This window comes from Planosporangium flavigriseum (assembly GCF_011947225.1).
GTDB lineage: Bacteria > Actinomycetota > Actinomycetes > Mycobacteriales > Micromonosporaceae > Planosporangium > Planosporangium flavigriseum.
The window spans coordinates 115,344-164,650 of record NZ_JAATVW010000014.1 but is presented as its reverse complement, the minus strand read 5'-3'; the positions used below and the strand labels follow the sequence as shown (position 1 = coordinate 164,650).

51 protein-coding genes and 2 pseudogenes (1 of these 53 only partly in view) are annotated in these 49,307 nt (G+C 68.9%); 25 read left to right on the top strand and 28 right to left on the bottom strand.

Annotated elements, in window-relative coordinates:
* Window positions 1-158: 158 nt before the first annotated feature.
* Both HC028_RS27770 and HC028_RS19385 read right to left on the bottom strand, forming a co-directional pair.
* Window positions 159-353 (bottom strand): annotated as a pseudogene (locus HC028_RS27770) (cold-shock protein); the annotation flags it as partial.
* A 232-nt stretch (window positions 354-585) separates the two neighbouring features.
* Window positions 586-1,320 (bottom strand): hypothetical protein, encoded by a 735-nt coding sequence (locus HC028_RS19385; protein WP_168078772.1) that lies wholly within the window; start codon window positions 1,318-1,320, stop codon window positions 586-588.
* A 433-nt stretch (window positions 1,321-1,753) separates the two neighbouring features.
* Between HC028_RS19385 and HC028_RS19380 the strand changes: the two genes are divergently transcribed.
* The 3 genes from HC028_RS19380 (at window position 1,754) to HC028_RS19370 (ending at window position 3,268) form a co-directional block, all read left to right on the top strand.
* Window positions 1,754-2,254 (top strand): class I SAM-dependent methyltransferase, encoded by a 501-nt coding sequence (locus tag HC028_RS19380; protein WP_168078771.1) that lies wholly within the window; start codon window positions 1,754-1,756, stop codon window positions 2,252-2,254.
* Window positions 2,255-2,264: 10 nt separating this feature from the next.
* Window positions 2,265-2,729 carry a Trm112 family protein gene (locus tag HC028_RS19375; protein WP_168078770.1) on the top strand — a complete coding sequence of 155 codons (465 nt, stop codon included), beginning with the start codon at window positions 2,265-2,267 and terminating at the stop codon, window positions 2,727-2,729.
* 104 nt (window positions 2,730-2,833) lie between these two features.
* Window positions 2,834-3,268, top strand: coding sequence for a DUF488 domain-containing protein (locus HC028_RS19370; protein ID WP_239075418.1), 435 nt, complete (start codon window positions 2,834-2,836; stop codon window positions 3,266-3,268).
* A gap of 161 nt (window positions 3,269-3,429) precedes the next feature.
* Here HC028_RS19370 and HC028_RS19365 read toward each other — a convergent pair whose 3' ends face one another.
* From HC028_RS19365 to HC028_RS27760, 3 genes are read right to left on the bottom strand one after another with little or no spacing between them, the layout of a single operon-like run.
* Complete coding sequence (locus HC028_RS19365; RefSeq protein WP_239075417.1) at window positions 3,430-4,827, bottom strand: FAD-dependent oxidoreductase; 1,398 nt, start codon at window positions 4,825-4,827, stop codon at window positions 3,430-3,432.
* Window positions 4,828-4,829: 2 nt separating this feature from the next.
* On the bottom strand, window positions 4,830-4,997 hold the full coding sequence (locus HC028_RS27765; protein ID WP_168078769.1) for a hypothetical protein: 168 nt from the start codon (window positions 4,995-4,997) through the stop codon (window positions 4,830-4,832).
* Window positions 4,998-5,053: 56 nt separating this feature from the next.
* Window positions 5,054-5,314 (bottom strand): hypothetical protein, encoded by a 261-nt coding sequence (locus HC028_RS27760; RefSeq protein ID WP_168078768.1) that lies wholly within the window; start codon window positions 5,312-5,314, stop codon window positions 5,054-5,056.
* A 494-nt stretch (window positions 5,315-5,808) separates the two neighbouring features.
* On the opposite strand from HC028_RS27760, the gene HC028_RS19350 reads away from it, so the two are divergent.
* Window positions 5,809-6,138 carry an STAS domain-containing protein gene (locus HC028_RS19350; protein WP_168078767.1) on the top strand — a complete coding sequence of 110 codons (330 nt, stop codon included), beginning with the start codon at window positions 5,809-5,811 and terminating at the stop codon, window positions 6,136-6,138.
* A 99-nt stretch (window positions 6,139-6,237) separates the two neighbouring features.
* Complete coding sequence (locus HC028_RS19345) at window positions 6,238-7,554, top strand: outer membrane protein assembly factor BamB family protein (protein ID WP_168078766.1); 1,317 nt, start codon at window positions 6,238-6,240, stop codon at window positions 7,552-7,554.
* Between the two features lie 189 nt (window positions 7,555-7,743).
* Here the strand turns inward: HC028_RS19345 and HC028_RS19340 are convergent, their stop codons facing one another.
* Complete coding sequence (locus HC028_RS19340) at window positions 7,744-8,016, bottom strand: hypothetical protein (protein ID WP_203981262.1); 273 nt, start codon at window positions 8,014-8,016, stop codon at window positions 7,744-7,746.
* Window positions 8,017-8,079: 63 nt separating this feature from the next.
* Between HC028_RS19340 and HC028_RS19335 the strand changes: the two genes are divergently transcribed.
* Entirely contained in the window at window positions 8,080-8,394 is a 315-nt protein-coding gene (locus HC028_RS19335; protein ID WP_240940254.1) for a hypothetical protein, read from the top strand.
* A 70-nt stretch (window positions 8,395-8,464) separates the two neighbouring features.
* On the opposite strand, the gene HC028_RS19330 is transcribed toward HC028_RS19335, so the two are convergent.
* A complete protein-coding gene (locus tag HC028_RS19330) occupies window positions 8,465-10,627 on the bottom strand; it encodes an amylo-alpha-1,6-glucosidase (RefSeq protein WP_239075415.1) in 2,163 nt (720 codons plus the stop codon).
* Window positions 10,628-10,811: 184 nt separating this feature from the next.
* Here HC028_RS19330 and zwf point away from each other — a divergent pair, with 184 nt between their 5' ends.
* The 5 genes and pseudogenes from zwf (at window position 10,812) to HC028_RS28755 (ending at window position 16,772) form a co-directional block, all read left to right on the top strand.
* Window positions 10,812-12,287 (top strand): glucose-6-phosphate dehydrogenase, encoded by a 1,476-nt coding sequence (zwf, locus tag HC028_RS19325; RefSeq protein ID WP_203981261.1) that lies wholly within the window; start codon window positions 10,812-10,814, stop codon window positions 12,285-12,287.
* Window positions 12,284-13,093: a Cof-type HAD-IIB family hydrolase gene (locus HC028_RS19320; RefSeq protein ID WP_203981260.1), complete on the top strand. Its 810-nt coding sequence runs from the start codon at window positions 12,284-12,286 to the stop codon at window positions 13,091-13,093. Before zwf ends, HC028_RS19320 begins: the two co-directional genes overlap by 4 nt.
* Before the next feature lie 101 nt (window positions 13,094-13,194).
* Entirely contained in the window at window positions 13,195-14,619 is a 1,425-nt protein-coding gene (locus HC028_RS19315; RefSeq protein WP_168078765.1) for a dihydrolipoyl dehydrogenase family protein, read from the top strand.
* A gap of 271 nt (window positions 14,620-14,890) precedes the next feature.
* Window positions 14,891-16,114, top strand: a complete 1,224-nt coding sequence (locus HC028_RS19310; protein WP_203981259.1) for a cation:proton antiporter — start codon at window positions 14,891-14,893, stop codon at window positions 16,112-16,114.
* A gap of 351 nt (window positions 16,115-16,465) precedes the next feature.
* Window positions 16,466-16,772: pseudogene (locus HC028_RS28755) on the top strand (transposase).
* Window positions 16,773-16,877: 105 nt separating this feature from the next.
* Here the strand turns inward: HC028_RS28755 and HC028_RS19300 are convergent.
* Complete coding sequence (locus HC028_RS19300; RefSeq protein ID WP_168078657.1) at window positions 16,878-17,024, bottom strand: hypothetical protein; 147 nt, start codon at window positions 17,022-17,024, stop codon at window positions 16,878-16,880.
* Between HC028_RS19300 and HC028_RS19295 the strand changes: the two genes are divergently transcribed.
* Window positions 17,011-17,214: an IS3 family transposase gene (locus tag HC028_RS19295; RefSeq protein ID WP_338091285.1), complete on the top strand. Its 204-nt coding sequence runs from the start codon at window positions 17,011-17,013 to the stop codon at window positions 17,212-17,214. The genes HC028_RS19300 and HC028_RS19295 overlap by 14 nt on opposite strands.
* Before the next feature lie 184 nt (window positions 17,215-17,398).
* Here HC028_RS19295 and HC028_RS19290 read toward each other — a convergent pair whose 3' ends face one another.
* Window positions 17,399-18,004 (bottom strand): NADPH-dependent FMN reductase, encoded by a 606-nt coding sequence (locus tag HC028_RS19290; RefSeq protein ID WP_168078762.1) that lies wholly within the window; start codon window positions 18,002-18,004, stop codon window positions 17,399-17,401.
* A 558-nt stretch (window positions 18,005-18,562) separates the two neighbouring features.
* On the opposite strand from HC028_RS19290, the gene HC028_RS19285 reads away from it, so the two are divergent.
* The 4 genes from HC028_RS19285 (at window position 18,563) to HC028_RS19270 (ending at window position 22,407) form a co-directional block, all read left to right on the top strand.
* Window positions 18,563-20,086, top strand: a complete 1,524-nt coding sequence (locus HC028_RS19285) for a GGDEF domain-containing protein (RefSeq protein ID WP_168078761.1) — start codon at window positions 18,563-18,565, stop codon at window positions 20,084-20,086.
* 465 nt (window positions 20,087-20,551) lie between these two features.
* Window positions 20,552-20,887: a hypothetical protein gene (locus HC028_RS19280; RefSeq protein WP_168078760.1), complete on the top strand. Its 336-nt coding sequence runs from the start codon at window positions 20,552-20,554 to the stop codon at window positions 20,885-20,887.
* Window positions 20,888-20,944: 57 nt separating this feature from the next.
* Window positions 20,945-21,883, top strand: coding sequence for an NAD(P)H-binding protein (locus HC028_RS19275; RefSeq protein WP_168078759.1), 939 nt, complete (start codon window positions 20,945-20,947; stop codon window positions 21,881-21,883).
* Window positions 21,880-22,407: a DUF302 domain-containing protein gene (locus tag HC028_RS19270; RefSeq protein ID WP_168078758.1), complete on the top strand. Its 528-nt coding sequence runs from the start codon at window positions 21,880-21,882 to the stop codon at window positions 22,405-22,407. Before HC028_RS19275 ends, HC028_RS19270 begins: the two co-directional genes overlap by 4 nt.
* An 85-nt stretch (window positions 22,408-22,492) precedes the next feature.
* On the opposite strand, the gene HC028_RS19265 is transcribed toward HC028_RS19270, so the two are convergent.
* On the bottom strand, window positions 22,493-22,744 hold the full coding sequence (locus tag HC028_RS19265; RefSeq protein WP_168078757.1) for a hypothetical protein: 252 nt from the start codon (window positions 22,742-22,744) through the stop codon (window positions 22,493-22,495).
* A gap of 580 nt (window positions 22,745-23,324) precedes the next feature.
* Here HC028_RS19265 and HC028_RS19260 point away from each other — a divergent pair.
* Both HC028_RS19260 and HC028_RS19255 read left to right on the top strand, forming a co-directional pair.
* A complete protein-coding gene (locus tag HC028_RS19260; RefSeq protein ID WP_168078756.1) occupies window positions 23,325-24,341 on the top strand; it encodes an LLM class flavin-dependent oxidoreductase in 1,017 nt (338 codons plus the stop codon).
* Window positions 24,328-24,951: an SDR family NAD(P)-dependent oxidoreductase gene (locus HC028_RS19255; RefSeq protein ID WP_168078755.1), complete on the top strand. Its 624-nt coding sequence runs from the start codon at window positions 24,328-24,330 to the stop codon at window positions 24,949-24,951. Before HC028_RS19260 ends, HC028_RS19255 begins: the two co-directional genes overlap by 14 nt.
* Window positions 24,952-25,294: 343 nt before the next feature.
* Here HC028_RS19255 and HC028_RS19250 read toward each other — a convergent pair whose 3' ends face one another.
* A complete protein-coding gene (locus HC028_RS19250) occupies window positions 25,295-26,578 on the bottom strand; it encodes a cytochrome P450 (RefSeq protein ID WP_168078754.1) in 1,284 nt (427 codons plus the stop codon).
* 37 nt (window positions 26,579-26,615) lie between these two features.
* Window positions 26,616-28,313 carry an FAD-dependent oxidoreductase gene (locus HC028_RS19245; protein ID WP_168078753.1) on the bottom strand — a complete coding sequence of 566 codons (1,698 nt, stop codon included), beginning with the start codon at window positions 28,311-28,313 and terminating at the stop codon, window positions 26,616-26,618.
* Window positions 28,314-28,613: 300 nt separating this feature from the next.
* On the opposite strand from HC028_RS19245, the gene HC028_RS19240 reads away from it, so the two are divergent.
* Window positions 28,614-29,240: an isochorismatase family protein gene (locus HC028_RS19240; RefSeq protein WP_168078752.1), complete on the top strand. Its 627-nt coding sequence runs from the start codon at window positions 28,614-28,616 to the stop codon at window positions 29,238-29,240.
* Between the two features lie 896 nt (window positions 29,241-30,136).
* Here HC028_RS19240 and HC028_RS19235 read toward each other — a convergent pair.
* Complete coding sequence (locus tag HC028_RS19235; RefSeq protein ID WP_168078751.1) at window positions 30,137-30,502, bottom strand: hypothetical protein; 366 nt, start codon at window positions 30,500-30,502, stop codon at window positions 30,137-30,139.
* Between the two features lie 214 nt (window positions 30,503-30,716).
* Window positions 30,717-30,998 (bottom strand): hypothetical protein, encoded by a 282-nt coding sequence (locus HC028_RS19230; RefSeq protein ID WP_168078750.1) that lies wholly within the window; start codon window positions 30,996-30,998, stop codon window positions 30,717-30,719.
* A gap of 712 nt (window positions 30,999-31,710) precedes the next feature.
* On the opposite strand from HC028_RS19230, the gene HC028_RS19225 reads away from it, so the two are divergent.
* The 4 genes from HC028_RS19225 to HC028_RS19210 all read left to right on the top strand — a co-directional run bounded on the left by HC028_RS19225 (window position 31,711) and on the right by HC028_RS19210 (window position 35,083).
* Window positions 31,711-32,064, top strand: coding sequence for a cupin domain-containing protein (locus HC028_RS19225; RefSeq protein ID WP_168078791.1), 354 nt, complete (start codon window positions 31,711-31,713; stop codon window positions 32,062-32,064).
* A 411-nt stretch (window positions 32,065-32,475) separates the two neighbouring features.
* Entirely contained in the window at window positions 32,476-32,673 is a 198-nt protein-coding gene (locus HC028_RS19220; RefSeq protein WP_168078749.1) for a hypothetical protein, read from the top strand.
* 191 nt (window positions 32,674-32,864) lie between these two features.
* The gene (locus tag HC028_RS19215) at window positions 32,865-33,923 is read left to right on the top strand and encodes a ferredoxin reductase (RefSeq protein WP_168078790.1); all 1,059 of its coding nucleotides are present in this window, start codon (window positions 32,865-32,867) and stop codon (window positions 33,921-33,923) included.
* Between the two features lie 23 nt (window positions 33,924-33,946).
* A complete protein-coding gene (locus HC028_RS19210) occupies window positions 33,947-35,083 on the top strand; it encodes a fatty acid desaturase family protein (protein ID WP_168078748.1) in 1,137 nt (378 codons plus the stop codon).
* Between the two features lie 117 nt (window positions 35,084-35,200).
* Here HC028_RS19210 and HC028_RS19205 read toward each other — a convergent pair whose 3' ends face one another.
* The 3 genes from HC028_RS19205 to HC028_RS19195 all read right to left on the bottom strand — a co-directional run bounded on the left by HC028_RS19205 (window position 35,201) and on the right by HC028_RS19195 (window position 38,681).
* Complete coding sequence (locus HC028_RS19205) at window positions 35,201-35,458, bottom strand: hypothetical protein (RefSeq protein ID WP_168078747.1); 258 nt, start codon at window positions 35,456-35,458, stop codon at window positions 35,201-35,203.
* Window positions 35,459-35,695: 237 nt separating this feature from the next.
* Window positions 35,696-37,138 (bottom strand): Re/Si-specific NAD(P)(+) transhydrogenase subunit beta, encoded by a 1,443-nt coding sequence (pntB, locus tag HC028_RS19200; RefSeq protein ID WP_203981256.1) that lies wholly within the window; start codon window positions 37,136-37,138, stop codon window positions 35,696-35,698.
* A gap of 4 nt (window positions 37,139-37,142) precedes the next feature.
* Complete coding sequence (locus tag HC028_RS19195) at window positions 37,143-38,681, bottom strand: Re/Si-specific NAD(P)(+) transhydrogenase subunit alpha (RefSeq protein WP_168078746.1); 1,539 nt, start codon at window positions 38,679-38,681, stop codon at window positions 37,143-37,145.
* A gap of 715 nt (window positions 38,682-39,396) precedes the next feature.
* Between HC028_RS19195 and HC028_RS19190 the strand changes: the two genes are divergently transcribed.
* A complete protein-coding gene (locus HC028_RS19190) occupies window positions 39,397-39,882 on the top strand; it encodes an FBP domain-containing protein (RefSeq protein ID WP_168078745.1) in 486 nt (161 codons plus the stop codon).
* Between the two features lie 132 nt (window positions 39,883-40,014).
* On the top strand, window positions 40,015-42,357 hold the full coding sequence (locus tag HC028_RS19185; protein WP_168078744.1) for a transglycosylase domain-containing protein: 2,343 nt from the start codon (window positions 40,015-40,017) through the stop codon (window positions 42,355-42,357).
* Window positions 42,358-42,400: 43 nt separating this feature from the next.
* Here the strand turns inward: HC028_RS19185 and HC028_RS19180 are convergent, their stop codons facing one another.
* The 11 genes from HC028_RS19180 to HC028_RS28210 form a co-directional block, all read right to left on the bottom strand.
* Entirely contained in the window at window positions 42,401-43,252 is an 852-nt protein-coding gene (locus HC028_RS19180; RefSeq protein ID WP_168078743.1) for a class III extradiol dioxygenase subunit beta, read from the bottom strand.
* A complete protein-coding gene (ligA, locus tag HC028_RS19175) occupies window positions 43,242-43,592 on the bottom strand; it encodes a protocatechuate 4,5-dioxygenase subunit alpha (RefSeq protein WP_168078742.1) in 351 nt (116 codons plus the stop codon). Before ligA ends, HC028_RS19180 begins: the two co-directional genes overlap by 11 nt.
* Window positions 43,582-43,764, bottom strand: coding sequence for a hypothetical protein (locus HC028_RS19170; protein ID WP_168078741.1), 183 nt, complete (start codon window positions 43,762-43,764; stop codon window positions 43,582-43,584). The genes ligA and HC028_RS19170 overlap by 11 nt, the downstream gene beginning before the upstream one ends.
* A complete protein-coding gene (locus HC028_RS19165; protein WP_168078740.1) occupies window positions 43,761-44,039 on the bottom strand; it encodes a muconolactone Delta-isomerase family protein in 279 nt (92 codons plus the stop codon). The genes HC028_RS19170 and HC028_RS19165 overlap by 4 nt, the downstream gene beginning before the upstream one ends.
* 18 nt (window positions 44,040-44,057) lie before the next feature.
* Window positions 44,058-44,759 carry an alpha/beta hydrolase gene (locus HC028_RS19160; RefSeq protein WP_168078739.1) on the bottom strand — a complete coding sequence of 234 codons (702 nt, stop codon included), beginning with the start codon at window positions 44,757-44,759 and terminating at the stop codon, window positions 44,058-44,060.
* Between the two features lie 76 nt (window positions 44,760-44,835).
* Window positions 44,836-45,891, bottom strand: a complete 1,056-nt coding sequence (locus HC028_RS19155; RefSeq protein ID WP_168078738.1) for an aromatic ring-hydroxylating oxygenase subunit alpha — start codon at window positions 45,889-45,891, stop codon at window positions 44,836-44,838.
* Between the two features lie 12 nt (window positions 45,892-45,903).
* Window positions 45,904-46,617, bottom strand: coding sequence for a 4-carboxy-4-hydroxy-2-oxoadipate aldolase/oxaloacetate decarboxylase (locus tag HC028_RS19150; RefSeq protein WP_168078737.1), 714 nt, complete (start codon window positions 46,615-46,617; stop codon window positions 45,904-45,906).
* A complete protein-coding gene (locus tag HC028_RS19145; RefSeq protein WP_168078736.1) occupies window positions 46,614-47,348 on the bottom strand; it encodes a PIG-L deacetylase family protein in 735 nt (244 codons plus the stop codon). The genes HC028_RS19150 and HC028_RS19145 overlap by 4 nt, the downstream gene beginning before the upstream one ends.
* A gap of 38 nt (window positions 47,349-47,386) precedes the next feature.
* Complete coding sequence (locus HC028_RS19140; protein ID WP_168078735.1) at window positions 47,387-48,379, bottom strand: PDR/VanB family oxidoreductase; 993 nt, start codon at window positions 48,377-48,379, stop codon at window positions 47,387-47,389.
* Between the two features lie 175 nt (window positions 48,380-48,554).
* On the bottom strand, window positions 48,555-49,232 hold the full coding sequence (locus HC028_RS19135) for a response regulator transcription factor (RefSeq protein ID WP_239075413.1): 678 nt from the start codon (window positions 49,230-49,232) through the stop codon (window positions 48,555-48,557).
* Window positions 49,229-49,307, bottom strand: partial view of a sensor histidine kinase gene (locus tag HC028_RS28210; RefSeq protein ID WP_168078734.1) — the 3' portion only. Its footprint extends 1,475 nt past the window's final position; the window shows 79 of its 1,554 coding nt (coding positions 1,476-1,554); the start codon falls outside the window, past its right edge; the stop codon is at window positions 49,229-49,231. Before HC028_RS28210 ends, HC028_RS19135 begins: the two co-directional genes overlap by 4 nt.

Sequence of the window (49,307 nt, the reverse complement as noted above, 5' to 3'; positions counted from 1 at the left end):
TCACAAACTAGCGCACTAACGAGTGAACCTTGCGGTGACACGCGAGTAGACGCCTATCCGCCTTGACGGCGGATCGGCTTTTCCCTGCCCTGCTCCGCAGGCGTTCCGTTTCCTCCCCGCCCTGAAGGCCGGGGTATCCACGGAAGGGATCCGATGACGCGAACCTGCTCTGCCTGCAGTCCCTTCTGGCCCTGCGTGACCTCGAACTCGACCCGCTGGTTCTCCTCAAGCGACTGGTAACCGCCACCCTGGATCGCGGAGAAGTGCACGAACACGTCGCCATGGCCCTCGTCTTGGCGGATGAAACCGAAGCCCTTCTCGGGGTTGAACCACTTCACGATGCCCTGCGCCATGCCATTCTCCCCTGCCGAACAGACCGGTCCACGCACGTGGACCGCGACCCGTCTTGGTATAGCCACCTTCACATCGCTCGCCCCCGGCAACAACGCGAGGCCGTGCGAGCCGTTGACCGGCGGGTGCCCTACCCGAGCGTCGAGGCCGCTAACAAGCCTGTTCGCGGATTTCTCGGCTCCCCACGGTGGGGATGGCCCGGCCACGGCGACGGTGAGGGCGGCGACTACCGCCTCATGTCGACCGCCGGGCAAGCGTCTCGTGTCGGACCCGCAGATCTTTCACGTACTCGGCCAGGGCCGGCTCGTCTGGATAGCGGTCGAGCACAACGCCGAGGCGGGTGAACGTCTGTAATGCCCGGTCACAACGCTCCAGATTCTGGCCTGGCTCGCACGCGCCGGCCAGATGTTGCTCGCACGCGTCCAAGGTCCTGGTCGCCTCGTACACCTCATGCGCCGCACGCCAGTAGCCCAGCTGGGCGCTGTCCAGCCGTCGGACGGCGAATCCACCACACCTGCCACACAGGCACGACTCCCGCGATGAGACGGACTCCCCCGCCGCGGCGGACCGTCGCTCGACCCACTCTCCCAGCGTGCACCGGTCGTCGTCGCTGCGTAGCTGCTTGTGGTGCTGGCAGCCCGGCGCATGGGCCTTCCCCTCTCCCCGGTGGCGGGCGTCGCTGCGGTATACGGGGGTCGTGGTCAGCTGCCCGAGCGGCACACCATGATCGAACGGGGTGAGGTCGACGCAGTCGCCGCGTACCAGCAGCGCGTGCAGCAGAAACGAGTGCGCCAACCCGTATCGCAACGCTTCGCCTGCCAGGTCCACGCTGCGTAGGTCGTCCACGGCGGCGAGCCGATGCACCGCTGCCAAGGCAGGGGAGGCAGCGCCCAGCTCGGTGAGCCACCGGTCAGCCCACGACAGGCCCAACCACTCAAACGCCTCAGCCGCGCCCGGCTCGCACTCCATGCCCAGATTTTGGGCGACTTAAGACATCGCGGCAACGCAGCCCGTCGGCGGACATCCCGGCAACGCAGCCCGTCGGCCGGACACTTCGACGCGTCCTTCATTGCTCACCCAGGGGCGCCGGTTCAACCGCGCCATGACACCGCCATCGAACATAACCCGCCCACCTTCACGTCCTGATCAGGGGAATCTCGGCCGCTATGTCGGTTAGTGCGCCTTGTGGATGACCGGGGTTTGCGGGGATGGAGATAAGGCACTAGCCGCCCATGTCACGCGCAGCAAGAACACCACCTATACCCAGGTCAGACCTCAAAGGGTTGTTCATGCTGGACGGGGTACGCCGGCTTCGCCACACCGCGGCCGCGCTGGGAACACACCTCATTGACCTCGTAGCCAGCGGCACTCAGCTACCACATTGGACACACGAGGGGATGACGTGACACGGCAGATCATGAACTGCGGCGGGCATCGCTATGACTATCGGATCTCCTGGCACGGCCGCGAGTACGAACAGCGGGCCAACAACCACCCGCTGCGACGGCTGCTACCACTGCTCTGCCACCCACGGTGGTTCGCCGACTTCAGCCGCGGCTTCGGCGCCAACGCCCGGCACTACCGCAACGCCGCCGCCCACTACGTGATCGTCGATTTCTCCGCCACCAACCTCATCCACGCCGGTCAACTGCTCGCCGATGACCTTGCCGCCAGCCGCGCCTTCCTGGTACGCGCGGACCTGAACGCGCTGCCGTTCGTCGACGCAGCCTTCGACGCGGCGATGGTGGTCCGGGTGCTGCACCACCTGCCCGACATCGAACGCACACTGGCCGAGATGGGCCGGACGGTCGGCGACCGCTGGCTCATCGAAGCCCCGATTACGCACCACACCCCAGGTGTGCCGCGCGGCGTCGCCTGGCTGGACGGGGGACGAAGCACATAGCCTGGCGCCAGTGACAGCCGGCACCCGCACCAAGCCGTCGGCGAACCTCCACGTCAGCTCGCTCCGGCGCCTTCTGGGCGAGCACGGCTGGCAGACCTGGATCGCGGCGAAGGTGATCAACATTCCGCGTTGGGATCGGTCACTGCCGCCGCTGCTGACCCGGGCACTCCCGCCGGCATTCCAGCCGGGCACGCGCGCCGCCGCGCCCGGCGGTCGCGGCTGGCCGGGGCCTAGCCAGTTTCTGCTGGCACGGCGACCCACACCGATACCGGCCACCCTGACCGGCGTGTCCGAACATGCGCCGAACGAGGCTCCCGCCTTAGCCGCCCGGATGGCCTGCCCGGCCTGTCGGGGCCCGCTGACCTGGACGACGCAGATGGCATCCTGCCTGTCCTGCTCCACGGCCTACCCACGCACCGGCGCGTACTGGGACTTCATCATCCCCGCCAGCCAGCCCGCCACCGTCGGCAGATGATGCGGTTGACATCAGCGTTGCGGCACCGGACCTACCACCTGCCACCAACGGCCGTGACGGGCTGCCGAGCTGCGCGGGCGCCCGCCAGGGTGCACGCTGCAAGGGTGGTACGGGTCAAGCGCGCCTACGACGAACCCGACCCCGCAGACGGTCGGCGAGTACTGGTCGACCGGCTGTGGCCACGCGGCCTGACAAAGCAAGCCGCCGCCGTCGACGAGTGGCTGCGCGACGTCGCCCCGTCCAGCGACCTGCGCCGCTGGTACGGCCACGCCCCGGCCCGGTTCGCCGAGTTCACCCACCGCTACCGGACCGAACTCGCCGACCGCCAGCACGCCGATTCACTCCACCGGCTCCGGACACTGGCCCAGGCCGGACCGCTCACCCTGCTCACGGCCGCCCGAGACGTCGAGCACGCCCACACGGCCGTCCTCGTCGACCTGCTCACCAACAGCGTCGACCAAACCTTCGACTCGGACACCGAGCAGACCGGAAGGTTCGTGGCCGATAAACGGCCACATGACAGCAGAACGAGCGATTGATCACCGTCATGCCGCGCAACGACCGGCCCCGGTGGGTACCCACACTCCTGTTCCTGGCGTCTGCGAATGTGCGGGCGAAAGACGTCGAGATCCTTTCCCTGCGCCACCAGGTACTGGTCCCGCAACGGCAACACCCGCCGGATCACCGGGCTCGCCACGACCTACACTCCCCTACCCGCGCCGGCGAATCCGCGGCCGAGGTAGGCACCGTCGCGCAGAAGCACGGCCTGCAGGCGTGCGACGTCCAGCTGGCGTGGGCTGACCCCGTCGACGAGCGACAACGCGGCAGCCGTCCCGGCCGCCTGGCCCATCGCGAAGGCGGCCGGCATCACCCGAATCGCGCCGAGCGCCTCATGGGTGCTCGACACGCTGCGCCCGGCGACCAGCAACTGCTCACGGCCGACCGGCACCAGGCAACGGTACGGGATCTGGTAGGCGTTGGCGGTGCGTAGCTGTTCGTCGACGCCGCCGCCGCTGCCGGTCGGGCTGTGGATGTCCACGGGGTAGCCGCAGAGCGCGATGACGTCGGCGAAGTCGCGGCCCGAGACGAGATCGTCGAGGGTGAGGGTGTACTCGCCGACGATCCGCCGGGTCTCGCGCACCCCGATGGTCGCCGCGGTGTCGAGCAGGAAACAGTCGGCGAAGCCGGGCAGCCGTCGGCGAAAGAAGCCCATCAGCTCCACGACCTGCCGCCGCCCCTCGATCTCGGCCCGGGTGAGGTCACCGACGTCGGTACCGTCGCGGCGCTGCACCCGGGTGGTGTTCACCCGCCATATGCCCGACTGCAGGGTCTTGTAGAGCCCGACGCCGCGTCGCGGAATGGTGAACTCCCCGGCGGCACGGGCGGCTTCGACGATGGACGCGAAGGGCCGCCTGTCGTCGGGGTGTGCCCGCACGTACTCCTCGACCACGGCGTCGTCGACATTGCCGACCCTGAAGAAGAGCGTCATCGGCTGGGTGAGGCCATCGGCGTCGCGGCCGACCCGGACCGGCGCCCCGGCCCGCGCGGCGACGTCGGCGTCGGCGGAGCAGTCGACGATGACGGACGCCTCGAGCACCTCGAGTCCCGACTTGCTGGCGACCACCACGCCGGTGACGCGATCGCCGTCCAGCCGCGGCTGCACCACCAGCGTGTGCAGCAGCAACTCGACCCCGGCTGCAAGGCACATCTCGGCCGCCACCACCTTGACCGCCTCCGGATCGAACGGGGTGACCTTGTCATGGCCGTAGGTGATGAAACCCGCGTACGGGCTGCCCGCCGGCACACGGGAGGGGTGAATCGCGGAACCTTCCGCCTCCATCCGCAGGATCAGCTCCTCGAACACGCCGCGGATGAGCTGCTCGCCGCCGCCCAGGCTGTATGAGGTCATGCACGGGCCGACCAGACCCGCGGTGAGATTGCCGCCCACGTAGCCGTACCGCTCGACCACCAGCGTGTGGGCGCCGTGCCGAGCGCTTGAGATGGCGGCCGCGAGCCCCGCCGGTCCGGCACCGACCACCAGCACGTCCGTGGTGGCGCGCACGGCCGCCGTCATGGTCAGCTCAACCGTGCGTGGCATGGTCAGCCCGTCTGTTCTCGTCGTTGTCCCGACCAGTACGGCCAGGTGATGGGCGGCAACGGTCGGTCGCCGTCGCGGCTTGGCCAACGGGTCTGACTCAGCGTCGACGGGCCAAGCCCGAGCCTCACGACCAGCAGCATCAGCACGATCATCACGAGCGCGACCGTCACGTCGAGCACCTCCCCGGCGTTCGTGGTCGTTACCTCGTGCCCTGGCGATCCAGCCGTTACAGGTACGGGCCCGCCCTTTCATGGTCGGTCCTCGACACCCGCACGGACACGACATTGGCAAGGTTGATGACCATGCCATGCTCGCGAGCCTCGCGGTCTTCCCTCGCATGCGCCAAGACCAGCCCGCGCCGGTCGCCCAGCGCACGGGTAACCGCCTCCAGCGCCTCCCCCGGGTCCGCAAAGTCCGTACACAGCACGGAGACGTCGTCACCACCCACCGGGTGAAACCGAATGACCAAGTCAATGTTTTCAGCCACAGTCGGCCTCTTTCCTCAAGCATTCCGCGCCGCACGCCGCTGCCCGCCCCATTCGGCCGAGATCCTCGGAACGCCTCACGACACCTGCTCAACTCCGAACGTGGTACCCCGCACCAGATTCGCCTGCGCCGCTGGAACTCCTGCAATGCTCAGGCAGACATGCCCCGTTCACGGCTGGTAACACGTTTGTCTGTGGCGCCCCGCCAAGCCGGCGGGTCTCAGTGTCGGCGGGCGGGACGTTTGGCGACGGTGGAACCGATGCCTCCGCTCGGCGCCTTGGCCCGCCAGCGCGCCGCCATCGGTCGGAGGCCGACGGGCAGCCCCGGCCGATAGATACAGCACCACCTCAGTGAGCCCGCCCCCTGATGGCCCGCCCGCATTGCACCGGCTGGGACGTGTTTGGGCAATGCCCGGGCCGGGTAACGACCGACGATCCTCGGGCGGCAACGGTGGAGGGGGTTGGCGTGGGTAGTGGTCAGCTAAGCACCCGTCAGTTGTCCGACGGCACGGTGGTGGTCGACGTACGTGGCGAACTCGACCTGGCCTCGACAGCCACGTTGCGCGAAGACCTGTCGGCGGAGGTGAGCGCGATGAGGCCTCCGGGGGTGGTGGTCGATCTCGGGCTGGTCACGTTCATCGACAGCATCGGCCTGAGCGCGTTGATCGGCGTGCAGCGCGATATCAGCAGTACCGGTGTTGCGATGCGAGTCGTGAACCCGAGCCCCCTCGTGGCCCGGATGCTGCACGTCGCCGGAGTCGACGAGGGGTTGGGCTGCCATGCGCCGAGGTTTCGGTCCGCAGACCGCCACACGCCTGGATCTTGAGGTCTCTGCTGGCTAGCTCGGGTGTGTCAGGGCCGCCACGTACCTACGTGAGAGGACCTCACGCCGGTGAAACGTGTTGTCCGGGCACGACGTTCGAGAATGCTCTTGGCGGTCACTGTGGTGACCCTCCTGATCGTCGTCCTGGTGTCCGCCATGTGTACCGACCCGCCCGGGCCGGATCCGGCGGACTGGACGACCTACCACCACGACAACACCCGTTCCGGTGTCGCCCCGGAACTGGCACCGCTCGGCACCCTCTCGAAGGCCTGGGACGCCACGCTCGACGGTGCTGTCTACGGCCAGCCCCTCGTCGTCGGCGACCGGGTCTTCGCCGCCACCGAAAACAACACCGTCTACGCCCTCGACGCGGCGACCGGCCGGACGATCTGGTCGACCCACGTCGGCTCCCCGATGCCGCTGTCGCAGTTGCCGTGCGGCAACATCAACCCGCTCGGCATCACCAGCACCATGGTCTACGACCCTGCGACCAGGCTGCTGTTCGCCCTCTCCGAGACCACCGCGGCCCGGCACATGCTGGTCAGCCTCGACGCCACCACCGGCACGGTACGCCAGCGACGCGCGGCCGAACCACCGGAAGGCAACCGGGTCGCCCACCAACAGCGCGGGGCGCTCAGCCTCGTGGACGGCCGGATCTACATCCCCTACGGCGGGCTGGACGGCGACTGCGACCGGTACATCGGCTCGGTCGTCTCGCTCCCCGTCGTCGGTCCGGCCAAGCCGATCAGCTACCACGTCCCCACCACCCGGCAGGGCGGGATCTGGGCCCCCGGCGGCGGCATCCTCGTCGGCGACCGGCTCATGTACGCCACCGGCAACGGCGCCTCCACCACCACCTACGACGGCAGCGACTCCATCATCGCCCTCAACCCCGAGCTCAAACTGGTCGACCGGTTCACCCCGACCATCTGGGCAGAGGACAACTCCTCCGACGCCGACCTCGGCTCCATGACCCCCGCCCTCGCCGGCGGGTACGTGTACGCCAACGGCAAACGCGGCGTCGGCTACACCCTCAAACCCAACCACCTCGGCGGCATCGGCGGCCAGATCGACCAGGCCTACGTCTGCCCGACCTTCGGCGCCGCCGCCGTCAGCGGCAACACCATCTACGTACCCTGTGTCGACGGCCCCCGCGCGGTCACCATCAACACCAAAGGCAAGATCACCGTCGGCTGGCAGGCGGTGGTCTCCGGCGGCGGCTCCCCGACCATCGGTGGCGGGGCAGTCTGGGTCATCGATACCTCACTGGGCATCCTGTCCGCCCTGGACCCGGCCACCGGGGTGGTCCGCCAACGCATCCCCGTCGGCAAGGTGCACCGCTTCGCCTCACCGACTCTCGCCCGCGGCCACGCGTACGTCGGCACGATGACCGGCGTGGCCGCCGTCGCCGGCGCGTGACCTCCTGACACCGGTCGCGAACACGGGTCGGCTCCCCGACAGCGAGACGCCGCCGGCACCCGGCAGGAGTGTCCTGATTGGGCGGGGTGGTGTCATGTGGCGGTCGTGCCGGCGGTGCGCTGGCCGAGAACGTCGATTTCGTGCGCGAGAGCCGACTCTTATACACGTGGTGGGGTCCGCTGGAGACGTTCACGTGGCGAACTTGGTGTCCCTGTCCCGGATCAGGAACCGGAACGACATGACCCGGTCGCCGAGGTCCATGACCAGGCTGCGGGCCTGCTGGACCGCCCACGCCGCGGTCGGATGGGCGGTGACGCCGAGGATGTGCACCCGGCGGGTGGCGACCTCCATCACGACCAGCACATACAGGCGGCGCAGGGTGACGGTGTCGAGGTGGAAGAAGTCGGTGGCCAACAGTCCGGACGCCTGGGCGCGAAGGAAGGTACGCCACGAGGTGTCCATCCCGCGCGGCTGCGGGTGCCGGAAACCCCATCCGCCCTACTGGAGGCCGGTCGGATCGGGTGCATGATGCCCCCGGACGCACCCATCATGCGGCGACGGCGTGACGATTCCGGTACGCGTTCCAGCCAGGCCAAGGGGCATGAGCACGTGGTCAACCACGACCTCGCCGAGTACCACATCGCCACCAACTCCGACGTCGGCTCGGTCGAGGCGTACTGGGTGGACGAGGACGACCCGTACGTCAACCCGATGGGCACCAAGGGACTCGGCGAGGTCGGCATCGTCGGCACCGCCGCGGCGATCGCCAACGCCGTCCACCACGCCACCGGCATCCGCGTCCGCGACCTGCCAATCACCCTGGACAAACTCCTGCGGTAGACGCGGCCATGGACCGGTTCGACCACGCCGTGGTGGGCGCGAGCGAGTGGCATGGCGTGCTGCTGATCCGTCACCCAGCACGGTGGACGTGAGCGGTGCTGCCGGTGGCTCGCACGTTCCATTTCCGGCCGTCGGCGTGCATGCCGATCAGCTCGATCCACTCGATCTCGGCGGGAACGGCGGGATCGACGACGAGCTCGCCATCGGGTGCGTCGACCCCGAGCATGGTCCGTACAAAAAGGACCGGAGCGGCCGTCGCCCACGCCTGTGGACTGCTGGCGGTCGGATAGCGCACCGGTACCCGACCGAAGGACCGGTCGTAGCCGGAGAACGCCTCCGGCAGGCGGTACTGGGAGAACTCGGACGCCTGCAGCATCGCCGTGATGATCCGGTTGGCCTCGTCACGGAATCCGTACCGGGCCAACCCGTGTGCGATGAGGGAGTTGTCGTGCGGCCAGACCGTACCCGTGTGGTAACCGATCGGGCTGTAGCCGCGCTCGGCGGTGGAGGTGGTGCGCACGCCCCAGCCCGAGAACATCTGTTCGGACATCAGCTGCCGGGCCATGGTCGCGGCCCGCTCGTGCGGCACGATCCCACTCCAGAGCAGCTGGCCCATGTTCGAGGTCATCGAATCGATCCGGTGCTTGTCGCCGTCCAGGCCCAGCGCGTAGTAGCCGCCCCGCTCGTCGATCCAGAAGTCGCGGTTGAACCGCTCGTACAGGTCGGCTGCCTGCTTCCGCAGCTTCCGCGCCACCTCCGGCTCGTCGAGCGGACCCTCGGCGAGCTGCGCCATCCGCAGCTTCGCGTCGTAGGTGTACCCCTGGGTCTCGCAGGTCGCGATGGGCAGCACCGGGATGGTGCCGTCGGCGGACTGCACACCGTTCCAGGAGTCGCGCCAGCACTGGTTGCCCAACCCCTGTGACGACCGGGTGGCGTACTCGACGTACCCGTCACCGTCGCGGTCGCCGTACTCGTCGATCCAGCGCAGCGCCGCGTACGCGTTGTCGCGCAGCCGACGGACGAAATCGTCGTCGAGGGTCCAGCGCCAGTACTCCGACAGCAGGATCAGCCACAGCTGGGTCGCGTCGATGGTGCCGTAGTACGGGTTGTGTGGCATGAGCCCGAGCCGGGTCAACTCGCCGCTACGGACCTCGTGCAGGATCTTGCCCGGTTCCTGGTCGGTGAAGTCGTCGACCACGCGGCCCTGGTGAGAGGCGAGTTTGAGCAGGGCGCCACGCGCGAGGTCCGGGCCGAAGAGCATCGTCTGGTAGGCCGTGATCAGTGTGTCGCGGCCGAAGAGGGTGAGAAACCACGGCAGTCCTGCGGCCGGCAGCACGATGCTCCGGCCTTCCTCCGTACGCTGCTGCATTCGCAGGGCGAGCAGGTCCTGCATCGACTTGTGGATCACGTCGCGCAGCAGCTCGGAGTCGGTGTGCAGAACTGGCGCCTTGGTCTCCCACTGGGCGCACAGGTCGTGAGCGAATTCCCGGAAGATCTCGCCGAAGTGTCGGCGCGTCGGTGGGATGTCCGTCGGTCCCTGGTGCAGCGGGACGGTCAGCTCGCAGCACCACCTGTGGTTGCGTCCCAGCTTGATGTCCCACACCAGGTCGTCGCCGTCCACCCGGCTGGCCGGCGGGTCGGCCCTGACTTCGGTGCTGGCCTCGAAGGACTGGTTGCGGTAGGAGAAGCCCAGCCGCGAGCCGTCCGGAGCGTGCTCGCGGGTGATTCTTGCCGACCGGTCCGCAACGACATCCTTGATTTCGAACAGGTCGGCGAAGTCGGTGCCGACCGCGAGGCGCAGTTGAATCGAGATCGGCTCTTCGGCGAAGGACTCCAGCGTGATGCGTTCGTGCATGCCGTCGCCGATGAAGCGTTCCCGGCGCACCCCGAGGGTGTTCGCCCGCATACCGGGCAGCTCGGGGTTGGTGAGGAAGAACGCCGCGGAGTAGTAGTCGACCGTGTCGGCGCTGAGGACCAGCAACGGACGGTTGTTGATCGTGAGTTCCCAGCGGCCCAGGAACCGGGTGTCTTCGTGGACGAGACCGCCGATCGAACCGCTGGGCACGTCGCCGACCGCATTGGAGTACATGAAGGTGTCGCCCTCGAGCACGGCGACCGCGTCGGCCCCCAGCTCCGGTGGCAGGTTGCGGGTCGTCGCGGCCCGCGTCCGACTGGTGGGCGTCAGCGTGGGCGTCGGGTCAGCCGGGGTAGGGCGGCGAGCCGTCGTGGTCACGGCAGACCTCCACGGGCGGGACGGCTCCGGAATGCGATTCGTTCACCTACGTCCCGCTACTCTATCGCCGGCTACGCCCCCGCACCGGCCAGACGCTGCGGGCTGAGCCAGCCCTGGCCCGGCATACCACCCGCCGGGCCGGGTACGGGTAGTCGATGACGCCCGGACGGGGGTGAGCAGAACCGTGAGCGTACGGCACGGAGCTTCCGGTTCCCGTACCAGCGAATTGGTTACGCCGCGGCGGGAGAACAGCGCGCCCGGCGACGACCACGTGATCGTGCTGTTCGGCGCGACCGGGGACCTGGCCAGACGCGAGTTGATCCCCGGGCTGTTCCATCTGGCAAAGGCGGGCCTGCTGCCTCCCAGGTACCGGATCATCGGCTCGGCCAGGTCCACGCGGACCGACGACGAGTTCCGCCAGCTCGCCAAGGACGCCGTGGCCGAGTTCGGGCTGGCAGAGCCGACCGGCGAGGCATGGGACGAGTTCGCCAGCTCGCTGTCCTACGGCGCCGCCACGCCGACGGACTCCCAACCGCTACTCGACGCGGTGGCCGCGGCCGAGAAGGCGCTCGGCGGTCACCCACGCCGGCTGTTTCACCTGGCCGTACCGCCAGCGGCCTTCACGCCCACGATCGGCATGCTCGCCGACACGGGTCTGGCCAGAAACGCCCGCATCATCGTCGAAAAGCCGTTCGGCACGGACCTCGCGTCCGCCCGCGCGCTCAACGACACCATCCACGCCACCTTCGACGAATCCCAGGTGTTCCGGATCGACCACTTCCTCGGCAAGGAGTCGGTCGACAACATCCTCGCCCTCCGGTTCGCCAACGGACTGTTCGAGCCGATCTGGAACCGCGACCACATCAGCCACGTACAGATCGACGTGCCGGAGACGATCGGGATCGAGGGCCGCGCCGCGTTCTTCGAACAGACCGGCGCGTTCCGGGACATGATCGTCACGCACCTGTTCCAGGTGCTGGGGTTCGTGGCAATGGAGCCGCCCACCTCCCTGGCGGCCAACCAGCTGCGTGACGAGACGACCAAGGTCTTCGAGGCGATGCCACCGCTGGACCCCACCCGCGTGGTGCGCGGCCAATACCGCGGGTACCGTGACGAGCCCGGCGTCGACGCTGGCTCGCAGACCGAGACGTTCATCGCCGCGCGCGTCGAGGTGGACAACTGGCGCTGGTCGGGGGTGCCGTTCTACCTGCGTACCGGTAAGTCACTCGGGCAGAAGCGACAGGCGATCACGCTCGGGTTCACCGAGCCGCCGCTGCGGATGTTCGCACTGGACGCCGCTACCCCCAACAACCAGCTGGTGATCGACTTCGACGATCCGGGCTGGATCGCGGCCCATTTCCTGGCCAAGGAGCCCGGCGCCACCATGCGCCTGGGCGGGGCGACCATGACGTTCCGGTACGCGGACTCGTTCTGCACCCGGCACGCGCTGGCCGGCTATGAACGACTCATCCTCGACGCGATGCTGGGCGACCAGTCGCTGTTCACCCGCGCCGACGGGATCGAGCGGCTCTGGGAGGTGTCCGCGCCGCTGCTGGACGATCCCCCACCGGTGGAACCGTACAGTCCCGGATCGTGGGGCCCGGACTCCACCGACCGGCTCATCTCGCCGCACCACTGGTACCTGCCGGACAACCCGTGACAGCGCCCATCCGCCTGATGGTCGCCGACGTCGACGGGACCCTGGTAACCCACGACAAGGTCCTCACCGACCGCGCCATCGCGGCGGTACGCGCGTTGCACGCCGCCGACATCCTGTTCGCCGTCACGAGTGGCCGGCCGCCGCGCGGCATGTCCATGCTGATCCAGCCGCTGCAACTCCAGACCCCGATCGCCGCGTTCAACGGCGGCCTCTTCGTCAACCCCGACATGTCCGTGATCGAGCAGCACGTCATTCCGTCTCCGGTGGTCGCCCCGGCGATCGCGCTGCTGGAGTCGTTCGGGCTGGACGTCTGGTTGTACCGCGGCGCCGACTGGTTCGTCCGGGACCTGAACGGGCCGCACGTGGACCGCGAAGCGTGGACCGTACAGTTCCCGCCGACTCTGGTGAAGGACTATGACGATCTCACCGAGGACATCGCCAAGATCGTCGGCGTGAGCGACGACCACGACACGGTCGCGGCCGGCTCCTCCGCCGCCCACGAGCAGTTCGGAGACCACGTCTCGGCCGCCCGCTCCCAGCCCTACTACCTGGACATCACCCACCCTCATGCGAACAAGGGCACGGTTGTCCAGTACCTGGCGTCCAGGTACCACATCCCGGCCGAACAGATCGCCACCATCGGCGACATGCCCAACGACGTGCTCATGTTCGCCCACTCCGGGCTGAGCATCGTGATGGGCAACGCCAGCCTGGAGGTACAGCGCTGCGCGCGCCGGGTCACGTCCAGTAACGACGAGGAGGGCTTCGCCAACGCGGTCCAGCGGTACGTAGTGCCTCGCGTTTGATCCGGCATCGGTAAACAGTGGCCGTTCGAGATCACCAGTTCAATCGCCAGGCTGCTGGGGAGGTCAAACCCTGTCGCGACCTTCACCACCGGAGGTGTGTCATGGCGGACAACAACGACGTCTTCGACGTGGTCGTGATAGGTGCGGGACCGGTCGGGTTGAACGCCGCCGCGCGCGCCGTCCGGGGCGGCCTGACCGCGGCCGTCGTCGAGGAGCGCCTGGCCGGCGGCGAATGCGAGTACTACGCGTGCATCCCGAGCAAGGCGCTGCTGTGGCCCATGGAGACGGCGGCCGAAGCCAGCCGGATGCCGGGGCTGGAGCTCAGCGGCCCGATCGACGCCGCCGCGGTGCTGGCCCACCGCGACGAAACCGTGTCCCACCGCGACGACCGCCACAACGTGACCTGGGTCGAGAACCTCCCGGCGACGTTCGTGCGCGGCCACGGACGGCTGGCCGGGCCGCTGCGGGCCGAGGCGGCCACACCGGACGGCGGCACCCGGACGCTGCGGGCCCGGCACGCCGTCGTCGTCGCCACAGGCAGCGCCCCCGCGATCCCCGACGTACCCGGACTACGGGAGGCCCACCCGTGGACCAACCGGGAGGCGACCAGCGCCGAGCAGGTACCCAAGCGGCTGGCCGTCATCGGCGGCGGGCCGGTGGCCTGCGAGATGTCCCAGGCGCTGCACTCCCTCGGCGCCCAAGAGACGACCATGCTCGTACGCGGCGACCGGCTACTCGAGCGGGCCGAGCCGTTCGCCGGCGACATGGTCGCGGCGTCGATGCGGGAGTCCGGCATCGACGTGCACTTCGGCCGCTCGGCCACCCGGGTCGACCGGCCGGCGCCGGGCGGCCCGGTGACCGTTCACACCGACGACGGCGCACAGGTCGACGCCGACGAGCTCCTCCTCGGCACCGGTCGACGTCCGGCCGTCGACGACATCGGCCTGGAGACCATAGGCCTGCAGGCAAAGGGCCCTATCGAGGTCGACGACAGCATGCGGGCCACCGCCGTGCCTGACGGCTGGCTGTACGCCATCGGCGACGTTAACGGCCGCAACCTACTCACCCACATGGGCAAGTACCAGGCCCGGGTGTGCGGCGACGTGATCGCCGCCCGAGCCACCGGCCGGCCCGACGACAGGCCGGGGTTGCGTGACACCGCCGACGATCGGGGCGCCCCCCAGGTCGTGTTCACCGAACCGCAGGTCTGCATGGTCGGGCGCACCGAGTCGCGGGCCCGCGCCGACGGCTTCCCGGTACGGACCGTGGAGTACGACATCGGCGAGGTCTCCGGCGCCGAGGTCCGCGGCGTCGGCTACACCGGCCGCGCGAAGCTCGTCGTCGACGAAGACCGTCGCGTACTCCTCGGCGCCACCTTCGTCGCCCCCGACATCGACAACCTGCTGCACTCGGCCACCATCACCGTCAACGCCGAGGTCCCCCTCGACCAGCTGTGGCACGCCGTCCCGCCGTTCCCGACCGTCAGCGAGGTCTGGCTACGACTCCTTGAGGAGTACGGCCTGTGACGCTCACGCGCTGCCTTCCGCAGCGCGTTGGACGACGTGTCCCCCACACCCCTACCGATCCCCGTCGACGGCAGAGGCTTCGGGGCGGTCGCCCACATCATCGGCAGGACACCTCCTCGCAGGCGGGACTTTCGGTCCCAATCGGATCCGACGGCCGGACGCTCGCCGCAACGGAGGGGTGACCGGAGCCGTCCGAGCCCGGCCCACGGCCGCCCAGATGCCATCCGCCATCGGTTGCCGGCGCTGGTCAGAACCGGGGGGAGATCCGGGCGTGCCCGTGGTGTCGTTCGCGAACCTGTTCTTCGTATCGCTGATCGCCCTGTCCGCGCCGGCTCTGCTGGGCTTCTTCCCCCGCCTGCGCATCCCGTCGGTGGCGGTGGCGATCGCCGCGGGCATCGCGCTTGGCCCCTCCGGGCTAGGCCTGGTCAGCGTGGACATTCCGGTACGAATCCTGTCCCTGCTCGGGCTGGCGTTCCTGCTCTTCCTGGCCGGCCTGGAGATCGACGTACGGCGCCTGCGCGGCCGCGTGCTGCTTCTGGCAGTGACGGGCTACGGACTCACACTGGTGCTCGGCGCGCTTTCCGGGCTGCTGTTCGCCGCCCTGCACTGGACGCGCAGCCCGCTGCTGCTCGCGGTGACGCTGTCCGCGACCTCACTGGGACTGGTCGTTCCGGTATTACTCGATGCCGGCCAGGCAGAGGGCAGAACCGGTCAGGCGGTGATCGCCGCGTCCTCGGTAGCAGAGTTCGGCGGCGTACTGCTGCTGTCGTTGCTGTTTTCCACGGCGGGAGGGACCATCGGCGCGCGAGTGGTCACGCTGATCGTTTTCGTCGCTCTGGTGGCGGCCATCGGCGCGGCGGCCACGATGGCCGGACGTGCAGTTCAACTCGACCGCGTGTTCCTCCGCCTGCAGGACACCACCGCCGAGCTGCGGGTACGGGCGGCTGTTGCGCTGCTGATCGGCCTGGTGGTGCTGGCTGAACGGTTCGGCCTGGAGACGATTCTCGGCGCGTTCCTGGCAGGCGCGATCGTCGGCGTCGTCGACCGCGGCACCACCACGCACCCGAGGTTCCGGGCAAAACTCGACGCGATCGGCTACGGGTTCCTCGTCCCGGTCTTCTTCATCACCAGCGGGCTGCAACTGGACCTGCGCGGACTGTTCGCCAGCCCTTCGGCGCTGCTGCGGGTCCCCGCGTTCCTGGTCGCGCTGCTGATCGTCCGGGGCGTGCCGGCCCTACTCTTCCGCGGATCCATCGGGGCTCGGAACTCGTACGCGGCGGCACTGCTACAGGCCACGTCGCTACCACTGATCGTCACCGCGACCCAGATCGGGGTCGCGCTCGGCCTGCTGCATCCGGTCAACGCGGCGGCCTTGGTCTGCGCGGGCCTGCTGTCCACCCTCATCTTCCCAGCCACCGCACTCGCGTTGCTCCGCCGACGGCGCCCACCCGCCGGACAACCCCGCCCGGCGCCGATGTGCGAGGGGATGTGGTGACGGCGCCGGTGCCGCCGCTGTTCTTCTGCGACCCGGATGCCGTCGCGGTCGTCCTCTCCACCGAGCAGACCGATTCTCCTTCACGGCAAGCGCATTGCCCGGGCGCGTTCACGTTCCACTATGAGGAGCCGGGCCGGGGTCGGATCGGTACGCGCCCCAGCGGTTGGCTCTCTCGTGGTCCGGGCTCAAACGGCGGGTCCGACGAACGCCCGCATCTCCCGTAATCGACTCGCTCACCCATCACGTCACACACACCCGGTGGCCAACGTGTGCACGTTTACTCCAGAAGTACGGAGGAAGCATGTGGTTCCCCTCGTAACGTGGAGGCCGGAACTTGAGGGATAGAGGTTCATGGCTGAAACGAGACGGCGGTTCGATCCGGAGTTCCGCGAGGGCGCGGTGCGGATCGTGCGCGAGACCGGCAAGTCGATCGCGCAGGTCGCGAGATCTGGGGATCAACGACGGCACCCTGGCCAACTGGGTGAAGAAGGACCGCGAGCAGCGTGGCGAGGCGGCTGCGGGGCAGCTGTCGGAGGATGAGCGGGCGGAGCTGGCGCGGTTGCGGCGGGAGAACCGCGCATCGACATCGAGTTGCGTGAGCATGACTGGCAGGTTTCCGACAGCACCATCGCGCAGATCATGGCCGAGCTCGGGCTGATCGCGCGGGTCAAGCGTCGCCGCCGTCGCCGCCACGCTCAACAGCCGACCCCGCAAGACCCTCGGCTGGAAAACACTCGCCGAAGCCCTCAACGATCACTTACTCTCACTCCAACAAGCCGGTGTTGCGACGACCGGTTGAACCCGGGTAGTACGCGTCGGCCGACTTCGCCCGCGCCTGCGCCCGCTGGAAGGTGCGCCAGTCGATGGGCCGGGTCGGGTCTTGCTTCGACAACGCCGTGGCCGAGGCCACCTTCTCCACCATCAAGGTCGAGTACGTCCACCGCCGGCAGTTCCGCACCCGCGCCGAAGCACGAATCAAGATCGCCACCTGGATCACCGACTTCTACAACCGCCGGCGACGCCACTCCGTCTGCGACGGCCGTTCGCCTATCGACTATGAACGATCAACGGCTCGAGCGCTGGAGGCTCAAGCCGCATAACGGAGTCCTCCACGGTTCCAGGGGGACTGTCAAACGACCAGTTCTGGCGCAGAAACGGTGGTCGTTGGTGTTTTGATCTACGAGAGCAAGATCCGTTGCCGGAGAAGTAGGAATCCGGCGCGGCCGGCAGACCCGGGCGTGGTTGCCGACGTCAACGAGGTCCCGCTGCAGGCGATCATCCTACTCAAGCGCCTGGGGCACGACTGATGTCCGCCATCAAACGTTGTGGGGGCAGCACGGTGAGCACCCGGACGATGAACGTCCGGAACTCCTCCATGAAGTGCTGCAGGAACCGCGCCGTGCTGTCGTCGGTGACCTCGCCAGCGTCGGTGAACAGGCCGGGTTTGAATCGGATGTACGCCTCCGGGGCGTTCATCTGCGGGGAGTTGCAGTAGCTGAGCACGCTGCGCAGGTGCTGCTGGGCGATCGCGGTCCCGAGCCTGCCCGGGGACGCGCCGATCACCGCGGAGGGCTTGCGTGCGAACGAGTTGTTTCCCGGCGGCCGGCTTGCCCAGTCGATGGCGTTCTTCAGGCCGCCGGGGATGGAGCGGTTGTACTCCGGGGTCACGAACAGCACGGCATCGACGGAGGCGATGGCGTCCTTGAGCGCCCTGCCTTCCACCGGGTAGTCGGCGTCGTAGTCGTAGCTGTACAGCGGGAGTTCCTTGATCGGGATCTCCACCAACTCCAACTCCGGCGGGGCCAGGCGAATCAGCGCCTCGGACAGCATGCGGTTGATGGAGGCGGTCGCCAGGCTACCGACGAAGTAGCCCACCTTGTACGTGGTCATGAGGATCTCCCTTCCTACTCACCCGGCCGGTCCTGCGATAGTCGTCGTCGATCTGAGACGTCGCACTCCAGGCAGCAACTCCCCTTTTCGCGCGGTTGTCACCCGCGATATCCGAAATCGCACGACCGGCGTTCGAGTTGATCACGCATGTACAGCCGTATGCTCTTGCGACGGCCGGGTCAGCGTCACCTCGCCTGACGTCAACAAGGAACGCGGCAAGTCCTACCAGCACGGCCCGGCGCTTAAGGCGCAACTGAAGACCTCGGCCCACGAAGGTCGACAACGGAAATTTTGTGAACCGAGGCGGCGGCCCCGGGCCCGCATTAGCAGCGTACTTCTGGTCGGGGAGCCTGATCGGAAAGATCTTGCTCGTTCTGCTTCCGGCGCTCGTTCATGTCGGGCATCGCGACTCCGTATACGTGCTGCACCGTCCGACACCCACAGTGTTGTGATCGTCACGCTTGGTTCCCGTCAGGCCCGCGCCCATGCTGTCGATCTTGACCGGTGACGCAGCAGCGTACTCGTTGGAGGGCTGCACGACGGGAGGGGTCGGGCGGGATGGCGGACGGGCACGGGCGGGCGATATCCGCGTCCGTAGCAGGTGCGGTCGCCGCCGGGTACGTGGCCATTCTCCTCACACGACCCGGCTCACCCGCGCTGACGACCGGTCTCACCGGCGGCTTGACGCGTGCCGCCATCCTCTGCGCCGGCGTCCTGTGGCTGCGGGCGGCGCAATGGGCGCCCGGGCGCGTCCGGCTGGCATTGCGGATGCTCGGCGTCGCCATAATCGTGCGGGCGGTCGGCGGCACGATCTGGATCGGTGGCTACCTCGTCAAGGGGAGCGCAGGCATCCCCATCCCGCCACTGTCGATGGCAGCCTTCGCGGTCACGATGCTGCTGGGACCCGTGGCCGTCGCGCTCCTGTTCGGCAATCGGCGGATCGCCGGCGTCCGCACGCTGCTCGACGCGATGCTCATCGGCATCGGGCTGTTGTATCTCGCCTGGGCCACCGTGCTGGGCCCCACGTACCACGTCCAGGGCGGCGGCATCCCGGCACTTAGCTCGCTGACCTACCCGCTGGTGAACGTAGTCGTCATGACCATGGTCCTCGTCCTGGTCCGCGATGCCGTACCCGTCATACGCACTACGGCGAAGCTCGCCGCGACCGGTCTGGCCTTTAGCTTCGTTAGCGACTGCGCCTACGCCTTCCTGTCAGTGGAGGGCAGCTACCGGCCCGGAAGCGTCAGTGACACCGGCTGGTTGCTCGGGGCTCTGGTGATGGCTGTCGCCACTCCGCGCCGGCGTGAACTGGCCGGCATAGGGGCGTTCACTAAGCCCCAGCCCAGCCGGATCCTCCTGCCGTACCTGCCGTTCATCCTCGCGCTCGGCACCACCGTCGTGCTGTTCGTGATCCGGAACGGGCAGGTCGAGCCGACCCTGTACGCCATCAGCACGGTGCTCACCGTTCTGGTTGTCGTCCGGCAACTGGTCACGCTCAAGGACAACCGGACGCTGACCCAGCGGCTAGAGCGCGCGGTCGAGGACTTCCGGCACCGGGCCTACCACGACCCGCTCACCGGCCTGGCCAACCGCGACAAGTTCCTGGAGATGATGGAACGCCGGCTGGCCCCCGCGGCCGGCCCCCGACTGGGCGTACTCTACATCGACCTCGACGGATTCAAGCCGATCAACGACACTCTCGGCCATGCTGCGGGCGACCGGGTCCTGACCGTCGTCGCCCAGAGGCTGAGCGAGGCCGCCCGGTCGGACGACGTGGTGGCGCGGATCGGCGGCGACGAGTTCGCCATCATGCTGGCCGAACTCCAGTACACCGCCGACGCGGAGACCGTCGCGCAGCGGATCCAGTCCGCGCTGGGGGCCGGGATCGACATTGACGGTGTCCCGGTGCGGGTCGGTGCCAGCATCGGCATCGCGTACGGGCGGCCCGGCCGGATCGGGCTCGGCGAGCTGCTGCGAAACGCCGACGTGGCGATGTACACGGCCAAGCTGCAAGGGCGGCGGCGCACCGTGGCGTTCGAGCCGCACCTGCTCTCGCGCCGCCCGCTCGGTCAGGTCAGCTGACACCCCGCCTGCCGAATCCCCGGGCCCCTGCCGACGCCGCCGACATCGGCACCGACACCTGGACCGCGCTCACCCAGATCGGTGAACGTGGGAACCACCCGCGGTCGCCCCCACCCGCGGGCAGCCGGTCCGGTAGCAGGGCAGCTGCGTCGCCCACTGTGGGCTACGCGTACGCGATCGCGCGGACGAGTGGACCGAGGCCGGTCCCGCGACGCACGGGCCCGTCGCACGCTCCGCCGACCTGGCGTGCCCCATGGCGCTGGCCGCGGTGGATCCGGAGGCGTCGCTGGACCGCAGGCCTCGCCCGGGACACCGCCACACGCGGCGTGGCCCCCGCCGCAACGATTGGCGGCGCCTGGCTGGCACGGCGCGATACGGGAGCCCGACGCGGGTCGATGGCCACCGTCGCCGCCCTGATGGTGGCGCTCGGCGGCGGCCTAGTGGTCATTCTCCGCCGTCTGCGACATGCGTCTGGGCGTGGCAGCGAGCGCGTCGAGCGCTGGGCCTGTTCGGCTTGTTCGTCGGCGCGCTCGCCCATGGCGTGCCGCCCTCGTCGCCGTCGCCAGCTACCTGGTCAACGCCTTCGCCCAACTCACCGACGCGCTCAAGCCCGCTCGGCCCTTCTCCCCATTCTATCTGCTACTCGGCAACGAGCCGCTCACCAACGGCCTCGCCACGGGCCGCGGGCTCGCCTGCGAGCGGCGTGGTCTGAGGTGGTCGCGGCCCGGCTACTTTCGCCGTACCCGCGTCGGCTCGCTGACGTGGTGCGACGCGGAGTTGACCTGCCTAAGAGCCGGGTAGCACCCGCTTGATTGGGCAGGCAACGCACCAGCGCAAACCCAGCGGAGGGACGTGCCGATGCCGGATGGGTCACCCGTTCTCATAACCGGTGCAGCCGGAGGTGTCGGAGCGGTCGGTCGGAGCATCGTGGAACTCCTGCGCAACCGAGACGTACCGGTCCGCGCGTTCGTGCACCGCGAGGACGAACGTGCCGAGGCCCTGCGCGCGACCGGTGCCGAGGTCGTGGTCGGGGATCTCACCGACGCGCGCGACGTCATTGACGCGATGACCGGGTGCCGTCGCATGTACTTCGGCATGAGCGTGTCGTCTCGATACCTGGAGGCGACGGTGACCGTGGCGGCCGCCGCGCGTGAGTACGGAAACCTGGCAGCGCTGATCAATATCTCGCAGCTGACCGTGTCCCAGATGACGCTCACGAGCACGACGGAGTCGGCGCAACAGCGCCAGCATTGGCTTGGCGAGCAGGTGCTCAACTGGTCCGGCCTTCCGGTCGTAGACATACGGCCGACCGTGTTCCTCGAAAACCCCATCTTCATGACGATCGCCGCCTCGTCGATCGCCGGCAACGACACAATACGGTTGCCGTTCGGCTCCGCACGCACCTCACCGATCGCAGCCGGAGACGTCGCCGAGGTGATCGCCACCGTGCTCGTCGACCCGACGTCGCACCTCGGCAAGACCTACGAGCTCACCGGGCCACGATCGCAAGACATGACCGCGATGGCGGCCGAGTACTCCGCGGCGCTGGGCCGGCCCATCACCTACGTCGACGTTCCGCTCCAGCAGTGGGCCGACCAGGAACTGAACCCACTCGGCCTGCCCGAGCACCTGCGCGAGCACCTGGCCACCATGGCGCGCCTGCATCGCGAGAACCGCTACGACCGGCTGACCCACGACGTCGAGGCCGTCACCGGACGGCAACCCACCAGCGTCCGCGACTGGGTCACCGATCACGTCACGCTCTTCGCACGGCCAACCGTCGGGAAGACGCCATGACCCAACCGCAGATCACCGCGGTGGACTGGGCAGCCCGCCGCTTGGCAATCGAGGTCGACGGCTCGTTCGACGACGCCGTCGCACGATATGAGGCCGCCGTGCCCAGGTACCCGGCCGCACGCTTCGACCAACTCGTAGCCGACACCGTCGGCTGGCAAACCGTGCTCGATCTGACCGACGAACTCGCCGAGCACGGATTTCTGATCTACTGGAGACTGGCCGCCGATCCCCTGATGGGCCTCGCCGGAAACACGGCGCGCTGCACCGCCTACCTCATGGGCAACCACACGATCGCCGAGCGGATGTTCCGCCACGACCCGGCCGCCATGCTGTACGCGCCACTGCGAACCGTCATCTCGCAACCTCCCGGCGGCCCGACACTGTTTGCGACCGAACAGCCCAGCCGGCAGTTCTCGTCGCTGGGAAATCCGGACATCACCGCGGTCGGCATCGAACTCGACCACAAGCTCGCCGGCCTGCTCGACGCGCTGCACTGGCCGGTGCCCCCGTGTCTCACCACGTGAGGAACGACTGCTGGCCAGCCAGGCGGGCGACCGCTTCTACCCGGGCAGGCAGGAACGCGTCGGCTGCAGGACCGTGGGAACGGGCTCAGCCGTCTGCGGGGAAGACGTCACCGAACACGGGCAGTCCGCGAGCGGCGTTCTCGCGCGTGACCTCGTCTTCGACGATGTCGCAGTGCTCGCGGAGCTGGCCGTCCTCCATGCGTACGAAGTCGGCCACGATCCACGGCGCGGGCTGCCCGTAGCCGGTGTAACGTCCCCGGACCATAACCATGCCGCACTCCGACATGGCGAGGCCGACTCCGTGGGCCAGCTCGTCGACGCGGTGCCCGACCATCATCGACCCGCTCGTTGACTTCGTCAGCGGCCCGATTGCCCAGCACAGGGAGCCGGACCGGCTGGGTCTGGTGCGACGCCTGATCTTCGTAGGCAGCGGGCCGGGCTCGCCCGACACGAGATCCAGCGACGGAAGGTCAACGAGATACCGACAGCTAAGCAGAGCAAAGGCGCGGTGATCGTCACCGGCGCCAGTCGGGGTATCAGCGCGGCTCTGTTGCGTTGAGCGCCAGCATGATCAAGACGGACTGAGCAGGTCCGCCGACTTCCCGCCGACGCATAGCCGAGCGGTCCCTCGAGTCCGGCCTGTCCGTACGACATGTCAGCCCCGAGGACGAGGAAAGCGGAGGTCAGGCCGAATTCCGCCAGGGCAAGCAGCATCCGAGCCCCGCAGCGTACTCAAGCACGCACACCGCTATTGGACTCTTAGTCGTGGTCAATTGAGTAGATCTTCCTGTCCGGTGGTCCCGCCTCACCCATGGCCGACAGCAACGTTTCAGGGTCTGGTCTGCGGTGATGGTGAACCGGTGGCCGCGGCTGCGTACCGCCGCGGCCATCCGGTCGTTCGAACAGCGGAGTAACCAGTGAAGATCTCTGCCCAGTTTGCGACCTCGCTGGACTCGCCCGAGCACATCGCTGTCGCCGAGGGACTGGGCTACGCACGGGCGTGGCTGTTCGACACGCCGCAGCAGAGCCCGGATGTGTGGATGATGCTGGCGCTGGCGGCCGAACGCACCGACCGGATCGGGTTGGGCCCCGCGGTGCTCGTACCCGCGTTGCGGCATCCGATGGTCAACGCGGCGGGTGCCACGGCACTTGAGGCACTGGCGCCGGGGCGGACCGCGGTTGCCTTCGGCACCGGCTTCACCGGCGCCCGGGCGATGGGCGCCAAACCCACCACCTGGTCGTACATGAGCAACTACATCGCCGCCTTCCGGCGCCTGCTGCGAGGCGAGACCGTCGAGTGGGACGGCGGCCGAATGCGCATGCTCCACCCCACTGGCCATGCTGCGCCCCGGCCCGTCGAGGTGCCGGTGCTGATCTCGGCGCTGGGACCGAAGGGACTCGCTGTTGCGCGTGAGCTTGCCGACGGCTTGTTCACCGTCAACGCCGAGACGGCGTCCGCCCGCGAGTTCACCTGGGCCGCCCTGGGCGTGCACGGCACCGTCCTGGCCGACGGCGAAGCGCTGGACTCACCTCGGGTCCGGGCGGCCGCAGGCCCAGGTAACGCGCTGGCCTTCCACTTCGCCTACGAGGCCGGTGCCGACGTCGCGGCCTTGCCCGGCGGGCAGGCGTGGCTGGAGATGATCCAGCGGGTCCCGGAGCGCGACAGGCATCTCGCGGTTCACGATCAGCACCTCGTCACGCTCAACGCCGCCGACGAAGCCGCCTGGGCGGCGGGAAGCTGGGCCGCGATCCCGACCACGACGGTCACCGGGTCGGCGAGACAGCTCCGGCAGCGCCTGTCCGCGTTCGCCGAGGACGGCATCACGGAGATCGTCTACCAACCGACCGGGCCCGACATCGCGGGCGAGTTGGAGGCATTCATCAAGGCGGCAAACAAGCTGACGACGGGAGGTCGTCGACATGACGACAGCTGAGCAGGGACAAGGCGCGGTGATCGTCACCGGCGCCAGTCGGGGTATCGGCGCCGCGATCGCCGAGAAGCTGGCTGAGGACGGGTACGGCGTGGTGGTCAACTACGCGACGGACGCCGAAGGAGCCGAGTCGGTGGTCTCTACCATCCGTGCCCGCGGCGGCCGGGCGGTGGCCGTGCGCGCGGACGTGACGGCACCGGACGACGTCGCGGGCCTGTTCGACCGGGCGCAGCGCGAGCTGGGGCCGCTGGCCGCGCTGGTCAACAACGCCGGGACGACCGGCGAGCGGGCCCGCATCGACGAGCAGGACGCAGACCACCTGGCCCGGCTGATGCAGATCAACGTCGTGGGCCCCATGGTGTGCGCCAAGCACGCCGTGCAGGCGATGTCCACCGCGCACGGCGGCTCCGGTGGCTCGATCGTCAACATCGCCTCGATCGGCGCCCAGGCGCCCCCCGGCATAGCAGGATTCGTGCCGTACGAGGCCGCCGCGAGCAGCCCGATCGGTCGCGCGGGCCGGCCCGACGAGATCGCCGACGCGGTGTCGTGGCTGGTTTCGCCTGCGGCGTCGTACGTCACCGGCAGCGACATCACCGTCTCCGGCGGCCTCTGACCGGCACGCCCCGACCACGGCAAACGACGCCCGCGTTGCCGTTTCGCGGCCCCGGCGGGGGGCTGCTCGGTCGCCTGGCTCGGTATACCCCGCTGCCCGACGGCGGCCGGCGGTCGCGCCGGTACCCGGCTGGGGCATGCGCCGACCCCGGACATCGCTGGGTGCATCCAGGCCGCGGTGCCACCACGAGTGAAGGGATGCGGTCATGGCATCAGCCTCGGCAACGCCGAGGACCTGGCGCGTTGTGACGATGTCGACCTCGTGGCCGTGACCGTTAAGGTGCCCCACCATGGCGAGCTCATCCGTCCGGCTCCGGTGTTCGCGGGACTGGGCGGGCGGCGTTCTATCCGTGTGCCAGTCGCAGCACGCGTTCGCGTGGCTGTACCCCGACCGCTGCCTCGGCCACCGGGGCCACGGCGTCGTAGTCGACCAGGAGGTGGCGGGGGCCGCGCAGGGTCGGGTTGGGCCGGTACGGCGGCGGGTCGGCCACCAGCCGGGGGTTCACCAGCCGGCTGGCGAGCACAGGCAGCGCGACCTGCGCCTCGACCCGCGCGAGCGGGGCGCCGAAGCAGTAGTGGATGCCGCTGCCGAAGCCGAGGTGGACGTTTTCCGTGCGGTCAGGGTCGAAGCGGTCCGGGTCGGGGAAGCGGTCGGGGTCGCGGTCACCGGCGGCGAGCACCAGCGCGATCGGCGAGCCCTGAGGGATGGTGGTGCCGGCGATGTCGATGTCGGCCAGCACGCTGCGGCTGGTCAGGAGATGTACCGGTGGTTCGTAGCGCAGCAGCTCCTCGACCAGCGGGATGATCAGGTCGGGTTCGTGGCGCAGCCGGTCGAGGACGTCGGGGTGGCGCAGCAGGGTGAGCATGCCGTTGGCGATGAGGTTGACGGTGGTCTCGTGGCCGGCGACCAGCAGCAGCGCGGCGGTGCTCAGCAGGTCGCCCCGGGACATTGGTGCGTGCGGGCCGGTGTCGGTGAGCATCCCGGAGATCAGGTCGTCGCCGGGCCGGCGGGCGTGGGCGTCGGCGAGCCCGTTGAGGTACGCGCCGAGTTCAGCAGTGATCTGGTTTCGTCTGCGCTGGCGCTCGGCGAACGTGCCGGTGGTCGGGTCGGCGGTCTCGACTTGCGCGTCGGCCCAGTGGTGAAAACGCGGCTGGTCCTCGCGGGGGACGCCGAGCAGCCGGCAGATCGCGGTCACCGGCAGCGGGTAGGCGAAGTCATCGACGATGTCGACGCGGTTCCTGCCTGTGAAGTTGTCGATCAGGTGGTTGGTTACCTCGGTCAGCCAGGGGCGCATGCCCTCGACGCGGCCGGGGGTACACGGCGGACCGTACGGCCGAGTGGCCAGCTCCCGCAGCCGGTCATGCGCGGGCGGGTCGAGATTGATGAAGGACAGCGGCAGTCCGGGCGCCTCCTCCGGTGGGGCGTCGGCCAGTTCGGGGTGGTTACGGGGGTCGGAGCTGACCCGTGGGTCGTGCAGCAGCGCGGCGATCTCACGGTATGTGCTGACCACGTAGGTGCCGTCGGCCTCACGGGCCACCGGGGTCTCGCGCAGCTCGGCGTAGAGCGGGTACGGGTTGGCCCGGTTAGCGGGGTCGAGGATCTGCTCGTAGATGCTGGGCTGTGTCATGACAATGCCTTCTCCTGGATGCCCCCGGCACGCGCGGTCAGTGGTGGTAGATCAGCTCCGCGCGGCGCTCGCTCGGGTCGTGGCCGGTCACCACGACGGTGGCGTGCAGGTCGCGAATCTTGCGGTCGGGCAGTTCGGCCGGTACCGGCTGCCCGTCGGCGGGCTGGTCGACGTGGCGGAAGTCGGGCGGGAACGGCGCGGCCGCCTCGATCAGACCCTGGTAGAACTCCAGCCACTTGCCCTGGTTGAACCCGACCGCGGCGGTGATGCGCCCCCGGTAGCCGTAGGCGGCCGTGAACCGGCGGTCGGCCACCGAACCCTGGGCGATGGTGACCTGGTCGGCGAAGGTCGGTACCCCGACGGATTTGATGTTCGTGCCGAACTGCGCCGACCAGAACACCGGGCTGGCCAGGTGTGGCCACCGGTCGGCCGGGTCGCTGATCATGTTGTGGGCGGCGATCTGGGCCTGGGTCACGGCGTTGCCCCAGTGTTCCAGGGCAAGGAACTGGTAGTCGTACAGCGGGTGCGGAAAGCGTGCCACGTCGCCGGCGACGAACACGTCGTCGGTGACCAGACCGTTGACGTCGAATGCCCGGCAACCGGCGTCGCAGCCCACACCCCACTCGCCGACGGCCAGCCCGGAGCCGTACAGCCATTCGGTGTTGCGGATCGCGCCCAGCGCCACCACGGCCGCCTCCGCGTCGACGGTGCTGCCGTCGGACAGGTGGGCGCGACGCAGCCGACCGGCACCGTCGCCTTCCAGAGCGGCGACGGTGACGCCACACCGCAGGTCGACGCCGTGCTCGCGCTGCAGGTCGGCGGCGACCGCGCCGATCACCCCGCCCAGCGCGCCGACCAGCGGCGCCGGGCCCCGCTCGACCACCGTCACCGCCAGACCCCGGTCTCGGCAGGTGGAGGCGACCTCGGAGCCGGTGAACCCGCCGCCGATGACCAGTACCCGGCGGGGCCGCTCGGCCAGCCGCCGGTACAGGCCGGTGGCGTCGTCGCGGCTGCGCAGTCCGAACACCCCGTCGAGGGCGACCTCGCCCGCGTTGAACCAGGGCCGGGCCCGGGTACCGGTGGCGATGAGTACCCGGTCGTAGTCGACCGTGCCGCCGTCGGCGAGGATTACCCGCTTGCCGGCCAGGTCCAGCCCGGTCGCGGGCACGCCGAGCAGCCACCGCGCGTTGACCTCGTCGCGCAGCGGCAGCCCGGAGTGGTCCGGGGGTACCCACCCGTCGAGGACCTGTTTTGACAGGGGCGGTCGGTCGTAGGGCCGGTACGGCTCGTCCCCGATGATGGTCAGCGAGCCGGTGAAGCCCTCCCGGCGCAGGGTCGCCGCCGCGGCCAGACCGGCCAGCGACGCGCCCACGATCACGACCCGCCCGCTCCGGCGCAACGCCTCGACCGCGGCGTCGCGCAACCCCGACGCCGGCGCGGATACCTGGTTCGGCGCGGCCCGCCCGGCTGCCCGCTGCATCGGAACCGACCGGGAGGCCACCGCGGACGCCGCCGTCCGCGCCGCCGCGGTGGCTTCCCGGTCAGTGACGTGATCGACCAGGATGGCCTGCACCGGGCAGGCCGCCGCGGCCCGCAGCACCCGCTCACGCTGCGCGCCATCGGGCTGCGGGTCGTACAGCAGCGCCTCGTTGCCGCGCAGGTGGAACACGTCGGGGGCGAGAAAGGCGCACTGCGCGTACGCCTGGCAGCGCGTGAGGTTCACGACAACCCTCATGATCCAGGCCTTTCCGGCTCAGGCGGCACTTATGCATTCCCGGTTGGACGTCGGCAAACCTTCGGGCGATCGGGCGGCCCACGCGGCCGAACAAGAAGCCAAAGCCGTGGACATCGACGCACAGCGGCGAGCAACAACGCCACGGCCAGCCAGCGTTCACGCTGAGAGCCGATAGGTGAACTCCCTGCCGGCTACTCGACCTAAAACGACGATTTGTCAGTAACAGCGACTGTGCTCTGATGCTCTGCCGGAGCGTCGTGCGACCGGCTTCCCGGCCCTGGTGAACCAGGGAGGACCCCGATGCCCGCGAACAAGTTCACCGAGCGGTTGACCCGCGACAACGCCGCCGTGGTGATCATCGACCACCAGGTCGGCCTGTACAGCGGCGTGCGTGACATCCCCACCGGAGAGCTGAAGCACAACGTGGTGGCCCTGGCCAAGGCCGGCCAGGTGCTGAGCTTGCCGCTGATCGTGACCACCACCGCGGCGGACAGCATGTGGGGACCGGTCATCCCGGAGTTGGCCGCGGTGCTGCCCGACGACCTCGACATCATCGACCGCTCGACCGTGAACGCCTGGGACGACCCCCGCGTGAACGCCGCGATCCGGGCGACCGGTCGGAACAAGCTGATCATCACTGGGATCTCCACCGAGGTGTGTCTCGCGTTCCCCGCCATCAGCGCGACGGCAGAGGGTTTCGACGCGTACGCCGTGATCGACGCCTCCGGCACCTTCTGGCAGACCAAGCGTGAAGCGGGGCTGCTGCGCATGCAGCAGGCCGGCGTGGTGCCGATCGACTACTCCAGCGCCATGGTCGAGATCCTCGCCGACAACGCCGACCCCCTCGCCAACGACGTCTACGCCGCGCTCGACATGCCGTTCGCGGTGCTCGTCGGCCAGATCGCCACGGCGCTCACGAAGAACTGACCCACACCAAGCCGACCGCAAGGAACCCGACCACACGGCAGCTACGAGCCGCGCAGATCACAGCCGCCGAGCGGTAACGCTCTTACCACCGCTCCCCCGCACCACCACCGTGGCGCACACCAACGACCCACACGTCAAGGGCCGGCCTCGGTGCCACACCCGCCGCGGCCAAGGTCGCCGCCGACGCAATACCCGTTTCAAGACCGCTCTCGACACCGAAGCCACGGCAGCCAGCACCGACCGATGAACAGCTGGACGCAATTGATCGGGACGGCCATCGTTGACGCCCTATTCAAGCGCTTGGAGTCATCGCCGAGATCCACGACTGATCTTCAATTACCGAGCACACGGCCCGCCGGCTGCGACCCGAAAATCGAGGCCCAGAAACCAGAAACCAGAGGCCAACGGCCTGCGGTCAGAATGCGCGCTGCTCATTAGGAATCCGTGCGTCAGACGACCGGCGTCGGACTTGGCCTTCTACCGCGCCTTGGGGCCGCTTGTGGAGACCCTGGGCGACATTGATCCTCGGCTCCTGCCCGGCGTTGCGGACTGCGTCGCGTCACGCGCACTACTTGGACGCGTTGGTGACGTCGCCGACATCGAGTTGCGACTGGCGTTGTTGGCGTCGCCGGCAGGCGCTGAGGAACGCCACTGTGGCCGCAGTCCGGCCAGGCTGTCGGCCACCGCGTCGCGCTTGCCAGGCCTGCGGAACCTACCCGCCGGCCTCTTTGACGTACCCGGCCGGCCGACAGTGGCCGCGCACAACGTCGTGAGCGCCCAAGTCCCTGGGTGCAACGTTCGCGTTCCTGGCCTGGCTCACGTGCGCCGGTCGGGTCTTGCTCGTGCTCCTCAATGGTCTTGGTCGCCCGGCATACATTACTGCGCGACTGCGCCCGCTACTTCTCCTCTGACTTCCGGGTCCTCTGCTGTGGAGCGCCCGCCGTGGCTGGCTCCTTGCCGCCCGGCGCGTAGTGCTCCAGAGCCTTCATGATCTCGGGCGCCAGAGTTTCCGCCAGGGCGGGCGCCAGCGCGTCGGCCAACGCCGAAGCCACCACCTGGGCAAGGAGGAGCCTATCGAACATCGACGCGCGTGGCGCGGTGCGCGACGACGCCATGACCGTTTCGATCAGGCCCGCTATCGGCCCCATGCCGCGTACCGCAGCGGCGGGCTGACCCGCCTCGGTCAGTATGTTGTGGATGAGATCGTCGATCAACGCTTCGACAGGATCATGTCCTGCCGCTCTGCCAGGTTCAGTCGTCATGACGATTCCTCTGGTGTCCCGGGTGGTGCCCCGCCCTCCAGTCGCTCCTTCCCGAAAGCGCTGGAGGGCGGCGCCCGCGTGGGCGAAGGCTTCGGACCGGTACGGTGGGACGCTTCGCCCACCTGCGAGAGCACGGAAGGTTTCTACCCAGGTCCGCCGGATCGGGCCGACGGCGTGGCGCCGCAACAGCGGCTGCGGGTAGCCAACCCAATTCCTAGTTGCGCCCCATCATGGCGGCAAGCAGCAGCGGGTGCTCGGTCAGACCGTCACCGCGTTCCCGTCGGCCCATCATCGCGACCAGCAACATAGGGTCGACCATCGGCTCGCGCTCCCGCCGACCCATCATCGCGACAAGCAACATAGGGTCGACCATCGGCTCGCGCTCCCGCCGACCCATCATCGCGGCCATCAACACAGGGTCGATCACCGACTCCGCACGCTCCCGCCGGCCCGTCGTCGCGCTCAACATTGCAGCCAACACCATAGGATCAATCACGGCCCTACCCTCAGCCTCGCGCCCGGGAGCTTGAGCTTCTCGAACACGCTGATTCTCCACAGTGGTCATGAGATTCCCCTTCGGCGGTCGTCTTATCGGAACGAGTCTCTTGCGGATTACCTGAGCATTGCCGGCGTATCAATGCAGCCCATCCAACCTGCATGGTCGATCGTTTTCCGTCCTCACCTGCGGCGGGTGAAGTGTTTGGGAAGAGACTGTTCAATCATCGGTGTGCCGGGGTGAGTGGGAGCAGCCCCAACAAAGGCGGGGCGCGTCAGCACCGCCAGCTGGCCAAGGACATGACAACAAACCCTGCGTACCGGGTCGGACTCACTACACAGTGGAACGGAACGATCTATGTCGCAACCATCTGCGGGAAGCGGGCGGCGGATGTGAGCCAGTGTCCGATACCGCGTCCGGCGCACCCTAAAGCACTGCGCAGCGCTGCGGTCAAAGTGGCGGAAGCCGCACTGAGTTGCTTACGGCGTCATTACTTGCGGCGTCGGGGCGAACAGGAGCAGCTCACCTAAACCTACACTGAGGCTACTGTGGACGCACATGCTGACAACGAGTAACCTGCACGACGATTGGCTCGGCGCGCGTACCGACATGCCCTAGAACTGAGCCGGCTAATGGGGTTGCCCCCTGCTGCTGGCCGCTGACGGGTGGAGGCCAGCCTTCCGGGGGCATCAGCGGCTTGTGAGACCGCGACCTGATCACGCGCACCGAACTGCACTGGCATCCGAACGATGACGAGTGGCAGTACTACATCAGCGGGTTCGGCCGGATGGGCGTGTTCGCAAGCGCGGGAGCCGCTCGGACGTTCACCCATCAGGCCGGCGACGTGGGATACGTTCCCTTCGCGTTCGGCCACTACATCGAGAATCTCGGTGATCAGCCCCTGGTGTTCTTGGAGATGTTCCGCAAGCCGCGCTTCGAGGACATCTCGCTGGCCCAGTGGATGGCCAACACGCCGCCGCAGGTGATCGCGGACACCATCAACGTGCCGCGCTCGTTGATCGAAGCCCTGCCGAAGACCAAGCAGCCGGTCGTCCGCTGGGGCTAGGAGATCGGAACGCGGCCAGACCGGTGGCCCGTACGCCACCGGGCAGGCCGCTCCCTGCCGACGGTCCCGCGCGTCCCAGGCCCGCACCAGTTGTACCCGGCTGCTGATGCCGAGCTTCGCGTAGATCGACTGAAAGTGGGTGTCGCTGCCTGGACGCCGTGTGCGTCAGCCGACTCGGCAGCCTGTTCGCCAGCGTCATCACCCGCAATCTGGTCCGACCGGGCCGGGAAATTGCCACAATGGACGGCCGGTCGACGGCCGGTGCCACGACAGCCGCCGGCGGCCCCGTGCGTTTCGACGCTCACCGCACGGCACCCAGAGGCGGTGAAGGACCCCTCGCCCTCCCCCGCCTCTGGTTTGTCCGTCTGCCCGGGAGGAGGATGAACCCAACCGGAACCGAGGGAGACATCCATGTCCGAGCCCAGCGACGCGGACCTGCGCGCGGTTCTGGTCGCGCTGGTGCGTCGAGCCGGCGGGACCGTCGACATCCCGAACACCGAGCTGTACGACGCGATGATGACCAATCACGGCATGCGAGCGGGGCAGTTCGTCCTCGAGGCGGTCCCGGACGGCATCCGGCTGCGTATCGTTCCCGAGACGGACGGGTAGTCTCCGGCACGGTCGGCCGGAGCGGGGCCGGACGCTGAGTGGCGTCACCTGGTCTGTCGATCGAAATCGTGGTTAGGCACCGGTTACGTAAGGGTAGGCAACGCCCCGCACGAAGGGGGGTGAGCCGATTGGCTCTTGCGTCCGAAACTCTTAGCGCGGCTGCGGCGGAGGGAGCCGGGAGCGAAAGGCGGCTGGCGGTTCGCCAGCGTCTGCTGGACGCGGTCACCTGGCTGACCACGCCGCTGCTGCCCGACGACTACCTCGGGTTGCTCAATCCGCTCTGGTCGGCGCGGCAGCTGCGCGGGCGAGTCGAAGCGGTGCTGCCGGAGACCGCGGACGCGGCCACTCTGGTGATCCACCCGGGGCAGGGCTGGACACCGCATCGGGCCGGCCAGTACGCGCGGGTCGGCGTCGACGTCGACGGCGTACGGCACTGGCGCAGCTACTCCCTGTCCTCACCGCCGGAGCGCGCCGACGGGCGGATCACGATCACCGTGAAGGCCGACCCGACCGGCCTGGTCTCGCCGTACCTGGTCCGCCGGGTGACACCCGGCACGATCGTGTACCTCGCACCGGCACAGGGCGAGTTCACGCTGCCCGAGCTACCGCCGGACCGGCTACTGTTCGTCACCGGGGGCAGCGGGATCACCCCGGTGGCGGCGATGCTGCGCAGCCTGGCCCTGCACAACCAGGTGTCCGACGTGGTGCTGGTGCACTCCGCGCCCACCCCGGCCGACGTCATCTTCGGCACGGAACTACGGGCGCTGGCCGCGCGGTTACCAAGCCTTCGACTGTACGAGCGGCACACCCGCACCGATGGCCGGCTCACAATGGCGCAACTGCGCCGCCTCTGCCCGGACTGGAGACAGCGTCACGTCTGGGCGTGCGGCCCGACCGGGATGCTGGACGAGGTTGAGCGGCATTGGCGGCGCACCAAACTGGCCGACCGGCTGCACGTCGAGCGGTTCCGGCCGCCGGTGACGGCCGGCGGCGCGGGCGGCCGGGTCCGGTTCGTCGCCAGTGGCCGGCAGGCCGACGCCGACGGCACCACCCCGCTACTGGTCATCGGCGAGAACGCCGGCGTGCTCATGCCCAGCGGCTGCCGCATGGGCATCTGTTACAGCTGCGTGGCTCGGCTGCGCTCGGGTCGCGTGCGCGACCTGCGCACCGGCCGCGAGCACGGTGACGAGGGAGAGCTGGTCCAGACCTGCGTGTCGGCGGCCGCCGGGCCCGTCGAGATCGACCTTTAAATCGAGCTATGGGAGGCCAATCGATGGCCGTACACACATCCGAGCCGGTCAGCGCGACCGCGCACCTGTCCGACGTTGACATCAAGGAGATCGGCCGCGAGCTCGACCAGCTCCGCGACGAGATCACCGCCAGCCTGGGCGAGAGCGACGCCCGCTACATCCGCCGGGTCATCGCGGTCCAACGCAGGCTTGAGGTAAGCGGGCGCACCCTGCTGATGGTGTCGATCCTGCCGCCGGCCTGGCTGGCCGGCACCGCCTGCCTGGCCGTGGCCAAGATCCTGGAGAACATGGAGATCGGCCACAATGTCCTGCATGGACAGTGGGACTGGATGCGTGACCCCGAAATCCACTCCACCACCTGGGAATGGGACTCCGCCACCCCGGCCGACATGTGGAAGCATTCGCACAACTTCGTACACCACACGTACACCAACGTCCTCGGCAAGGACCGTGACATCGGCTACGCGGTGCTGCGGGTCAGCCCCGAACAGCCCTGGCACCCGGTCTACCTGGCCCAGCCGGTCTACAACGCGGTCCTGGCGGCCTTCTTCGAATGGGGCATCGCCATCTACGACATCGAACTCGAGCGGGCCTGGCGTGGCGAGAAGAGCTGGGCAGCGACGCTGAATCAGTTGCGCGGCGTCGCGCGCAAGGCCGGCCGCCAGGTCGTCAAGGACTATCTGGCGTTCCCGCTGCTGGCCGGTCCCTCGGCACTGCCCGCGCTGCTCGGCAACATCACCGCGAACATGGCCCGCAACGTCTGGTCGCACACGGTCATCTTCTGCGGCCACTTCCCCGACGGCGCCGAGGTCTTCCCCGAGGACCAACTCGACGGCGAGAGCCGCGGCGAGTGGTACCTGCGGCAGCTGCTCGGCTCGGCCAACATCACCGGCGGCCCGCTGCTGCACCTGATGACCGGCAATCTCAGCCACCAGATCGAACACCACCTCTTCCCCGATCTGCCCAGCAACCGCTACGCCGAGATCGCCCCGAAGGTCCGCGACCTGTGCGAACGCTACGGGCTGCGCTACAACGCCGGCTCGTTGCTGCGCCAGACCGCCACCGTCTGGAAGAACGTGCTCCGCCTCGCGCTGCCCAGCCCAAGCCGCCGGGCGGCCGGCGACGCAGTCCCCGACTACTTCGCGGCCACGACGCGATAACGGCCCTGGCGTGGCTTGACCGCGGCACGCTCGTCGCCGCCACCGAGCCGGGCAGGTACGGCGCATAGCTGCCGGGCCGACGAGATGAAATAGCCGCACGTCGACGGAGACTGCCGGCTATTCAGACACCTCCGGCTCGCTGCGACGGCGCAGCCAGCCGGCCGCGACGACACGGCGGGACCGCTGCCGTGGCGGGTACGCGATGCCACCGCCCCCGGCCGGAACCTCCACCGCCGGCCGGGGCTCGCGGTGGCGGCACTCCTCGGCGGCCTGGTGGGTGCCGAGTTCGCCGCCCGCTGCCTCCCACGCATCTATGGCTGGAAGTACCTCGTGCACTTCTTCCCCATTCGACAGCACTGCCGGCTTCATAGCCATTTGTCCACCTCCTGCATCGTCTAGCGCCGCCGGAGGCACAGGTGTTACCACCCGGTACCCGATCGGGTGAACGCACGGGGAGGATCAGCGCGCCAGCCACAACGGGGCGACGCCACGCAACGATCAGCGGACCGGCGCTGCGCGCGCCGGCCCGTTGAGCCGGACCAACAGATGGGTCGCCGACCGCCTGTACCGCCATGGGCGGCGTGTCACACCTGGATGGTCACGCGTGCCACCCTATGCGGCCAGCACGCGGTGTTCCGCCAGAGCTCGGAGAATGTCCTCCACGCGGTCCTTCGCGTCGCCGAAGAGCATCGCGCTGTTCTCGCGGAAGAACAGCGGATTCTGCACACCGGCGTACCCGGAAGCCATCGAGCGCTTGAAGACGATGACGTTCTGGGCCTCCCACACCTTCAGGACGGGCATGCCGGCGATGGGGCTGCCGGGGTCCTCAGTGGCCGCCGGGTTGACCGTGTCGTTGGCTCCGATGACCAGCACGACGGAGGTGTCCGCGAAGTCGTCGTTGATCTCGTCCATCTCCAGGACGATGTCGTAGGGCACCTTGGCCTCGGCGAGCAGCACGTTCATGTGACCCGGCAGGCGGCCCGCCACGGGGTGGATTCCGAAGCGGACGTTGACGCCCTTCTCCCTGAGCTTGCGGGTGAGCTCGGCGACGCCGTGCTGTGCCTGGGCGACCGCCATGCCGTACCCGGGGGTGATGATCACGGAGTCGGCCGTGGCCAGCAACTCGGCGACGCCCTCGGCCGTGATCTCGCGGTGCTCACCGTAGTCCTTGTCGTCCGCGGGTCCGGCCTCGATCCCGAACCCACCGGCGATCACCGAGATGAACGACCTGTTCATCGCCTTGCACATGATGTAGGACAGGTAGGCACCCGAGGAGCCGACGAGCGCCCCGGTGACGATGAGGAGATCGTTCTCGAGCAGGAAGCCGGAGGCGGCCGCGGCCCAGCCTGAGTAGCTGTTGAGCATCGACACCACCACCGGCATATCGCCGCCACCGATGGACGCGACGAGGTGCCAGCCCAGGAGCAGGGCGAGCGCGGTGACGACGATCAGCAGCCAGAGCTGCGGCTGGATCACGAACCAGGCCGTGAGTACGGCGAACGCGACGAGCGCACCGAGGTTGAGGATGTTCTTGCCCGGCAGCACCAGCGGGTTGGACTTGATCCGGGCGGAGAGCTTCAGGAAGGCCACGATTGATCCGGTGAAGGTCACGGCGCCGATGAAGACGCCGATGAAGACCTCGGCACTGTGGATCCCGAGCAGCTCCTGCCGGCGCAGCAGTGCGGCGTCGGCCCCGCCCAGGTCGGCCTCCACGTGCAGGTACCCGTTCCACCCGACGAGCACGGCGGCGAGGCCGACGAAACTGTGCAGCAGCGCGATCAGCTCGGGCATGCCGGTCATCTCGACCTTGCCCGCGCGGTACAGCCCGATCGCGGCGCCGATGACGGTCGCCGCGATGAGCAGGGCCACGCCGAGGCTGTTGATCCCGTGGTTGACCGCGAGCGCGATGGTCGCCGCCAACGCCAGCGCCATGCCTGCGATACCGAACGTGTTACCCGCCTTGGCGGTCTCGTGCTTGGACAGGCCGGCCAGCGCCAGGATGAAGAGCAGAGCGGCCACGATGTACGCAGCCTGCGCCGCCGTTTCGATGGTCATCAGATCAGCTCCTGGTGAACATGGCGAGCATGCGGCGCGTGACCGCAAAGCCACCGAAGACGTTGATGCTGGCCAGCAAGATCGCGATGAAGGACAGCGTGGTTATGACGTTGCCGCCGTGCCCGAGCTGCAGCAGGGCGCCGACGACGATGATTCCCGAGATCGCGTTGGTCACCGACATCAGCGGCGTGTGCAGGGCGTGGTGCACGTGCCCGATCACGTAGTAGCCGATGACAATCGCCAGCGCGAAGACCGTGAGATGACCTAGCAGGGCGGCCGGCGACAGTGCCGCCACGATCAGCAGTACGGCCGCGCCGAGCCCGACCAGCGCCAACCGCCGCTGCGGCGAGGCCTGCCGCTTCTCCTGGACTTCGGCCGGGGCGGTCGTCGAGGGGGCGGCGGCCGGCGTGGTCGCCGGCGCCGCCGACACCGCCACCGGAGGTGGCGGCCAGGTCAGCTCGCCGTCGCGTACGACGGTCATCGACCGCTGAACGACGTCCTCGAAGTCCAGAACCAGCTGTCCGTCCCTGTTCGGTGTCATCAGCTTCATCAGGTTCACCAGGTTGGTGCCGTAGAGCTGTGACGCCTGCGCGGGGAGGCGCCCCACGAGATCGGTATAGCCGATGATCGTTACACCGTTCTCGGTGACGACGGCCTCGCCCGGGACGGTGCCCTCGACGTTCCCTCCGTTCGCGGCGGCCATGTCAACGATCACGCTGCCGGGTTTCATGCTGGCCACCATCTCGGCGGTGATCAGACGCGGCGCCGGCTTCCCGGGGATGAGCGCCGTGGTGATGATGATGTCGACGTCCTTGGCCTGCTCGGCGTACAGCCGCGCAGCGCGCTGGTTGTAGTCGTCGGACATCTCCTTGGCATAGCCGGTCGCGGAGACCTCCACGTCCGGAGTCGCGACGGCCAGGTACTCACCACCCAGCGACTTGACCTGGTCGGCCACCTCCGGCCGGGGGTCCGTCGCCCGTACGATCGCGCCCAGGCTGCCGGCGGCGCCGATCGCCGCCAGGCCCGCGACACCTGCCCCCGCGATGAGCACCTTGGCCGGCGGGACTTTACCCGCCGCCGTCACCTGCCCGGTGAAGAATCGCCCGAACACATGCGCCGCCTCGACGACCGCGCGGTAACCGGCGATGTTGGCCATCGATGACAGGACGTCCAACGACTGGGCCCGTGAGATCCGCGGTACGGCATCCATCGACAACGCCGTGATCGGTCGTTGCGCAAGGTCGGAGACCAGGTCCGGGTTCAGGCGCGGGTTCAGCATGCTGATCAGCGTGGCGCCCTTAGGCAGCCGGTCCATCTGCTCGGCTGACGGGGGGTTGATCGCGAAAACGATGTCGGCCGCCGACGCGTCACCGATGGTCGCACCGGACTCAGCGTAAGCCTCGTCGGAGAACGAGGACCTGACGCCGGCGCCGGCCTCGACCACCACCTCGTAACCCAACTTCACCAGCTGCACCACGGTGGCGGGCGTCGCCGCCACACGCGTCTCGCCCGGGAGCGACTCCCTGAGTACACCGATGATCATCAGTCGACTCCGCAGTAGATGGTTGACATTGAGAACGTTGGGCGAGGGTCGTGAGTTCGATTTGCTCGGCAGTGTTCCGCGCGGACCACGTTTTGCGTTGAGTGATTGTTACCTATGAGTATGCTGATCATGAATATGGGTGATATCACATACTCAACGGCGCCTCACTGAGAGTGATGAATCGCCGCCACACCACTCGATCAGAGTACCCCTGACCGCTGCCATGCCGCTGCGCGATCACATAGGGTCACATTCATCGCGGAACCGCCGTGCGGCTGCCAGAAAATTGTCCACATGTACTAAATGCGATTTATTAGGCGGAAACCGACACACTGACAGGCGAGAATCGCTACCCGAGAGCCGACCATCGACACCCGGCCCACGCGATGCGCTATTCACTGAGCCGATTCGACGTCGAGACACTGGTCAACCGCCCGGACGCCGAGGTCTGCCGGACGATCGCCCGGTTGCCGACGAGCGTCGCCCACCCTTCTCCATGCAGGACTCGGGACGCCCGCCCTGGACACCCCGTAGCAGCGTCTTAATCGGGCGTCTTAATCGGACACCAACCTGGGAAGTGCCTGCTAGTCCACGGGCGATGCCAGCACCTGCACCGGGCTCGCGTCCAGCCGTTGACCGGCTGATTAATCGGTGGCGGCCGGCGACCCGATCACTAGCATGAATGGCCGATGCCGGCCATCTGTGAGGACAAGCTATGCAACCCCTGACCGGGGACGAGATCAGGCGATCGTTCGTCAACGTTTCCCGCAGCCAGCTAAGGACGATGGCGCTGCCCGCCGGCCTGCCGGAGATGGATTGGGACGTGCTCGACTTCCTGGGCTGGTGCGACCCGAAGGCGCCGTTGCGGGCGTACATCGTGGTGCCCCGCGCCGGCGGCCCGGTCGGTGTCGAACTGCGAGCGCCAACTACGACACTGGCGAAGCGGCTGAACACCCTGTGCAACATCTGCCACTGCAGCCAGCCGGGCGACGCGATGCGCCTGTTCGTCGCCCGTAGGGCCGGGGCCGCCGGCCGCCGCGAGGACACCCTCGGCACATATATTTGCGCTGATTTGGCCTGTTCCCGATACATTCGTGGGCTCCTGCCCCTGGAAGGAGCCCACAGCAGCGTCCCGCTTGAGGAGCGCATCGCGGGGCTGCGACGGCGGATGGAGGCGTTCGTCGACCGGGTGTTCGAATAGCCAGTCGGCGCCGCCGGAAAGGCGACGGTGCGATGGCCCCGGCGGCCCGGGCGCCTGCCGGAACAGGCGGTGTGTTTCGCCGGACCGACATCGGGATATCGATGAGACGTGACCTCCCAGAATGATCGCAGAATGCCCGCTGCCCCGGTGGACAGCGGCGGTCCCGCCGAGCCCACGCCGGAGCAGCGCTTCGGGGCGGCCGGGCGGGCGTGGCGACGTCTATCCAGGCGGGACCGGCTGGTCGCAGCCCTGGCGGCGGCGCTCCTGCTGATCGGTGCCGGCGGCGTCACCGTCGCGTACTACGTCGACAGCGTGCCGACCCCGACCCAGCTCGACCTGCCACAGGTCACGACGGTCTACTACGCCGACGGCAAGACGCCGATGGCGCGGTTGGGCACGCAGAACCGCACGATGCTGACCTTCAACGAGATGAACGACGCCGTCAAACAGAGCATCGTGGCGGCCGAGGATCAGACCTTCTGGACCAACCCCGGGATCGATGTCGCCGGCGTGCTGCGAGCCGCGTGGAACAACGTGACCGGCGGCCAGACCCAGGGGGCATCGACGATCACCCAGCAGTACGCCCGCCTCGCCGCCGACCTCAAAGGCGTCACGTACTCGCGGAAGATGCGCGAGGCGGTGATCGCGTGGAAGCTCGACCGCAAGTACTCCAAGCCCCAGATCCTGGAGTTCTACCTCAACTCGGTGCCCTTCGGGCGGGGCGCCTACGGCATCGAAGCCGCCGCTTCGGCGTTCTTCGGCAAGACCGCCAACCGGAACGCACCGGCGGCCCAGCAGGTCACCGTCGCCGAAGCCATGCTCCTGGTGTCGATGGTGAAGCAGCCCGAACCGGACCCCGCCGACCCGCAGGGGCGGCCGGGCTACGACCCCAAGCGTGGCCCGCAGGCCCTGAAGAACGCCCAGGACCGGTGGAACTACGTCCGCGAGGGCATGGTCAAGCTGCGCTACCTCACCGGGGCACAGGCCGACCAGCTCCGGTACCCCGACACCGTCATCGACCACAATCCGGAGGCCTTCCGGTCCGGCCTGGACCGGCCGACCGGGGTCGCCGTCAACCATGTGCTCAGCGAGTTGCGGCAGACCGACGCGTTCCGCAACGAGCCGAAGGACTACATCGTCAACGGCGGGTTCCAGATCGTCACCACCATCGACAAGCAGGTGCAGGACGCCGCCGAGGCGGCCGCCGACATCCGGCGCCCGACCGCGCCCCAGTCCGTCCAGGGGCAGCCCGCCAACTGGCAGGCGGCGCTGGTCGCCGTCGAGCCCGGTACCGGACGGGTGCTGGCCTACTACGGCGGCAACCAGGCTTCCGGCGCCGACTATGCCGGCTGGTACTACGACGAGGACGGCGAGCCGCACGGCTTCGGCGCGCACCCGCCCGGCTCGTCGTTCAAGGTGTACGACCTGGCGGAGGCGCTGCGCCAGAAGGTGTCGGTGAAGTCGTACTGGGACTCCCCACCCACCAAGGAGTTCCCGGCCAGCGGCCGGACGTCCGGTAGCCCCGCCGGGCCGATCCGCAACGCCAGCAGCTCCGCCTGCCAGCCGGACTGCACGCTGTGGCAGGCGACGGTCGACTCGCTGAACGTGCCGTTCTTCGACCTCACGGAGCACCTGGGCGCGGGTAAGGTGCTCGACATGGCGGCCAGGGCCGGTGTCGACTCCATGTGGGCCGCCCCGAACGGCGGCGCCAACCCGGTCAGGGTCGACCTACGGGACCGGTCGGGCAAGGATGTGACATCGAACTTCTCCACCGAGCTGGGCATCGGCCAGTACCCGATCACCGTGCTCGACCACGCCAACGGGATGGCGACGTTCGCGGCCGGTGGCATGCGGGCCCAGGCGCACTTCGTCACCTCGGTGACCCGGCGGGGTCAGCAGGTGTACGCCGCAAAGCCCAACCAGACCGACATCGGGCTGAACCAGGAGCAGATCAACCAGTTGAACTGGACGCTGCGCAAGGTGGAGGCGGCCGGGCTGGACAACGACTGGGACTCGGCCGGCAAGACGGGTACCTGGCAGGCGGGCACCAGTACGACCGAGAACGCGCACGTCTGGATGGTGGGCTACACGCGGGCACTGGCCGCGGCCGTCTGGCTGGGTACCACCGACGGAAAGCCGCTCGTCACGAAGACCGGCAGCACCGAGGTTTACGGGGCGAGTCACGCGGCACCGATCTGGCGGCAGTTCATGGTCGCTGCGACCGAGGCCATGAAGCTGGACAAGAACCAGTACCGGTTCGGCAACCCGACGTTCGCGGACGACACTTCGGTGCCGAGAGTCGACACGACCCAGCAGGAGGTGCCACGGCAGCCCACCACGCCGTCGCGGCGGCCGCCCACTTCGACGGTGCCGAGCGCTCCTGCGCCGAGCCGGATCCGCCCGGTGCCAACGCCGTCAACGATCCGGCCCAGTCCGCCGGTCACTCCATCCCCCACGGAGGCGCCGCAGCAGTAACCAGCGGCACGCGTTCACCGCCTCCGGCAAGAGGAGCTGGCTGTCACGATGCGCGGTTGTCAAACAGGGCCAGCCCCGCGGCGGTGTTCGACGCCGGCACGAAGTAGTGGGAGTGCACCTTGCGCACCCGCTCGTTCATGGCGCCGCGCATGATCAGCCACATGATCATCTCGATACCCTCGGAGCCGGCCTCACGGATCAGCTCCTCCCTGGACAGCGCCGCGAGCTTCGCCGGGTCGGACTCGATCGCCGCCATGAACATGGCGTCGAACTCGGGATTGATCATTCCTGCCCGCGCGCCGGCCAGCTGGTGGGACATGCCGCCGGTACCGAGGATTCCGACCGTGATGTCCTTGGGGTAGCTCTTCAACGCCCGGCCGATCGCCTGGCCGAGGGCGTAGCAGCGCTTGGCGGTGGGCTGCGGGTACTGGATGACGTTGACCAACAGTGGGATCACCGGGCAGGGCCAGGCATCGCCGGGGTCCGGCGTCCACACCGACAGCGGCACGGTGAAGCCGTGGTCGACGTCGAGCTCCTGGAACACCGTGAGGTCGAAGCCGTCGTCGACCAGGGTCTCCAGCAGGTGCAGGGACAGGTCCGGGTCGCCGATGACATCCGGCACCGGGCGCTTGCCGAAACCCTCGTCGGCGACGGTGTACCGGTCGGCGGTACCGATCCCGAACGTCGGCACGATGTCGAGGTCGATGCCGTTGGCGTGGTCGTTGTAGATGACGATCGCGACGTCGGGCCGGTGCTCGGCCAGCCACTCGCGGGCCGGCCGGTAGCCGTCGAACAGGCCCTTCCAGTTCGGGTCCTCGGTCTTGCCGCGGTCCATCGCGGCCCCGATGGACGGGACGTGCGAGGTCGCCAGGCCCCAGATCACCTCAGCGGACATCCGTCCGTCCTCCCGCTCGCATCGCCGCCACGAACTCCTCCTCGGTCATCCCGGTGAAGACCCCGCCGAGGTACTGCATGGACCGGCCGTCCATCATCGCCAGCTTGTACACGTAGAAGATGCTGCCGCCCAGGTCGATCATGGCCTGCCAGTCACGGTCGATCACCGCCTGCCGCTGCTCCGGCGACAGCCCGAACTCGTCGCAGTACGCCCCTTCGTCGGCCCGGAACCGCTCCCGGTTCTCGGCGAACCGCAGGCTCATGAACAGCTTGTTCATCCGGAACCCGCGCCGGCTCGTCTGCCCGTCGAAGACCGGCGTGCCGGGGATCTCACTGCGCATCACTCCCCCTCCCGTCGGTCGGTTCGGCGTGTTCGTGCTCGTCGAGCCACTCCCACAGGGCACGGGGGTGGGCACTGGTGTGCGTACGGCCGCACCAGCAGGTACCGACCATCTCCCCGTCGAACTGCCGGAAGGTGATGCGCAGCTCGCGCCCTGACTCCGTGACGGTCACTTCCGCTCCTGGGGGTGGGTCGCCAGCGCCTCGACGTGGACGTCCAGCCACGGGGCCATCGGCAGCGACATGAGCGCGTCGTGCAGTTCGGCCGGGTCGGCGGCCTCGTACAGCCCGATGGTGGCGTTGCGGCCCGGTACCCGCCACAGCCGCTTGAGGATGCCCGCGGCCCGCAGCTCCATGGCCCGGGCCCGTTCGGCGGTCCGCAGCTCCTCCCGCCGCTCTGCCGGGGTGTCCACGGGCAGTCGGTTCTCGGAACGGACGAGGAACTCCACGATCTCTCCTCAGTGGTCTCAGACGAGGGACAGCAGGACGTCGGCCAGTTCCTTGGGCGCGGTGACCATCGCCTCGTGGCCGGTATCCAGCTCGTACACCGGCCAGCCACGTTCCCGCGCCCGCTCGGCCTGGCTGGCGAACACCCGCATCCACGTCACGCACTCGATGAACACGGCCGGCACGTCGTCCACCGCACCGGTCAGGCGCAGCGGGTCGGTGTAGGTCTTCCACGGGTGAGGTGTGAGCCGGGGCGTCAGCCAGTCCACGTCGGACTGTTCGGTCACGCCCAGCACGGCGAGCTTGCGTACCGGCACCAGCCAGCCGAACCCCTGCTCCGCGGCAGATTCGGCCCAGTGGTGGCCCACCGTCTCCGGCTGCAGTTCCCAGGCCGTCTCGCCGTTGTCACCGACGAACGCGTCGAGGTACACCCGGCGGGCGATCGCGTCCGGCCGGCGGTCGGCGACGCCGGTGACGATCTGTCCGGCGTAGCTGTGCCCTACCAGCACCACGTCGCGCAGGCCGAGGATGTCGATGAGCCGGACGATGTCCTCGACGTGGGTGTCGAGCCCCACCTGCGGTGACAGCAGGTGGGCGCGCTCCGACAGGCCGGTCAGCGTCGGGGTGTGCACCTCGTGCCCGGCCGCGCGCAGCAGCGGAGCGACCCGGTCCCAGCACCAGCCGCCGTGCCAGGCCCCGTGGACCAGAACGAACGTGCTCATGCCAGCACCTCGCTGCGCTCGGCGCTGCCATGAGGCACCAGCTGCACTGAGCCCATGATTCGCGCGCTTCGCTTGCTCATGCCCCGGCCACCCCCGCCCGTGGGCGCGCCGCCGGCGCGGCGGCCGCCGCCTCGGCCTTGGCCATCCGCTCCACCAGCCGGCGACCGCGGATCCCCGCGACGTCGGAACGGATCGACGACTCGACCATCCCGGGGTCGGTGGCGACCATGACCTCCTGGATCTCGAGGGCGTCGACGTCCTCCTTCATGACCGCCAACTGCTGCTTGAGCTGGAAGTCCGAGAGCTCGGCGTCGTCAATCGCGTAGTCGCGCCCCAAGGCGAAAAAGTCGTGCGTCGCCGTCTCGGTCTCCGGGGTCATGCCGTAGATGACCTTCATGTGGAAGCCCTCGGGCTCCTCGGTGCCGGTCGGCGCGATCCGGATGTTGAGGATGAAGACGCCGGGGGCGTAGAAGTCACCGTCCTGCCAGCGGTCGATGTCTGTCGTGACGCCCATCGACGAGCGGTAGAACGGCGGCGCCTCGATCCCGATCATGTGCCGGATGAACGAGACCTTGTCGCCCTCGCTGGTCACGTCGATCGGGGTGGACGCGACCGCGGCATTGCCGATGCTGCTCGGGTGCAGGAACGTCTCGTGGGTCAGGTCGAGCAGGTTCTCGACCAGCAGCACCTGGCGGGCCTTGAGCGGCACCATGCCGTGCACGTGGGTCCAGTTCTCGTCGGTCAGCCAGGAGACGTCGGGGATGTCGTCCGGGTTGGCCTGCTCCGGGTCGCCCGGCCAGATCCATACGATGCCGTACCGCTCGACGACCGGGAACCGGTGCACCGACGCCTTCGGGGTGTCGGGCTGCTCGGCGACGCCGACGCAGCCGCCGGAGCCGTCGATCTTGTACCCGTGGTAGTTGCAGGTGATGACGTCGTCCTCGAGGCGGCCCAGCGACAGCGGGTAGCGGCGGTGCGGGCAACGGTCCTCGAGCGCGTTCACGCTGCCGTCCGAGAGCCGGTAGAAGCACACCGGCCGCCCGCAGATCCACCGCTGCGTCAGCGTCCGGGTGACCTCGTCGGACCAGGCGCCGATGTACCAGCCGTTCATGACGATGGGGTTGGCTGCCATGACAGTTCTCCTCTACCGGGCGCTCGGCACGGCGTCGTCCGCCGGCTCGTCGACGTAGGTGACGCCCAGTCGGGCGAGGGTCTCGCGCATGCCGTAGATGTCCAGGCCGAGGACGCCGGCCTGGAACTGTTCCCGCTTCTCCTGCTCCTTGGCCTCCCTGGCCAGGGAGGCGGAAGCGACCTCCGGAGCCTCCTCGCGGCCGACGACGAGCACGCCGTCGTCGTCGGCGACGATGACGTCACCCGGTCGCACCTGCGCACCCGCGAGGACGACCGGCACGTTCACCGAGCCGGGGGTCGCCTTGACGGTGCCCTGGGCGGAGACGGCGCGCGACCAGACGGGGAAACCCATCGCGGTCAGGTCGGCGACGTCCCGGACGCCGGCGTCGATGACCAGGCCGAGCACCCCGCGGGCGCGAAGCTGGGTGGCGAACAGCTCACCGAACATGCCATCGGTGGACGGTGAGGTCGTGGTGACGACGAGAACGTCGCCAGGGCCGCACTGCTCGATGCAGGCGTGGATCATCAGGTTGTCGCCGGGCTGGCTGAGCACGGTGACGGCGCGACCGGCGATCCGGGCGCCCGGGTAGATCGGGCGCAGCACCGGGTGGGTGAGCCCGCGCTTGCCCATCGCCTCGTGCGCGGTGGCCACACCGACCCGACCGAGCACCTCGACGGCCTCCGGGTCGGGACGCTTGGTCGTCCGTACGATCACGTGCTTGCTCAACGGAGGTCCTCCCCCACGGTCGGGAACGTGCGCTGGTACGCCTCGGCGTGCGTGACCGTCTTCGGCGCGCCGTTGCGCACGGCCTGGACGCCGCGCCGGACCCCCAGGTCGGTGTAGTACTGCACCAGGTGTCCCTGCGCGCCGGACATGCACTGCATCGCCTTGACCTTCCGGTCGAAGACCGGCGTGATGTCGAGCAGCAGGTCGGGGACGAACCCGCAGACCTCCGGCTGGTGCGGCTCGAACTGCAGCACCTGGGCCGCTCCGATGGGACGGGTACTGCGGTCGTGGCCGTGCGCCTGGGCGACCATCCGGGTGAGCAGCGTGGTCTCGTGCGCCAGGTTGTGGTCGCGGTTGTACGGGTCGCTGGGTACGTGCGTGAGCAGCACGTCGGGCTGCCGCTCGCGCATCACCGAGACGATCCGGTCCTGCGCCGCCTCGTCGACCCGCAGCGGGTAGTCGCCGAGGTCGAGGAACTCGATGCTGGCGCCGAGCACCTCGGCGGCCGCGCTCGCCTGCTCGCGCCGGGTCGCCTTGACCCGCCCCAGGGTCATGCCGTCCTGCTTCCAGAGGCCCTGCGACTCACCGCGCTCCCCGAAGCTCAGGCAGAGCACGTGCACCGGCGCCCCCTTGGACGCCGACAGCGCGATCGCGCCTCCGGCTCGCCAGACGAAATCGGCGGCGTGCGCGCTGATCACCAGCACGGACGGGTTCACGGGATGGTCGGACATGATCCTTACGGCCTCCAGACAGTGGTGGACGGGATGGTCTACAGGTCGAGGACGAGGCGAGCACCGCGGCAGCGGGAGACGCAGATCAGCATCGTGTCCCCGGCGGCCTTCTCGTCGTCGGTGAGCAGACAGTCGCGGTGGTCGGGCTCGCCGTCGAGGACGGTGGTCTCACAGGTGCCGCAGATGCCCTCGGTGCACGACGACAGGACGCTGACCCCGGCGTTCTCCACCGCCTCCAGGATGGACAGCTCCGGTGGGACCGTGACGGTCAGGCCGGAGCGCTCGCAGACCACCTCGAACCCGGTCTCCTCGCCGTCGGGGACGACGGCGACGGCGGTGAACCGCTCGACGTGCAGCGAGCCGGCCGGCCACTCGCGGCAGCGCTCCGACACGGCGTCGAGCAGGCCGGTGGGTCCGCAGCAGTAGACCAGGGTGTCCGCGGCCGGTGCGCCCAGAATGGCGTCCAGGTCCAGCAGCCCGGTCTCGTCCTGTGGGTGGATCCGGACCCGGTCGCCGTACCCGGCGAGCTCGTCGAGGAAGGCCATCGAGGCGCGGGTACGGCCGCCGTAGTGCAGCACCCAGTCGGCGCCGGCTGCCTCGGCCGCGCGGATCATCGGCAGGATCGGAGTGATGCCGATCCCGCCGGCCACGAGCACGTACCGCGCCGCGGGGTGCAGCGGGAAGTTGTTGCGGGGACCGCGGACCCGCAGGACCGTCCCCACGGTCAGCTGGTCGGCGAGCCACCGCGAGCCACCGCGCCCGTCGGCCTCGCGGAGCACGCCGAGGCGCCAGCGGGAGGGGTCGGCGGGTTCGCCGCAGAGCGAGTACTGACGGGTGAGTCCACCCGGCAGCTCGACGTCGATGTGCGCACCCGGCGTCCACGGCGGCAGGGCGGCCCCACCCGGCAGGGCGAGGTCCACGCCGACGACACCGTCCGCCTCTGCGCGGAGCGCCGCGACGACGACCTCGGCCTCGAAGTCGCTGGCAGTGCGGGCGGTGGGGGCGGGTGCGGCGAAGACGGTCGATGTCACGCCTGATCTCCCTGTGTCGGTGCCGAAAGCCGACGGCGGCCGGACATGACCGCCGTCACACACCAACGTAGGGAGCGCGATGCGGCCGGGGATCGGCGTGATGTCAGCTCGTGGCCGACCATTGCGGCGGGGGCCGACTACGTCATCCGTCGCGGTCGCGGGCCGGCGCGGCAGGTCAGGCCGGCGGTATGAGCCCTTCCCGGATGGCCAGGAGCGCGGCCTGCGTCCGCGAGGAGAGTTGCAGCTTGGTCAGCATGTTGCTGACGTGCGTCCGCGCCGTTCGTTCGCTGATGACCAGGCTGTCGGCGATCTCCCGGTTGGACTTTCCCCGGGCGACCAGGACGAGGATCTCCCGCTCCCGCGCCGTCAGGGACGCCAGTCCGATCTGCGGGGCGGCTATCCGCTTGGTGAGCTGGCGGGCGACGGCCGAGTCCAGGTGGACCTCGCCGGCCGCCGCAGCCCGGATGGCGGTGGCCACCTCGGCCGGGTCGGCGTCCTTGAGCACGTACCCGGCCGCCCCGGCGGCGAGCGCGGCATGCACCCGCTCGACCTCGCCGAAGCTGGTGAGGACGACGACCTTCACGTCCGGGTGGGCACGGGTGATGGCCGCGGTCGCCGCCACGCCGTCCATGCGGGGCATCCGAAGGTCCATCAGCACCACGTCAGGCATGGGCTCCCCCGTGGTCAGCCGCTGCTGGAGGAGGGCGATCGCCTGCTCGCCGTCGGCCGCCTCGCCGATCACCTGCAGGAACGGAATGGTGTCGGCGTAGGCGAGCAGCCCGCGGCGGACGATGGCGTGGTCGTCGACCACCATCACCCGGATGTCTTCGCCCGGGACCTGGTCGGTGCTCACCGGTTCGTCGCCTCCTCCGTCCGCGGGGCGGGTCTGGCCGCTCCCGGCATCGTGACCTGGACCGTCCAGCCACCG

Bases quoted from the DNA above. Each gene is read 5' to 3' on its own strand.
- HC028_RS19385 (WP_168078772.1), bottom strand. From the start codon at position 1,320: ATGGAGTGCGAGCCGGGCGCGGCTGAGGCGTTTGAGTGGTTGGGCCTG.
- HC028_RS19365 (WP_239075417.1), bottom strand. From the start codon at position 4,827: ATGCCACGCACGGTTGAGCTGACCATGACGGCGGCCGTGCGCGCCACC.
- HC028_RS19345 (WP_168078766.1), top strand. From the start codon at position 6,238: ATGCTCTTGGCGGTCACTGTGGTGACCCTCCTGATCGTCGTCCTGGTG.
- HC028_RS19340 (WP_203981262.1), bottom strand. From the start codon at position 8,016: ATGGACACCTCGTGGCGTACCTTCCTTCGCGCCCAGGCGTCCGGACTG.
- HC028_RS19335 (WP_240940254.1), top strand. From the start codon at position 8,080: ATGATGCCCCCGGACGCACCCATCATGCGGCGACGGCGTGACGATTCC.
- HC028_RS19315 (WP_168078765.1), top strand. From the start codon at position 13,195: ATGGCGGACAACAACGACGTCTTCGACGTGGTCGTGATAGGTGCGGGA.
- HC028_RS19290 (WP_168078762.1), bottom strand. From the start codon at position 18,004: ATGACCACGTACAAGGTGGGCTACTTCGTCGGTAGCCTGGCGACCGCC.
- HC028_RS19285 (WP_168078761.1), top strand. From the start codon at position 18,563: ATGGCGGACGGGCACGGGCGGGCGATATCCGCGTCCGTAGCAGGTGCG.
- HC028_RS19280 (WP_168078760.1), top strand. From the start codon at position 20,552: ATGCGTCTGGGCGTGGCAGCGAGCGCGTCGAGCGCTGGGCCTGTTCGG.
- HC028_RS19275 (WP_168078759.1), top strand. From the start codon at position 20,945: ATGCCGGATGGGTCACCCGTTCTCATAACCGGTGCAGCCGGAGGTGTC.
- HC028_RS19270 (WP_168078758.1), top strand. From the start codon at position 21,880: ATGACCCAACCGCAGATCACCGCGGTGGACTGGGCAGCCCGCCGCTTG.
- HC028_RS19265 (WP_168078757.1), bottom strand. From the start codon at position 22,744: ATGATGGTCGGGCACCGCGTCGACGAGCTGGCCCACGGAGTCGGCCTC.
- HC028_RS19255 (WP_168078755.1), top strand. From the start codon at position 24,328: ATGACGACAGCTGAGCAGGGACAAGGCGCGGTGATCGTCACCGGCGCC.
- HC028_RS19250 (WP_168078754.1), bottom strand. From the start codon at position 26,578: ATGACACAGCCCAGCATCTACGAGCAGATCCTCGACCCCGCTAACCGG.
- HC028_RS19245 (WP_168078753.1), bottom strand. From the start codon at position 28,313: ATGAGGGTTGTCGTGAACCTCACGCGCTGCCAGGCGTACGCGCAGTGC.
- HC028_RS19240 (WP_168078752.1), top strand. From the start codon at position 28,614: ATGCCCGCGAACAAGTTCACCGAGCGGTTGACCCGCGACAACGCCGCC.
- HC028_RS19235 (WP_168078751.1), bottom strand. From the start codon at position 30,502: ATGACGACTGAACCTGGCAGAGCGGCAGGACATGATCCTGTCGAAGCG.
- HC028_RS19220 (WP_168078749.1), top strand. From the start codon at position 32,476: ATGTCCGAGCCCAGCGACGCGGACCTGCGCGCGGTTCTGGTCGCGCTG.
- HC028_RS19210 (WP_168078748.1), top strand. From the start codon at position 33,947: ATGGCCGTACACACATCCGAGCCGGTCAGCGCGACCGCGCACCTGTCC.
- HC028_RS19205 (WP_168078747.1), bottom strand. From the start codon at position 35,458: ATGGCTATGAAGCCGGCAGTGCTGTCGAATGGGGAAGAAGTGCACGAG.
- pntB (WP_203981256.1), bottom strand. From the start codon at position 37,138: ATGACCATCGAAACGGCGGCGCAGGCTGCGTACATCGTGGCCGCTCTG.
- HC028_RS19195 (WP_168078746.1), bottom strand. From the start codon at position 38,681: ATGATCATCGGTGTACTCAGGGAGTCGCTCCCGGGCGAGACGCGTGTG.
- HC028_RS19190 (WP_168078745.1), top strand. From the start codon at position 39,397: ATGCAACCCCTGACCGGGGACGAGATCAGGCGATCGTTCGTCAACGTT.
- HC028_RS19185 (WP_168078744.1), top strand. From the start codon at position 40,015: ATGCCCGCTGCCCCGGTGGACAGCGGCGGTCCCGCCGAGCCCACGCCG.
- HC028_RS19180 (WP_168078743.1), bottom strand. From the start codon at position 43,252: ATGTCCGCTGAGGTGATCTGGGGCCTGGCGACCTCGCACGTCCCGTCC.
- ligA (WP_168078742.1), bottom strand. From the start codon at position 43,592: ATGCGCAGTGAGATCCCCGGCACGCCGGTCTTCGACGGGCAGACGAGC.
- HC028_RS19160 (WP_168078739.1), bottom strand. From the start codon at position 44,759: ATGAGCACGTTCGTTCTGGTCCACGGGGCCTGGCACGGCGGCTGGTGC.
- HC028_RS19155 (WP_168078738.1), bottom strand. From the start codon at position 45,891: ATGGCAGCCAACCCCATCGTCATGAACGGCTGGTACATCGGCGCCTGG.
- HC028_RS19145 (WP_168078736.1), bottom strand. From the start codon at position 47,348: ATGTCCGACCATCCCGTGAACCCGTCCGTGCTGGTGATCAGCGCGCAC.